This window comes from Streptomyces sp. UC4497 (assembly GCF_054871485.1).
The window spans coordinates 169,619-226,444 of sequence record NZ_JBTYHB010000004.1; the positions used below are offsets into that span (position 1 = coordinate 169,619).

The window sequence follows — 56,826 nt, forward strand, 5'->3', positions numbered from 1 at the left end:
CGGAGGTGACGAAGCTGGAGCCGCCCGGAGGCGACCTGTCGCGCCAGGTGTCGGACGCGTACTTCGCGAGCATCAACCGCGGAAAGCGCAGCATCCGAGTGGACCTCACGACCCACGAAGGGCAGGACCGTCTGCACCAACTCGTGGGCGACGCGCACGCGTTGCTCGTGAACCTCAAACCGTCCGCCATCCGCCGCTGTGGACTGACCTACGACGACCTGAAGCCGTACAACGACCGCCTCGTCTGCGTCGCCGTCACCGGCTACGGCATGGACGCGGGCGACGAGCCGGCCTTCGACTACGTCGTCCAGGCCGCGACCGGCATCGCCGCCCTGACCGGCGACCCGGACGGCCCGCCCCTGCTTCCCGGCTACTCGTCGGCCGACAACTCGGCCGGAATCATGGCGGCGTTGGGGCTTCTCGCGCAGATCATGTCGGGGCGTGGCGGTCAGGTCGATGTCAGCCTGCGAGATGTGATGCTGTCCCAGCTGAACTATCGCGCCGCCGCCTACCTCAACGAGGGCACCGTGCCCCGACGCACCGGCGGCGCTCACTCCTACTACGTACCGGCCCAGCTGTTCCCCACCGCCGAGGGCCACTTGGCGCTGTTCGTCACGCACGACGGCTTCTGGCGGGCCTTCGCCGCCGAGGCCGGCATCGACGAGGAGGCGTTCGCGACGATGGCACGCCGGGCGGCGCGCAGGGATGACGTGATCGCGGCCGTCACCAAGGCCCTCGCCGGTGACACGGCACAGGGGTGGGAGGCGCGGCTGCGACCGCTGAACGTTCCGGCCGCGGCCGTCCGCACCTTGCCGGAGGCGCTGGAGCGCACGCCGTCGGCCGTGATCGAGGCGGGCGACTACCGGCTGGTCGGCAGCCCCGTCAGGGTCGCCGGGTACGAGCCGCAGTACGGGCCGCCGCCGCGGCTGGGGCAGCACGACGGGTGACCTTCGGGGCGGCGGCCACGGCTCAACACGTCAGGACGCTGTCCACCAGTCCCCAGGCCAGCGCCTCGTGCGCCGTCAGGAAGGCGCCGGACAGGGCGAGATAGGCGGTCCTGTGCCGCCCGATGCGCGGCGGGATGCCCGCCGTTCCGCCTGCACCCGGGATCAGCCCCATCGCGACCTCCGGCAGCCGGATCCGCGTGTCGGGGGCGGCCACGACCCGCGCCGCGAACGACGACAGTTCGACCCCGGCGCCCACACACGCGCCGTGCAGATGCGCGGTGACCCGGTCCGCGCAGCGCAACAGCAGGGCCGCCGGGCTTCGCTCGACGCGCACAAGGTGGGCACGGGCGGGATCACGCGCGGTGCCGAACTCGGACAGGTCCCCTCCGCTGCAGAACGAGGGTCCGTTGCCGTGCAGTTCGACCCGTGCGATCGACGGGTCGGCGACGGCGACCGCCAGGGCCTCGCACAGGCCGTCCCTGGTCGCGGCGTCCATCGCGTTGCGCACCCACGGGCGGTCGAGCGTGATGGTCAGCCGCTCGCCGTCGCGGTCCATGCGTACAGGCCGTTCGGCGGGGCGTGCGGGGCCACGCGCGGTGGTGGCCAGCCACTGTCGGAAGGCGGCGCCGCCCTGCAGGGTCGAATAGGCGAGTGACTCGGCGACCAGCCGATCGTAGGGCGTCAACTGCTCACCCATGCGCAGCACTTGGATCAGCGCTGTCGCCGTCTCCTGGCGCGCCGTGACCGTTTCGGCGATCCGGTTCGCCGTGTCGTGGGGGACGGGTCGGCTCACCCAGGGGCGGGGCGCGTCCGGGGCGCCGGTGAGGAGGATGTCGTACGGGGCGGGATCGAGGTCCAACGGCTCGGCGGCGTAGCCGATCACCACGCGGGGTCGCATGTCCCGGACGTCGGCCCGGAGACCGCGGTCCAGGTCGACCAGCTCGAAGGGGGTCTCCATGACGGCGCCGCTCCGCTCTCCCGATCGGGTCGCAACGAGTGTAATTTGTCTGGCTGGAGTGGGAGAAGAGGGAGTGCGGAATTGGAGAGCCCGGTTTTCGAAGGCCGGTTGCGCGCCGTCGCCGACGACTTCACCGCCCTGACCGGCGTCCCCGTCGACGTGGACACCGAACTGACCCTGCGGGCACGGCTCGCAGGGTTCGCTGCTCCTGGGCGCACGTCCGCCGGAGGCTCCTGCCACCTGCTGCGCGCGGCCGACGGCTGGGCGGCCGTGAACCTGGCCCGTCCCGACGATCACACCTCCGTCCCCGCACTCGTCCACCTCCTCGGCGGGACCGGAGAGCTGCCGGACGCGATCGCCGGACGCCCCGCGGCAGAGACCGCCCGGCACGCCCAACTGCTCGGCGTGGCCGCGTCGGCGCTCGGCTCCGAGCGAGGGCGGCGCCCGCCCGTCGTGCGGACCCGCACCGGGCCGGAGGGCGGCGCCCGCACGCCCGAGGGCGCCCGCGTCGTGGACTTCTCCGCGCTGTGGGCAGGCCCGTTGTGTGCCCGCCTGCTCGGCCTCGCCGGCTCCCATGTGCTCAAGGTGGAGAGCACGGACCGACCCGACGGCGCCCGCCATGGCACCCCCGCCTTCTACCGACATCTGCACCATGGACACGCCAATGCCGTCGTGGACTTCCGCGACCCCGACGCCCTGCGCGCCTTGGTCGACGACGCCGACGTGGTGATCGAGGCCTCCCGCCCGCGCGCCCTGCGCAGGGCAGGCGTCGACGCCGAGCGCTTCCTGCGGGCTCGCCCCGGACGCGTATGGGTGAGTATCACCGGCTACGGGCGCGACGACGACCGGATCGCCTTCGGAGACGACGCGGCGGTGGCGGGCGGGCTCGTGGCGCGGACACCCGACGGCACGGCCCCCGCGTTCCTCGGTGACGCCGTCGCCGACCCCGTCACCGGCATCCACGCGGCCCGCGCCACGGCACGCTCGCTCCGGGACGGGGGCGGCCACCTCCTCTGTGTCGCGATGGCGTCATGCGCCGCGACTCTGGCGGGCTCGACGACGGGCCCGCAGTGCTGATCAGGGACGTGGACGTGGAGGGGCACGGACGGGTCGACGTGCGGGTGGCCGAGGGGCGCGTCGTCGAGCTGGGGCTCGGACTCGCCGGGCGCACGAGCGTCGACGGGCACGGCGGGGCTCTGGTCCCGGGGCTGCACGACCACCACATCCATCTCACCGCTCTCGCCGCCGAGGCCGCGTCCGTCCGGGTCGGGCCTGCCGAGGTGAGCGGAACCGACGGGCTCGCGAAGGCACTGACGGGCGGGGTTCCGGGGGAGTGGGTACGGGCCGTCGGCTACCACGAGAGCGTCGCCGGAGAGCTGGACCGCGCCACACTCGATCGCCTCGTGGCCGACCGGCCCGTCCGCGTGCAGCACCGCAGCGGAGAACTGTGGGTGTGGAACGGGACAGCCTTGCGTGCGGCAGGGATGGACGACACCGGAGACGGGAGGTTCTGGCGGTCGGACGAGCGCCTGCGCGTCAGCCTGCCGGCAACTTCCTTGGACCTGGACAGAGTCGGCCGTCGGGCGGCCGCTCGCGGCATCACCGGCTTCACCAACGCGGACCCTCACCCCGCCCCGGACCTGCGCACCCTCTTGAGTCCCCTGCCGCAGCGCCTCACCGTCATGAGCCTCGACCCGGCGGCCCCCGCGAAGTTCCGTCTCGACGACCTCACCCTCCCCACCCCCGACGAGCTCGCTGACCGCTTCGCGCGCGCGAGGCCCCGCTCGGTCGCCGTCCACTGCGTCACCCGCGTCCAGCTCCTCGTCACCCTGCTCGCCCTCGACGCGACGGGCGCCGTGCCCGGGGACCGCGTCGAGCACGGCGCGGTGATCCCCGCGGAAACGGTCGACTGGGTGCGGCGGCTCGGTGTCACCGTCGTCACCCAGCCGCACTTTCCGGTCGAGCGGGCGGCCGCGTACGCGAGAGATGTGCACGCCGACGACCGCGCGCACCTGTACCGGTGCGGAACGCTGCGCTCCGCGGGGGTCCAGGTCGCCGCCGGTACGGACGCCCCGTACGGGACGGCGGACCCCTGGGCGGTGATGCGGGCCGCGGTGGGGCGGGAGGGCCCTGAAGCGTTGCGGCCGCGCGCCGCGCTCGGACTGTTCCTGGGGGCACCTCTGACCCCCGGCGGCCCGCCGCGAGCCGTGGCGCCGGGCGCCCGCGCGGACCTGTGCCTGCTTCACGTTCCCCTCAAGGAAGCGCTCCGGGAGCTGTCGGCGGATCGCGTCCGGGCGGCGTTCGTGGACGGACGGTGCATTTCCACGTGAGCCGTGCCACCGGTGGCCCCCTCACCCCTCCAGTTCCAGCCCTTCCCGCCGGTCGGCCCCTGCCGCCGCCCGCGCGAACGCGCACACATGGCGTTCCATCCGGCGCTTCGCCCCCGCCTCGTCGCGGTCCCGGATCGACGCTGTGACCCGCGTGTGGGCTCGTGCGGTGAGGGTGCGGATGTCGTCGTCGAGGAAGTGCTCGATGTCGGTGGCCGCATAGATCGCGTCGGCGAGGGCGGTCATGAGGCCGATGAGGAGTTCGTTGCCGGACGCGCGCGCCACCGCGGTGTGCCAGCGCACGTTGCCGCGCAGAAACCGTGGCACGTCGCCCGCCGCGCCGGCTGCCGTCAACTCAGCGTGAGCCGCGTCCAGTTGTACGAGGTCGTGCTCCGATCGCCGGACGGCGGCGAGCGCGGCACAGGCGGGTTCCACGGCCTCGCGCGTCTCGTGCAGCGCGTCGAGGCGCAGGTGCTGTCCCCGGATGACCAACTCGACGGCACCGGCCAACGAGGCGTGGTCGGGGCAGTGCACGAAGGCGCCACCGCCCCGGCCCGGCCTGATCCGCAGCAGCCGCTCCACCTGAAGGATGCGCAACGCCTCGCGCACCGTGGCCCGGCTCAGCCCCGTCTGTTCCACCAACTCCCGTTCCGGTGGCAGCATCGCGCCCTCCGGGAGCTCGCCGGAGAGGATGCGCTCTCGTATGTCCGCGGCCAGAACGTCGGCCGCCTTGGGGACGGCGACGGCCGTGAACGCCGCTTTCGAGGACGAGACCATGGCTCAATAACTCCTGGGCAGCCCGAGCGTGTGCGAGCCGAGATAGTTGAGGATCATTTCCTGGCTGACCGGGGCGATCTTCATCAGACGCGCCTCGCGGAAGAACCGGGCGACCGCGTACTCCTCGGCGTACCCCATGCCGCCGTGCGTCTGCAGCGCCCGGTCCGCGGCGTCGAACCCGGCGTCCGCGCACAGGTACTTGGCGGTGTTCGCCTCGCGGCCGCACGCCTGGCCGTTGTCGTACAGCCAGGTCGCCTTGCGCAGCATCAGCTCGGCCGCGTCGAGGCGCGCGAGGGAGTCGGCGAGCGGGAACTGCAGGCCCTGGTTCATCCCGATCGGGCGCCCGAACACCTCCCGCTCATTGCCGTACTTCACCGCCCGCTCCAGCGCCACCCGCCCGATCCCCAGCGCTTCGGCGGCGATCAGCATCCGCTCCGGATTGAGCCCGTCGAGGATGTACTTGAAACCCTGGCCCTCCTCGCCGACCCGGTCGGCGACGGGTATCCGAAGGCCGTCGATGAACAGTTCGTTCGACGTCACGGCGTTGCGGCCCATCTTCGCGATGGGCCTGATGTCGACGTGCGCACGGTCCAGGTCGGTCAGGAACAGCGTCATGCCGTCCGTCTTCTTCGCCACGTCGTCCGCGCGTGTGGTGCGGGTCAGGAGCAGGATCTTCTCCGACTCCATGGCCTTGGAGATCCACACCTTGCGGCCGTCGACGACGTAGTGGTCGCCCTCACGGCGCGCGAACGTGGTGATCTGTGTGGTGTCGAGCCCCGCCTCCGGCTCGGTGACACCGAAGCAGACGTGAAGATCGCCGGTGGCGACGCGGGGGAGAGTGCGGCGTTTGAGATCCTCCGAACCGTGCACGACCACGGGGTGCATCCCGAAGATGTTCAGGTGGATCGCGCTCGCCGCGTTCATCCCACCGCCCGAACGTGCCACCTCCTCGAGCAGCAGCGTGGCCTCCGTGATCCCGAGCCCGTGGCCGCCGTACTCCTCCGGGATGGTCAGACCGAGCCAGCCGCCACCGGCCACGGCGGCATAGAACTCCTCTGGAAACTCGTGCTGTTGATCCTTGCGCATCCAGTACGCGTCGTCGAAGTCGCGGAGCAGTCCCGCGACGGCCTTGCGGATCGTCTCCTGGTCCTCGGTGAGCTGGAAGTCCACGTGCGCACACCTCCGTGACAGCGTCATACCTGACAAAGGTCAGACCGAAGGTGAACGTACTGGACCTCGCGCCGGTTCGTACAGGGTGAGCTCAAAAGAGGTAGAACCAACTTGCGCCCTCATGAAAGCGCGAGGCCGGCACTCGCAGCGCGTCGAACGCTGGGGGCATGGGGCGCAGGTTCAAATCCTGTCGTCCCGACAGTTCGATCGATCGAACGTCGCAGGTGGAGGGCCGTTTTCGAACGGCCCTTTTTTTGTTTCCGCTCCCGCTCGGGGCGTACTTCGGTGAGGCCATTGTGCACTAGGGCGGTGCCGTATAGGACGAGTCCGTCACGACTCAGCGTGAATGCTTCGCTCAACGCGTCGCCGTCCGGATGTCCGACGGGCTGGCGCTGCATCCGCTGGGGAAGGTCGTGAACGGGTTCGAAGCCGGGGTCGAGGAGTCTCTGTAGAAGCTATCGCCAGTGAAGGCTGACATGTGAAACTCGTTGCGTGAACCGGCCCACGGGGGAGGGACGTTGCCGAGTGCCTATCGCATGCCGGACCGCCAAGAGAGCGCCGCGGCCATCCGCGTGCTCAAGGCAGTTTCCGTGGCCCACCTGCGCAGCCAGCGGGCGCAGACACTGAGCATTGGCCTTTCGGTCGCCTTGGCCGTCGCCGGTCCGTTAGTCGGCCCGGCATCGCGGTACGGTGCCGCCATTACCCTCGCCGGCACGCTTTGGGCCGCACTTTATAAGGCTGTCATGGCCCCCTGGTCCGAGCGGCATCTGCGGACCGCCGCGACTCTCCAGGAGATGTTCGACACCGACGTGCTCGGCTTGCCGTGGAACAGCGTGGCGGCCGGGAGCCGGATCGGCGACGACGAGGTAAGCCGATTGAGCCGGCGATTTCGCGGTGACGAGGGCCGGTTACGGAGCTACTACCTGGTGGCGGACACCGCAGAGCCCTACGACTTGCTTTTCTGTCTGGAGCAGAACCTGGCATGGGGATCACGGGTCAGGCTTCGCTTCGCTCAGCTGATGCTCGGCGTGCTGGTGTTGTGGTCCACGGCAGGCGTTCTGTTCACCGTCGCTGTCGGGAATACGGTCGGCCAGCTGGTCACCGGTTGGTTTGTTCCTTCGCTAGGTCTTCTGCTCCTGTGCTTGGAGATGTATCGCACGCAGATGTCGAGCATCCAGGAGCGGCTGCGCGTCCTCGGGCTGGTGCGTGCGGTCATCGACGAGCCGACGTCATCGGTGCTTTCAACCCCGGGTCTCTTGATTGGTTTCGCCCGCCAGGTGCAGGACACGCTCTATCAACTGCGGAGACTGCAGCCGCGCCTGCCAGTCTGGTACTTCCGGCGGTACCACGATCAGGACAAGAGCGATTTCCGCATCAGGATGGAAGAGCTCCAAAAGAGGTATCCCGGGTCATGACTGCCTTGGAGGAGCTGGCGAACGAGTTCGGGGACGCTGTCGCGTCGGCGATCATCGAGTCACTACTCGACTCTGGTCTTGAGCTCCGTAGCGACAGCATCCGGTCACTCCGTCGCGGCTACACCGGAGCGCGGTTGGCGAAGGCTGTGCTCGCTGACGTCAACGGACCACCTAAGCCACGTTGGTGTGTCATCAAGCTGTGCCCGCCGGTGTCGGTGAACCGCCAACGGGAGATCCGACAGCACAAGGCGGCCCTGAAGGACGCGACTAAGAAGTTCCGCCGGCGCCACCTCACCGGGATTGCTTTCCCGCCCGTCGACTGTCCTCGGGGTTTCCTTGTCGTTGGTCAGTCCATAGCCGACGGCATTCCCCTTGGGGCCGTGAATCTCGACCAGCTCGCTGATGCCTGCGAGGTGATCTGGAGCGAGATGCTCTCCAAGTGGACCGGCGATCGATACGACAGTGTGCAGGCGACGGTGGCCGAGCTGCTGAGATACGAGCTGGGCTCCAGCTTCGAGAGCGATGGGTGGCTGCGCCGTTGGGCGCAACAGCGACGCCTGCTCACGCCAGTCGCACTGCAACTACCGGGAGAGGCACAGCCGCTGCCGAACCCATGGCGGATGTTCGACGAGGACACAGCCGCGACACGTACGAAAATTGACTATCTGGTAGGTCCTTCCCACGGCGATCTGCACGGAGACAATGTTCTCGTGCCCGAGCACGACGGGATCGTCGAGCCGACTGAGTTCCGACTGATCGATCTTGCTACCTACGACGCGAGGGCACCGCTGAGCAGGGATCTCGCCGCGCTCATGGTGTCCCTCTGCTGGCGCGAGATCGGGGCGTCCTCGCCGGACAGCCAATCGACGTATCTCAGCTACCTGGAGCGTGACAGGCGCGACAGGCGTCTCGAGGACGGTATGGCAGCCAAGGTACGCAGAGTCATTGATGCGTTCCGGGAGCCTGCGCTTCAGTTCGTCGGTAAGAAGAGTGGGAATCCGGAACAGTGGTACCAGCAACTGCGGGTATCTTTGCTCGCCCAGGCAATGTTGCACAGCGCATACGCGACCGGTACAGCGGATGCCCGCCGCTGGTGCGCCCGATTGGCGGGCCGGCTCACCCAGGGCCTACTGGGGCCGGTGAACACGCAGGAGGCTCTGCCCATGAGCTTCGATGCGGGAGAAGTGCTCGGGGCGACCCGCACGTTGGAGATCCGGACCACCGGTCGATCGGCGCCAAACACATCCGATTTTGTTGACCGCACGGGCCAGCGGAGCCGGCTGCGCGCGGCCTTGGGCGATCAGGTTACCTCCGTCATAGTGGTCAGCGGCTCGGCGGGGATAGGCAAGACTGCGCTGGTGCGCGAGGTGCTCGCCGACTTGGGGTGGGCCGATCTCGACGACGAGTCCTCGGCGGTACGGTGGCACGACGTCACTCCGTATGGCGAGCTTGGTGTGCCGACCCTGATCGAGGACATCGAGCCATCGGGGTCGGGCCAGGTGGCTGGGCGCTTCGCACGGGCGCGTCTGGAAATCGCTCTGGACAGTATCGAGCACGAGACCGAGGGTGACCTGCGGGTAATCGTGCTCGATTCGGCAGAGAACCTTCTCAAGGATGGACACATCCTGCGCGACTCGGAACTGGACTTGGCACTGGAGGCCGTGCAACGTCGGTCGCGCCCTCTCGTCAAGGTCATATTCGTGACACAGCACGTGCCCGCCGCGACGTCCGGAGTGGCGTGGACGGAGACAGCGTGCCGGATCAGCCTTGAGGGACTCGAACCACCGTCGCTTCGCGAGTACTTCGCAGTTCTCGATCCAAGCGCGGAGTACGGCTTGGTCGACTTACCGGAGGACGACCTGCGCCGCATTCACGCGCGTCTGGCCGGCAATCCGCGACTTGCCGAGCTGCTCCACGCCGTCCTCAGCAGCGATCCGCCGGGGCTGCAGGTACATGAGATCGTGGCGTGGCTTTCTATGTTGTCCGCGCGCGAAGTGCAACAGCGTCTGGTGCGCCAGTTCGTCGATAGCCTTCCCGCTGAGCAGCAGCGAGTAGCGGAGAGTTTGGCGGTGCTCGGCATTCCGGTCGGCTCTGAGGCTGTCATCAGCATCCTGGAGCCGTACGTGCCGGCGGCACGGATTGAACCGGCCCTGCGAGCTCTCGTGGCTGCCCGTCTCGTCATGGAGCGCAGGGACGGCTGCCGGTATTTGCGGAAGAGCGACATTGAGACAGTTCTCAGCCGCCTGAGCGATGATGACGGCCGGCCGATGAGGGAGAGCACGCCGCCCAGTCGCAGCGGCCTTGCCCTGCGGGCGGCCAGGGTACTGCGCGGTATGCAAAAAGACGATGAGGATATCCACGGCATAGCCGATCTGGACATGCACTTCGCACGCGTCGATGTCTGGCTACGAGCCGGAATGCACGACCAGGCACATAGCCTCATCGATTGGATGGACGATCCGGTGCGCGTTTGGGGGAGCGGGGCCGAACTGCGTACTCAGCGGGAAGCTGTGCGTGGTCGACTCGGTGAGGACAGGGAGAGCGAGATGATGAACCTCGCCGCACTCGGGGACATTTATTCCTACAGTGGCGACTTCTCCCACGCACGGACGACGTACGCGGCCGCGCTCACTATCGCGAAGGGGCTGCAGCACCGCGAAGCGATCCGCCGCATCCACATAAACATGGGTTACATGTTTTGGGAGCATGACCATGTCGCGGAGGCCGAGGAGCACTACGGGTGGGCATTGGGGCTGGCAGGTGAGGACAGCGACGACGGCGGCGACCGCGCCGCGGCACTCTTGGGACTGGCCGACTGCCGACAGCGGCACGGCGATTACCGGGCAGCAGTCACCAACGCCCTCTCGGCATTCGAATCTGCCCACGACACCGCTCCCAAAGTTGCCTGCGACGCCGCGCTGCGGATGACCCGGTGGTACGCCGAACTGAACTGTGTGCAAGACGCGCTGACGATGCTGGTCAGGAGCGAGGAGCTGATCGAGGTTCGCCCCGATCCTTCGGCTCGGGCGGAGGTGTTCAACTCGAAGGCCGACCTGTACTTGCATCAGGGCAGGTACGGTGAGGCGCTCACGGCGGTCGAGCGGGCCATCGGCATAGCGCGCGATCACCGGGATCCGGTCAACTTGCGCCGGTCGCTCACAACCCTGGCGCTCACGCACGTACACACGGGCGATCTTCAGGCGGCCCGCGAGGCGATCGAGGAGTCGGCCCGCTACCGGGTGGCCGGCGTGGAGATCGTAGAACTTGCTCTGCGGGGGATCATCGCGCACCGCTTCCAGCGCACAGGAACTGCCAGGGATCTCTTCCGGCAACTCCACCACGAAACTGGCAAGCGCATAGGTACGGATGAACACGACTTGGTTGCCTGGGACTTCACCGGGATCGCCTTGTGCCATTCGGTTCTTCTTGGCGAAGAGGAGGCAGCGGCGGCACTGATGGCATTCCGCAGGGCGAGGCCGAAGTCGGCCGAGCAGACCCCGGGTTTGGATAATCGAGTCAGGTTCATGGTGACAACTTTGGCCAATGGCGACCCGCTCCTCGGTCCGGTACTCACCGAGCTGGGACGTATCCGACCGGGGCACACCAGCTAATTTTCGAACCAACCTTCCTCTCGTGCCAGCATGATGGCCTCCAAACGAGTACTGACGCCGAGCTGTTGGTACAGCGCTCGGAGTAGCCGGTACATGGCCCGTTCTGAGTAGTCGGCGTCAGAGGCCAACCGCGTCACGGTCCAGCCGTCGGACAGGCGTCTCAGCCAAGTGATTTGCTCCGTGGAGGGGACTGATCGACGCGGCGCTCGCCCGCCCCGCCCAGTCACCAGGAGATCGGCCACGTCGGCTGGCATGACAGCCTCCCCGTCGAGGACCGCGGAAATCGCTCGTTGCAGCGCCGACACTGTTGCTTCGCGCGGCACCACCGAGCGTGCGCCAGCGCGTAAGGCCCGCACGCCCAGTGAGGCATCGTGAGCAGGCGGCAACGCGACGACAAGCGGACGGGGCCACATGCGGCAGAGCAGCGTCAACTGGTTCAGATCCTCCGCGGAATGGAGTGTCAGTAGCACCACTCCGCCCGGACGGTCACGTAACCAGGATTCGACATTGGCGGGCTCCTCCACGCAATGTCCGAGGCTGGACAACGACGCCGCGACACCATGCCGGAACATTGGCAAGGAGTCCAGGACCGCGACATGAACGGTTGCCGTGACCCGCCCCTCCCTGTGACTGCCGCTTCACCTGTCTAATCAGCAGCCGACAGCTTAAGGCTCGGCAGTAACCTGCCAGCGAGGGGTCATGGATGCGCACGATCAGTCATGGACCTGCAACGCTCAGCTCGCCTAGCGTCGGATCACCCAACGACGCCAGGGGGAGGCGCGCGTGGTCTACTTCGATAACTCCGGTCGCCGCATTTACCGGCGAGTCCGGCGCCGTACGCCTGCTGCAGGAATCGGGCCTGACGACGCCAAGACCCGTTACATCCGCCAGGTAGCAGCGGAAAACCCGGGGTTCACGCCTGATGAGGTGTACGCGGAGATCTATTACGGCCGTCGGCGTCACGACATACCCAGGAATATGGTGCGCAGGGTTCTCGGCGCACCACGTAGCAAACTTCCGGGTTGGCGGTTCCGCCGCTGAAGAGGACGAGCCCGGATCCGGAAACCTGTTGCACTTAGAAGTGATCGTCTTGGGTTTGCCACTGTGACTAGAGCAGCGGCCTCTCACATGCCGTGGTCTGGGCCGTACCGGAGAAGCATATGGCCGACGTCTCACTCTCCACCCCTGCCCGCCTGGGCTGGCAGTGCGGTCTCGGAATCCGGCATGCATGGAAGGCCGCGTACGTCCGCTCACGTTGGAACGTGTGGTGCGAGGGCGCGTTGCCGCATCGAAGCGCGGTCACGGTGCTCGCAGGGAGTCCAACGGCGTGCTGCGGCTGTGAAGGTCGCTGTTCCGCGTCCAAGAGCTCGTGACGTTCTTGTGCGCATTGCTGGGGGTCAAGGGGTCGCAGGTTCAAATCCTGTCGTCCCGACAGTTCGAACGATCGAACGTCGCAGGTGAAGGGCCGTTTTCGAACGGCCCTTTTTCTGTTTCCGCCTTCAGCCCGCCCCGCTCGTCGGCCACCACGACGGAGAAATCGACGCCCTGAAGGTGTCCATCGGTCGTCTCCCCGCTCCCCGTAAGCGCCAGGACAGGAACCCTCCCCGGCCGCGCGGCACACGTGGCTGAATCTCGTTGGTGTGTGGCTGGGACTGTTCGGGTGTCGGGCGGGCCAAGTGGAATCTTCCAACAGGGGTGCTGGGCAGGGAGGTTGAGTCGAAATGGTCCTGGTAGCATCCTCGCGGCGATCTTGATCAACTCATCCAGCGTGCCGACTTGACACGTGCCCGCGGGGTGAGAGCGGGGGTACGGGTCGCCAGTTCCTCCTGCCCGTGCCACGAGAGGCGTCCATGACCCACGCACTTGTGTGGACCCTGGGTGCGATTGCGCTGATATCAGTCGCCGCGAATGTCGCACTCACTACCCGCAACCGAGCGGTGACCGCGAAGAGACATCAGGCTGAGGCCGAGCAGAAACAGGAGTTGAGCCGCGCCTCGCAGCAACTCGCAGCTCAACAGCGCGAGTTGGCCACGGCCCGCTCCGAGCGCGAGAGTGTCATCGCCGAGGCGCGCGAGGCCGCGGAGGACAGCACGAAGACCGTCCTCAAGGGCGCGGCGAGCTTCCTGCAGAGCCTTGCGGCCGAACAGACCGCCCTGCTGGACACCGTGCAGCGCAAGCACGGTGGCCACGAGGTGCTCAGCGACCTCCTCGACGTGGCGCACGCGAACGCCCAGATGGCACGCAAGGCACAGGGAATCGCGGTGATGTGCGGTGCCCCGCTGGGCCGCCGCAACCGGCCGGCCAGCGTGTACGACGTCGTGCAGAACGCAAAGGGCCAGATCCGGAACTTCCAGCGTGTGTCGATCATGCAGCAGAGTGGTCTCGCCCTCAAGGCGTCCGCGGTCACACCGGTTGCCCTGGCGGTCGCCGAACTGCTGGACAACGCGGCGAGCTTCTCGCAGCACGACGCTCCGATCGAGGTCACGTTCCAACGTGTCCAGGGCAACCTCTGCATCATCATCGACGACGCCGGCGTCAGCATGAACGACGAGGACCGGCAGCGGGCGACCGCCCTGCTCTCCGGCGACGAGCCGCCGCGGCTGCAACAGCTGGGCACACAGCCGAAGTTCGGCTTCCCCGTGATCGGCCTGATTGCCCGTCAGTACGGCTTCCAGGTGGACGTCACCGGGGTCTCCCGCTACGGCGGAGTGCGGGCCGTCGTCCGACTGCCCGAGGAGTTGTGGACCATGGAAGAGGCGACCCCCAAGGCCGCGGCGCCGTCTCCCGCTCCCGCCCCGGCCGCGCACCCCGCACCCGCACGTCAGGGCCCGGGCCCGTCCGCGGTCGCCCCCCAGCGCACCGCGCACGGACTGCCCAAGCGCGCCGCCCGGCAGACGCCGACGGCCTCCCCGGCCGCAGGCCGCACGCCCCGTCCGGTGGACGAGGCCCCACAGACCGGCCCGCGGGCATCCAGCCGGGGCCTGGGTGCGTTCCAGCGCGGCACCCTCGAAGCCCGCGCCGATGAGTCCCCCCTGGGCGAAGGGTCTGATGACCGGTGAGCACCTCCGACCTCTCCTGGATGCTCGATGACATCGTTAACAACGTGCCCGGCGCGCGCCATGCCGTCCTGCTGTCCGCCGACGGCCTGCCCCGGGCATCCACCGAGGGCCTCGCCGAGCGGGACCTGGCAACCATCTCCACGGCCATGTCCGGCATCCAGGCCCTGAGCCGAGCCACGGCGCCCTTCGTCGGAACCGCACCGGCCGCGTCCTGGACGCAGACCATCATCGAGTTCCAGCACGGCTGGATCTTCCTGATCGGCGCCGGTCAGGGCGCCTATCTGGCGGCGGCCGCGGAACCCAATGTGGACATGCAGCAGATCAGCTACCGCATGCACCGTCTGGTGGCCCGACTGGGACACAACATGACGTCCGCACCTCGCGTGGACACCACGCAGGCAGGCCGACGCGGCAGCCCCGAGCCGGCGCCCGGTGAGGACACGGCCGATGTGCTCAAGGAGCTCGACACGGCGCTCGCCGACGTGCACGGCGCCCGCCACGCGGTGCTGCTGGGCGGCGACGGCCTGCCGCGCGGCGGCACCTCGGGCCTGCCGCGCGACCTCGCCGACAGGATCTCGGCGGCCATGACCGGCATCCACGCCAACAGCCGGGCAGCCGCGCAGTTCGCGGGGGCGACCGCGGACGTGACGTGGCAGCAGACGGCCATCGAGTTCCAGCACGGGTGGATCTTCCTCATCGCCGCCGGTGACGGGGCGCTCCTGGCGGCCTCCGCCGACCACGACTGCAACATCGAGCACTTGACGTCCCAGCTGCATGCGGCAGACCTCAGGATCGCGGCCTCTGCCGTGGGCGGCAGGGTGCCCGGCAATGTCTGAGCCCAGCGGTCCGGACCTCGAGCTGACGTCCGATCTCGTTCCGCTCTTCGTGATCACGAACGGGCGGTCCCTGCCTCCTGAGCACGAATTCGAGCACACCGCGATGGTGACCTCTGCCGTCGGGTCCGAGGCCGCCCTGCGTGCCCTGACGCCCGAGGCTCGCACGGTCATGGAAGTGGTCACCGGCGGGTTCCTGTCCGTCGCAGAGGTCGCAGGCCACACCCAGTTCCCGATCGGTGTCGTGCGCATCCTGCTGGCCCAACTCGCGGAGGCCGGCCTGCTCGAGGTCCGCCAGCCGGTCCCGGCCGCCGAGCTGGTGGACATCGACCTCGTCCGTGCTGTCCGCACCGGCCTGCAGAAGAAATTCGGAGTGTGACGTGTACCTGGATCCCTCTGTCAGCCAGGCCGTGAAGGTGCTCATCGTGGGCCATTTCGGCGTGGGGAAAACCACCTGCATCGGCAGTCTCTCGGAGATCAGTCCGCTGCGGACCGAAGAGCAGATCACGGTGGCCAGCGTGGGGCTCGACGACCTCACCAACACACCGAACAAGACGACCACCACCGTCGCCATGGACTTCGGCCGCCTCACTCTCTCCGACAGCCTGGTCCTCTACCTGTTCGGTACGCCCGGCCAGGAGCGGTTCACCGAAATGTGGGAGGACCTCTCGCGCGGCGCACTCGGCGCGCTCGTCCTCGTCGACCCCGCGCGCATCGACGAGTCCTTTGCCGTCCTCGACCTCGTCGAGTCGTTCGGGCTCACCTACACGGTCGGTGTGAACTCCTTCGCGGGCGGCACCGAGTACGCCCTCAACGAGGTGCACGAGGCGCTGAACCTCCACCCCGAGACCCCGATCGTGCGGTGCGACGTGCGCGACGAGCGTTCCTCCGCCGAGGCCCTGATCACCCTCGTCCAGCACCTCATGACCCAGCTCGCCGCCTAGGAGCCCCCTGAATGTCCCAGCCGACCGACCCCCGCTCGATACCGCCCGGCTGCCCGGCGCACGCCCCGGGCTTCAACCCCCAGCTGTACGGGCCCGATTTCGCGATGGACCCCGAGGCCTACTACGCGCACCTGCGCAAGCAGGGACCCAGCGCACCCGTCGACATCGCTCCCGGCGTCGAGGTCGAACTCGTCACCAGCTACGACGCCGCCCTGCACATCCTGCAGAACCCGGCCACCTTCCCGCGCGACGCGCGCCGCTGGAACGCGCTGAACGAGGGGCGGGTGCCGGCCGACAGCCCGGCCCTGCCGATGATGGCCTGGCGGCGCAACGCGCTCTTCGCCGACGGTGCCGACCACGCCAAGCTCCGCCAGGCCGTCACCGCCGCCCTGGCCACCGTGGACGAGCGTGCGCTGATCCGTCAGACCCAGGCTTCCGCCGACTACCTCATCAGCGGCTTCAGCTCGGACCGGGACGGACGCGCCGAGCTCATGGCCGAGTACGCCGGCCCCCTGCCGTTGCTCGTCTTCTCCCATCTGTTCGGCTGCCCGCCCGATATCGGTGACCGGGTCATCACCGGGATCTCCGGCATCTTCGAGGGCGTCGCCGGCGCGGACGAGGTCCTCGGCCAGGCGCTCGCCGAGCTGATCTCGCTCAAGCACCGCAGGCCGGGCGACGACCTCACCACCGAGCTGATCCGCCAGCACATGCTGCTCACCAGCGACCAGGACGAGGCCGACGAGGCCGTCCTCCAGCAGCTCGTCACGCTGCTCTCCGGCGGCACGGCGCCGCTCTCCGCGGCCATCGGCACCAGCGCCGCCCTCTACCTGGGGGAGGACTGGCCCACCGGCCTTCCGGTCGAGGACGCCGTCTCCCAGGCCCTGTGGTCCTACGCGCCGATCGCCAACTACGCCGGTCACTACCCGTCGACGGACATCGAGCTCGGCGGACGGACAGTGCGCGCCGGAGACCCGGTGCTGATTTCGTTCGCCGCGGCCAACACGGACCCCAGGCTGACCGAACACCGCGCGCAGCTCAACTCCAAGGCGCATCTCGCCTTCGGGGCCGGGCCCCACGCGTGCCCGGCGAAGGACCCCGCCCTGCTGATCGCGGTCACGGCGGTCGAGTGCCTGCTCAACCGGCTGCCCGACCTGGAGCTGGACGAGCCCTTCTCCGCGCTCTCCTGGGTGCCCTCGCCCTGGAGCCGCGCGCTGAGCGCCCTGCCCGTGGGCTTCGCCCCGCGGTCCATACCCACGGCTCCCGCCTCTTACGAGCCCGCCGCCCCGGTGGTCTCCCAGCCGACGCCCGGACTCACTCCGCCCGCGTACGAGCCGGCCGCTTCCGTTTCCACCGGAGCCGGGGCCGAGGGCGAGCTCGATCAGGGCAAAAAGCGCAAGGGAGGACTGTTCAGCCGCTTCGTGGCATGGACCAGGGGAGAGTGACGCAGGCAACTCCACTTTCCTGCGGTCCTATTGGATACTCAAATGATCTTGTGGGTATTTATGGCGGCTGATGCTCGGGAAGGAGCACAGTGGGAATCGCCTTACTGCAACAGGATCTTCGCCGCGCCACCGCCAAAGTCTTCTCGCGCCTGCGCACCACGCAGGGGCAGGCGGACCCTCTCCCGTTCTACGCCGAACTCGCCGCCCCAGGACCGGTCAGCCCCGCACCCTGGGGCGGCCACCTGATCACTGGGTTCGCCGAGTGCGACCAGGTCCTGCGCGACTCGGGATGGCACGAACCCGACCGGCGCTGGCGCGAGCGGCAGGGGCAGGGCACCCGCTGGATGGCGCCCTCCTCGCAGGAGATGAGCCACACCCTGCCCACTCTCAACGGGGCCGAGCACACCCGAATACGCCGGGCGGCCAGGGGTTTCGACCGCGGCTCCGTCGAAGGCCTCCGCCCGGCCGTCACCGCGGCCACCGAGCGCCTCCTCGACACCCTCCACGAACAACTCGGCGACGGTGAGGCCGACTTCGCCGCCCTCGTCGGGGAGGAACTGCCGATCGCCACCGTCGGACACTGGCTCGGACTGCCGAGCGCCGACTGGCCCCGGCTGCGCGAGCTCACCCACGAGCAGGTTTTCACCCAGGAACTCCTGCCGACCGCGAGCCAGCTCGCCCGCTCCGACGCGGCGACCGTGGAACTGCGCACGTACTTCGCCGACCTCGTCCGCGCTCGCCGGGCCCGCCCGGGAGACGACCCCGTCTCGCAGTGGATCCGCACCTGGGACACCCTCGAGGCCGACCGCGACCAGGCCGACCATCAGGTCTACCACCTGGCCCGCTTCGTCCTGCTGGCCGCGCTGGAGACCACCGCCACCCTGCTGTCCCAAGCGGTCCTCCGCCTCGTCGAACACCCCGTGCACTGGGACGCGGTCGCCGCCGACCCCGAACTCGTCCCGGGCGCAGTGGAGGAGAGCCTGCGGTACGACCCGCCCACCCACGTGATCAGTCGTGTCGCCTCCCACGACACGCGCCTGGCCGGCCGCCACATCCACGAGGGGGAGATGGTCCACCTCATGATCGGCGCCGCCCACCACGATCCGGACCGGCACACCGACCCCGCCACCTACGACCCCCGGAGGCCCCCCGGGGGCCACCTGGCCTTCAGCGGCGGCGTCCACTACTGCCTCGGCGCCCCACTGGCCCGCATGGAAGCACACACCCTCATCACCCAACTCACCCGCCGCATGCCCCGCCTCGCCCTCGTACGCCCGCCCACCTGGGCGCCCCGCGTCGCCTTCCGCCGCCTCCTGAACCTGGACCTCGCCCTCGCATGACCGACCACCTCCAGCCCTCCGACGGCTACAAGACCCTCCACGTCGATCAGGACGGGCCCGTCCTGCACGCCCGGCTCCACGCCGGCCGCCCGGACGCCGTCCTCGACGTGGCTGCCATCGACGACCTCCTGCGCCTGCTCGACGGCCTCACCGAGCGCACCGACGTGAAGGTCCTGGTCCTGTCCTCGCTCGCCGCGGACTTCTGTCTGGGGGCCGACCGCGGCGAGTTCGCCGCCGCACGCAAGGCCGACCCGACCGGCGCGGCCCTGCGCCGTATCGTCGACAAGGGTTTCCGGCTCTGTCAGGCCCTGGAGACCAGCGACGCCATCACCATCGCGCGTCTCCACGGTCGGGTCACCGGTGCCGGCCTCGCCCTCGTCTCCTACTGCGACCTCCGCGTCGGCGCCGACACCAGCCGCTACCGCATGCCCGAAGTCGGTCTCGGACTGCCGCCCGCATGGGGCGGCGCCACCGGCCGGCTCATCACCGAGGTCGGTGTCTCCCGCATCCGGGAACTCATGCTCACCAGCCGCGAGTTCGACGCCGCCACCGCGAACAGGATCGACCTGCTGCACGCGACCGCGCCGGAGGAGGACCTCGACAGCGCGGTCACCGCCTTCACGCGCCTCCTCGGTCGCCGCTCCCAGGAATCAATGATCGCCACCAAGCGGATGCTGACCGGCTACGCCCGCGCCGACCGCACCGCCGATCTCGGACTGCTCGACGCCAATCTGCTCATCCCGCACCTCATCTGAGCCTTGCCCGGTCGTGGCGGTACTCGTGCAGGGTGCCGCCGACACCCCTTTCAGGAAAGGGGTGTTGCCTCGCCCAGCCCGGTGAGCAGGGCGGTGAGGACGCGGCGCAGTCGGGGCTCGACCTCGACGACGGCGTGGCCGAGCCGCGGGTCGCTCGCGTAGAGCTCCTGCAGGTGCGGGCCGGGCGTCGCCATCTGCCACAGGGCTCCAGCCATGCTGGTCGCGGTGGCGATCGTGTCGACGGCCTGCTGCTCGGTCAGGCCGAGCAGTCGGTGCAACTCACCGCCGATCCGGGCGACTTCCTCGAGTGTGCCGAGTTTGAAGGTGCGTACGGCCTCGATGGATACGTTCCGCTCCAGGTTCAGCGGCGCCTGCGCCAGCAGGTCGCAGAACAGGGGGCGCGCGGAGAGCGTGCCGGCGAAGGACGCGGCGACCACGGCGGGCGTGGCCCGTGCGTGCCGCGCGAGGTCCACGCACAGCGCCTCGGACCACTCTCGCCAGCCCTCCGCGGTGAGGCGGAGGAAGATCTGCTCGCGCGTCTCGAAGTACCGCAGCAGCGCCGACTTGTGCATGCCGACCTCGGTGGCGATGTCGGTGAGTGTGACCTCCCGGATGCCGTGCCGGCCGCCGAGGGTACGGGCCGCGTCGAGGATGGCGGCCTCGCGCGCCTGCTTGGCCTGGGCGCTGCGAGCCCGCTGGAAGACGGCCTGATCAGTCATGCCTGCCATCATAGAAGCACTTATCAAAACGGTGTTGCGCTATTACCGCAACGGTGTTTCACTAAGTCTATGAGTGACAACGTGAGCACCGACATGAGCAACGGCACCGGGCAGGCCGCAGGCGGCGACAGTGGGCCGCAGGTCTGGTTCATCACCGGTTCGTCGCGCGGCCTCGGCCGCGCCCTGGCAACCGCGGCCCTGGAGGCGGGCGACCTCGTCGCGGCCACCGCGCGCCGCCCAGAAACCCTCACCGAGGCCTTCGCCGCGTACGGCGAGCGCATGCTTCCCCTGGCCCTGGACGTCACGGACCCGCAGGCGGCGCGCCGCGCGGTCGACGCGGCCGTGGCCCGCTTCGGGCGGATCGACGTGGTCGTCAACAACGCCGGATACGCGAACGTGGCACCGGTCGAGACAGCGGACGACGCCGACTTCCGCGCACAGTTCGAGACGAACTTCTGGGGCGTCTACAACGTCACGAAAGCGGCCCTGCCGATCCTGCGCCGTCAGGGCTTTGGCACGGTCGTTCAGTTCTCCTCGATCGGCGGCCGCGTCGGCGGTTCGCCCGGCATCGCCTCCTACCAGGCCGCCAAATTCGCCGTCGACGGCTTCAGCCGCGTAGTGGCCACGGAGACCGCGCCGTTCGGCGTGCGAGTCATGGTCGTCGAGCCGAGCGGCTTCGCCACCGACTGGGCGGGCACGTCGATGACGGTGCACGACATCCCGGAGGCCTACGACGCGACGGTCGGTGAGATGAACCGGCGGGTGCGCCAGAGCACGGCCGGCGCGGCCGGGGATCCGCGGCGCGCCGCCGAGATCATCGTCCGCACCGTCCACCGCGCCGAGGTCCCCGGCCACCTGCCCCTCGGAGTGAACGCGGCGTCGATGGCCCTGGACCACTCCCGTCGCCAGACGGCGGAAGCGACCACCTGGGAAAAGGTCAGCCGCTCGGCCGACTTCGGCGAACCGTATCCGGTGGAACTCCCCTGAAGGGCAGGGGCGGTCCGCCGCCCGCGGGAGCACTCTGCCGATTCCTCACCCGTTCCGCTTGCTTGGAGCGCACGCAAGGGCCATAGCGTCGATGGCGTGCCGGGCGACCGGTGCCCAAGGAGCATCTCCAACGAGAAAGACGGCAAGTGGTCGACAACCAATTCACGACGCATGCAGAACTTTTCGATCTGCGGGGAAAGCGCGCTCTCGTCACCGGTGGCACCAGAGGCATCGGGATGATGATCGCGCGTGGCCTTCTCCAGGCGGGCGCCCGCGTGGTCATCAGCTCACGCGACGCGGAAGCGTGCGCTCGGGCGCAGGAGCACCTGTCCGCGTTCGGTGAGGTGCGGGTCATTCCCGCCGACCTGTCCCGCCACGACGAGTGTCGGCGGCTGTCCGACCTCGTCACCGCCGACTCGGAGCGCCTCGACATCCTCGTCAACAACGCGGGCGCCATGTGGGACGAGCCGCTGGAGACGTTCCCGGACGCGGCGTGGGACACGGTCGTCGACATCAATCTGAAGTCGCCGTTCTGGCTGGTCCAGGAGCTGCTGCCGGCGCTTCGCAAGGCGGGCACCGCCGACGATCCCGCGCGGGTCATCAACATCGGCAGCATCGCCGCCATCCACATCCCCCAGCGTCCCAACTACTCGTACTCCAGCAGCAAGGCCGCGCTGCATCAACTCACCAGAGTGCTCGCCAAGGAACTGGGACCGCAGCACGTCACCGTGAACGCCGTGGCGCCGGGAGCGTTCCCGTCGCAGATGATGGCCGCAACCCTCGACGAGCTCGGCGAGGCGATCGCGGCGGCGGCCCCACTGCGCCGGATCGGCCGCGACGACGACATGGCGGGTGTCGCCGTGTTCCTCTCCAGTCGGGCAGGCGCATACCTGACGGGCGCCGTGATCCCCGTCGACGGCGGCATCGCCACAACCGCGTAGGCCGTCTAGGCGTTGCTCCACCCGGACGTCCTGGAATACGAGTCGAGCAGGTCCACCACGAAGACCAGGGTCGAGCCCGCCGGGATCAACGGCGAGGGCGACTGGTTGCCGTAGCCGAGACGCGGGGGAACGATGATCTCGCGCCGACCGCCGACCTTCATCCCCCTCACCCCGCGGTCCCAGCCCTTGATGGCCTTGCCGCCGCCCAGGGCGAACTTGAACGGCTCGCCCCGGTCCCAGGATGCGTCGAACTCCTTCCCGGACTCGAAGGTCACCCCGACGTAGTGGACCCTGACCACCATGCCGGATTTCACTTCGGCCCCGTCCCCGACGACCAGGTCCCGGATGGTCAGCTCGGTGGGAGCGGCACCCTCCGGGACGTCGACCTCGGGCTTCGTCAGTTCACTCATTGCCGCCTCATCACTCTCCGTCGGGGGGGGGGCTTGCACGGGTCAGCCGGACACATGGACACCTCGTGCAGCAGATGGCCACGCTACCGAGGATCAGGAGGGCGCCCTGTCATGCGGGGATGCGGAGACGCGGGACAGGGCCGCCTCCAGGCCGAAGGCGAAGCGCTCGTCGAAGTTCTGTCGGAGGTGGGGCAGGACTCGTTGCAGCGCCGGGTGTGCGGCGGGGTCGACGGCCTGGTCGAGCCGCTCGTCGCCTTCTTCGGGTGCGGCCTGTTCCTCCTGGGTCAGGCCGAGGGTGAAGTAGTTGACCGTCCAGGTCGTCCATGCCGCCTGCCGCTCGTCGGCACCGGCTTCCAGGAACGCGTCGACGAGGCGGTCGGCGAAGCGCAGCGTGTTCGGCTCCGCTGAATAGGTGCCGGTGACCAGGGCGGCGCCGTCGCGGTGGGCCAGCAGCGTGCGCCGGTAACGGCCGGTCAGTTCGCGTGCGCGTTCCAGCGGCGCGTCGGGCAGGTCGTCGTAGCGGATGTCGGCGAGGACGGCGTCGGCCATCAGCTCCAGCATTCGCGCCTTGGTCTTCACGTGCCACAGCACGGTGTTCATCCGCACCCCGAGGCGGTCGGCGACCGCCCGGGTGGAGAGGCCGTCCAGTCCGCGCTCGTCCAGTACCCCAAGGGCCGCTTCGATCACGGCGGTGCGCGTGAGCTGGCCTGCCGCGTCTTCCCTGACTTGCTTCTTGGTCACTGACCTAGTTTACTCCAGCTCGATCATTGGTCACCGACCAAGAGTGTGTTGAGGGAGAGAAGGATCATGAGCTACCAGGTTGTCGTCGCAGGCGCCGGGCCCGTGGGCCTGTGGCTCGCCGGCGAACTGCGTCGTACGGGAGTCACCGTCGCCGTGATCGAGCCCCGCCTCGAACGCGACTCCCGCTCCCGCGCCCTGACCGTGCACCCCCGCACCATCGAGACCTTCGCCTCCCGCGGCCTGCACCAGCCCTTCGTGAGGGAGGGCACACCGCTGCCCGGCGGCCACTTCGGCGCCCTCGACTCCCGTCTGGACTTCCGGCGCCTGCCGAGCCCCTTCCCGTACACGCTCGCCCTGCCTCAAGAGCGCACTGAGGCACTGCTGGAAGGCTAGGCCCTCGATCTGGGTGCGCGCATCCTGCGCGGGCACGAGGTCACCGGGTTCACCGAGCACCCCGACCACATCGCCGTGCACACCACCGGACCGCACGGGCCCTCAACTCTCCAAGCCGCCTACTTGGTTGGCTGCGACGGCGCCCGCAGCGCCGTGCGCACCGGGGCCGGTATCGACTTCCCCGGTACCCCCTCCACCGTGCTCGGCTGGCTCGGCGACGTGGTCCTGGACGACCCGCCCGCCCCCGGCTACAGCTACTTCGGCCCCGAGGGCGCGCTCATGGTCGTCCCCATGCCCGGCGGCCTCCACCGCCTCGTCGGCATCACCCCGCGCGACCTCACCACCACCTGGCCCGGCGACCTCACCCTGGACGAACTGCGCGAGAACGTCATCGCCATGGCCGGCACCGACTTCGGCCTGTGCGACCCGGTCTGGCTCTCCCGCTACGGCAATGCCACCCGCCTCGCCGACCAGTACCGCAAGGGCCGCGTCTTCCTCGCCGGTGACGCCGCCCACCAGCACTTTCCGGCCGGCGGCGTCGGTATGAACGTCGGTATCCAGGACGCCGCCAACCTCGCCTGGAAGCTCGCCGCCACCCTCAACGGCTGGGCTCCGAGCGGCCTGTTGGACGCCTACCACGCCGAACGCCACCCGGTCGGCGCCGACCTCACCAGCACCAGCCGCGCCCAGGTCGCCCTCATGACCGCCTTCAATCCCGAAGGGCTCGACCTGCGCGGCCTGCTCGCCCGGCTGATCGCCAAATTGCCCGACCTCAACGACCACTTGGCGACCCAGGTCAGTTCCCTGGCCGTCACCTACCCGCCCGCCGCCCCCGACGCGCACCCGCTGACCGGTACCCGCGCCCCGGACCTCCGGATCGGTGACACCAACCTGTTCGCGCTGCTGCGCGCCGACCGCTACCTCCTGCTGGACCTCACCGGCAGCGGACACCTCACCGGGTACGCGCGCCGCGGGCTGCACGTCCACACCGGCACCCCGGACCAGCCGCCGGCCGACTTCACCACCGTCCGGGCCGCCTTGGTCCGCCCCGACGGTCACATCGCCTGGGCGAGCACCACCCACGACGACGCGGCCCTGACCGGCAGCCTTACCGCGACCCTGGCTTCGACCCACCGGAAGACGGATGAGGAACACCACGGCGCACGCCAGTGATCCGTAGAGCTTGCTGCAGGTGCTCAACTCCGAGGTGCAGAAGGTGAATCCGGCGGAGGTGATCGTCAGTGCGTCTCCGTGAGGGCCTGTTCGTAGGCCGCCTGAAGGAGTTCGGAGGCCCGGGGGTGGTCGGGGTGCGGGCGGGGAATGCCCAGGTGCACCTCGCGGAGTTCGTCCATGAGGTCCTCCCAGAGTCGCGGGCCGCCGTCCTCCAACAGGCGGGCACGGACGGTGAGTTCGGGGGTGGTCGGGCGGTGCCGCATTCCCCAGGAGCCGAGCGCGGCCATGATGGGGACGGTCTGGATGCCCGCTTCCGTGAGGCTGTAGGTGGCTCGATGTCCTCGTCCGGCCTGTTCCTGCGTCAGGAGACCGCCGGCGACGAGGGACTTGAGGCGGCTGCTGAGGATGTTCGACGCGATGCCCTCCTCGGAGCCGCTGAGCAGCTCGCGGAAGTGTCGGCGCCCGCCGAACACCACGTCGCGCAGGACGATGAGGCTCCACTGGTCCCCGAGTGCCTCCACGGCCGCGTTGATCGCACATCCGGACCGCGGTCTGTCTCGCATTGCCCACCTCCAGTGATTGCATTCTGCCATCACCAACTCTAGGCTCACTGACAGCTAGTGATTGCAGTTCGCAATCACATCGCCTCGACGGCAGGAGTCGGTGCAATGTCCCGCGTGAGGGTTCACAACTTCTCCATCTCCATCGACGGATTCGCCACTGGCGAAGGGCAGAGCCTCGAGGCTCCGTTCGGCCACGCCGGCGAGCGGCTCCACGAGTGGTTCTTCCCGACCAGGACCTTCCAGCACATGCTGGGCAAGCCGGGCGGGAGCACCGGGGTCGACGACGCCTTCGCCGGCACCTGGGATGCCGGTATCGGCGCGGAGATCATGGGCCGCAACAAGTTCGGCGCCCAGCGTGGGCCGTGGGAGAACGAGGACTGGAAGGGCTGGTGGGGACCCAATCCGCCCTTCCACACCCCGGTGTTCGTCCTGACCCACCACCCCCGCCCCTCGGTGGAGATGGAGGGCGGCACCACGTTCCACTTCATCGACGCGACGCCGCAGGAGGCACTCCGTCAGGCGCGTGAGGCCGCGGGCGACTTGGACGTGCGGATCGGTGGCGGGCCGACCACGGTCCGCGAGTTCCTCGCCGAGGACCTCGTCGATCATCTGCACATCGCCGTCGTCCCGATCGTTCTGGGCCGTGGCGAGCGCCTGTGGGACGGACTCGAAGGACTCGAGAAGCGCTTCCGGACCGAGTCCGTGACAACGCCCGGGGGCGTCACGCACATGACCTTCACCCGGCCGTAGCGGCCGCCCGCGAATCAACGGCCGTACGGTCACTTCGTCGGGCCGCGGGGGGCCGTCAGGCTGCCGGTGCGAACGTGGTGATGGCGGCTACGAGGTCGGCCGGGGCCTCCAGCGGGATCAGGTGACCGGTGCGCGGGATCACCACGAAATCGGCCTGGGAGAGGTAGGGCACCAGGTTGTCGCGGAGTACGTCGACGGGCTCCACCTGGTCGTGTTCTCCGGCGACGACGAGAGCGGGCACGCAGACCATGCGCGTGTGCTCGGTGATGTCCTGCGCGATGCCGTGCAGCGGCCACTCGGTGCGGGCGGCGTCCGTGGTGGTCCGCGAATCGGTCACGATCCGCGCCTTGACCGGATCGGGCAACTCCGTCGCGGTGAGGACGTGATCGCGTGCCCCGGCCACGGACTCGGCGGAGTCGTAGGCGTGCGACAAGGCTTCCTGGTACTCGGGGGTGATGTGTGCGGCGGGCCTGGCCGGTCCTGAGCCGACGAGGACGATGCCGCGCAGGCCGGCGGGCCGGGTGGCCGCGACCAGCTGTGCGACCTTGCCGCCCATCGAATGCCCCACCAGGACGTAGTCGGTGATCCCCGCATCGTTGAGCACGGCGAGCGTGTCGTCGGCGAGCTGATCGAGGGTGTACGGGCCGGGCAGAGCGCTCGACCGGCTCCACCCGCGGAAGTCGAGTGTGAGCACGTCCCGGCCCGCCAGGCGGTCGACGACGAGGTCCCAGGTGCGGGCGGAACCACCCCAATAGTGCAGGAACACCAGGGTCGGGCCGGCGCCCGGCCGATGGTTGTAAGTGGGCAGATGCGTCTGCTGCGTCGTGGCCATGATGACTCTTCCGGTCGATGATCTGTGCGGGCGATTGCCCTGCGAAATCATTGAAACTTCCGCATGCGGACGGATCATCAGCGGAACTGGTCGCCCCATGGTGGAAAATGGACACGTGAGCGTGATCCGGCAGATGACCTACCAGCCCGTGAGGCACCGCGCCGCCGCGGTCGAGACGATGACGTTCGACCGCCTGCGCGAGCTGAACGACGGCGGCACGCAGCGCGCCGACTTCCATGTCCTCGCCGTCATCGACGCCGGACCCGGCTCGGTCACGGTCGACTTCCTCCACCACCCGCTGAAGAAGCGGTCCGCGGTGTGGATTCCTCCCGGCGCGGTCCACCGGTGGGACGACATCGCCGGTGTGGCAGGGCACCTCGTGCTGTTCGTGCCGACCGCGCCGGTCACCCACGCCACCCGGGAACTGGTCGCGTCCCCGGACCTGGCCGCGCACTGGAGCATCCCCGACACCGACTGGCCGTTCGTCGACACGGCGCGCAACCACCTGCTCCTCGAGGCCTCCGCCTCATACGGTGACTTCTCGACGGAGCTGCCTGCCATCCTGCTCTCCGCGCTCATCACCCGGCTGCGCCCACCACACGCCGAAGCACGCTCCACACACCAGGTGTTCCGACTGTTCCGCTCCAGCGTCGAAGCGAACTTCCGCGAACACCACGACGCCGGCTACTACGCCCGCGCCCTGGGATACGCGCCCCGCACCCTCTCACGAGCGGTGCAGGAGGCCACCGGCCGCACCGCGAAGGCGTACATCGTCGAACGGATCGTCCTGGAAGCCAAACGCCTCCTCGCGCACGACCGGCTCAGCGCCGCCCGCTGCGCCGACACACTCGGCTTCCCCGACGCATCCAACTTCTCGGTCTTCTTCCGCAAGGCCACAGGCCAACGGCCGGGGGCGTGGCAGGCGACGGCGGCCGACAACTCTGGTTAGGGGCTACGAAGACGCCAAGGGGGCTTCCCGTCGGTGGGTGGCTCAGCCGTCCGCAAGCCCCCGCGCCAGCCGCGTCAACAGCCCCGCCACCAGCGCCGTCTGCGCGGGCACCGTGTCCGGGTAGATGAACTCGCCCTGCGCGTGCGCCCCGTCGCCCACCGCGCCCATCCCGCACAGCACCGGCAGGCCAAGCGCCGCGACAAAGTTGGCGTCGCTGGCGCCGCCGACCGCCGTGTCGGGGAGCTCCCGGTCCTGTTCGGCGGCGACCTCGCGGGCGAGGGTGAGCAGCGGGGCGGAGGCGGGGCCCAAGGTCATCGGAGGGCGGTTCCAGTCGCGGGCGATGGTGATGTCCACGCGCGGGTCGCTCACGGTGATGGCGCTGAACTCGGCGTCCACTCGGGCCTGTTCGGCCTCGCTGGTGACCCGGATGTCGATGCCGGCGGTGGCCTTGCCCGCAACCACGTTGGTGCCCGAACCGCCGTGGAAGAGGCCGGGGTTGATGGTCGTACCGGCGTCGGGGCGGGCGATCCTCGTTGCCGCGAGGACGAACTCCGCCAGCGCGGTGACGGCGCTCGCCCCGTCCTGTGGCGCGAGACCGGCATGCGATTCGATGCCGGTGGCCGTCACCTTGAAGATGGCGGAGCCCTTGCGGGAGGTCTTGACCGCACCGTGTGCGGAGGGTTCGAGGACCAGCGTGGCGTCGACGTTCTGTGCGGTCTCCTCGATCACCGGGCGCGAGGAGAGGGAGCCGATCTCCTCGTCGCCGTTGAAGAGGAAGGTCACGGTGGGCACGGGGGCACCGCTCTCGCGGGCCAGCTTGAGGGCCCAAATACCCTGCGCCAGACCGGTCTTCATGTCGAAGATGCCGGGACCGCTGAGCCGCTCGCGGCCCTCGGGCCCCTTGTGCGGCTGCTCCCAGCCCTCCCAGGTCGCGAGCGTGCCCGTCGGCCAGACGGTGTCGTAGTGGCCGATGAGCGCGACGTGGCCGGGGGCGGTGCCCGTATAGGTCAGGGTGAGGATGTCGCCGCACGCGCCGCCGGGGTGACGCTGCTCGTGGTCGGGCTCTCCGAGGCGCTGTACGGCCAGGTCCCGCAGCAGGTCGAGGCCCTCGGAGAGGGCGGGCAGGTCGTAGCTGCTGGTCTCCTGGCCCACGAGCGCGAGGATGTCCTCGACGATGAGGGACGAGGCCTGTTCGGCGCGGCCGGTGAGGGCGTGAGCGGTGATGGTGCCGGAGGTGGTGGTGGCGGATGTGGTGGTGCCGGCGGGGGACGCTGTCATGGTGAACTCTCTTTTCCGTGCGGGGTGTTGTGCGGGTTCTTGTACGTACGGGCGGGTGCGGGTCAGCCGATGCCGAACGGGATGCCGAGCAGGTACCACGCCACGAAGAACGCGACCCAGACGATCCAGATGACGGCGGCGATCGGGATGGTGAAGGAGGCGAGTGTGCCGATGCCCGCGGACTTCTTGTGCTGCTGGATGAAGCCGAGCGCCATCGCGAAGTACGGGCTCATCGGGGTGACGCAGTTGGTGACCGAGTCGGCGACGCGGTAGATGGCCTGGGTGACCTCGGGGCTGATGCCGATGAGCATCAGCATCGGGATCAGGATGGGCGCGGCGAGTGCCCACAGCGCCGAGCCGCTGGTGATGACGAGGTTCATGAAGGTGATCAGGACGGCGATGCCGACCAGCACGCTCCAGCCGCTGAGCTGCAGGTCCTTGAGGGTTCGGGCGCCCTCGACGGCGATGACGTTGCCGATGTTCGTCCACTGGAAGTACGCGAGGAACTGGGATATCGCGAAGAACAGGACGAGGATCGGCGCGTACGTGCGCGTGCCCTCGACCAGCCCGTCGACGACATCGCGGGGGCGGGCGAAGGTCCCGGAGGCCTTCCCGTAGACCCAGCCGAGCAGGGCGAAGAAGACGAACAGGACGATCGACATTCCCGTGACCACCGGGGACTCCACGAGGGAGCCGCCCTTGCCGCGCAGAGGCGAGTTCTCGGGAATCATGCCTGCTGCCACGACCGCTATGAAGCCGAGTGCGGTCAAACCGGTTGCCCGAAGTGCGCGGCGCTGCTGGGGAGTTGTCCCGATCTCCTTCAGTTCCTTGGCGCTCAGTGCGGTGACCGGTTCGTCGGGCTCGAGGTCGGAGCGCTTGGCGATGACCTTGTCCACGACGAGCGCGATCACCAGGGCTACGAGGACGGACGAGCCGAGGGCGAAGAAGTAGTTGGCGATCGGGGTGACGTGGTAGTCCGCGTCGATGGTGTGGGCGGCCGCGGTGGAGATCGACGAGAGGAGTGTGTCGGTCGTCGTGATCACCGGCGAGGCGTCGTAACCGGCGGATACGGAGACGTACGCGACGATGCAGCCGAGGACCGGACTGCGGCCCGCGGCGCGGTAGATGAGCGCTCCGAGCGGGATCAGCGTGACGTACGCGGCGTCGCCCGCGACATGGCCGACCATCGCCGTCATCGACAGCGCGAAGGTGAGGTACCGGGCGGGCACCCGGGCGACCATGCGGCGCAGTGTCGCCGTGAACAGGCCGCTCGCCTGGGCGATCGAGATGCCGAAGCCGACGATGAGGATCGTGGAGAGCGGCGGGAACGACGCGAAGTTGTCGACGGCCCCCTCGATCATTTCCGTGACGCCCGCTTTGCTGAGCAGGCTGCGTACCGCGATGGTGTCGCCGGTGCCCGGGTGTGTGGTGCTGACGCCGACCGACGCGAGTACCGCGCTGAGGACGATGACGACACCGGCCAGGATCCAGAACAGCCAGAAGGGGTTGGGGAGTTTGTTGCCGACCTTCTCGATCGCCGCGAAGGAGCGGAACGCGACGCGCAGCATGCGCGAGGGCGGCTCGGTCGGCCGGGTCTCGGTGGTGAGGGAACTCATGGGGCCTCTTCACACGGTCAGGGGTGGGGACGGGGACACGAGGTGCCGGCAGTGGGGGAGCCGGTGGGAGGCGTTCCGTAAGGGGACGTTGTCGCACACCATGGCAGTGGAATAAGAGATTCTCTAGAGGTCGCGCGTAACATCGGGATTAATCTGCATCCATAGGGGGCCGCATGACCCACATGACGCACATGGCTTCGCCGTCGCTCGACGAGCTCGACCGACGCCTCATCGGGGCGCTCCACCTGGCGCCCCGGGCGACGTGGGACGACATCGGCGCGGTGCTGGCCGCCGACGCGGGCACTCTCAAGCGGCGCTTCGACCGGCTGCACGAGGCCGGGATGGCGCGTGTCATCGGGCAGGCCGCCTGGGGCATGCACTCCACGGCGATGCCGGTCCATGTGTTCCTGGACGTCACCGGCGCCACTCCGCTGGCCGTCCTGGAGCGGCTCCGTGGCCTGCCCCATCTCCAGCACCTGGCGCAGATCTCCGGCGACCATCCGCTCTACGCGGTGGTGCACGCCCCGTCCGAAGCGGCTACGGGCGAGGCGGTCGACCGGCTGTTCTCCGTCCCGGGTGTCCGCCGCGTCAATGCGCTGCCCGCACTGCGCACACTGCGCCGGGGCATCAACTGGGCCCCCGGCTTCCTCACCGACTCCGAGCGGGCCGGGCTGAGGGAGTTGACCGGCGTCCATCCCGAGGGCACCGCGACCGCAGCTCCGCCCGGCAAGCCGCTCAGTGAGACCGAACGCACCGTGGTCGCCCATCTGATGCGGGACGGACGGGCCTCCGCCGCCGCCATCGCCCGGGCCGCGGGCCTCGCCACGTCCACGGCGCACCGCGTCGTCCGCCGGGTCCTGGACGAACGCTGGGTCCAGCCGCGGCTCGAGACGGTGTCGCAATGGCTGGGGTTCGACACCCCGTTCCTGTTGCGTCTGCGCGTCGCCCCCGGTTCGACGTCCGACGTGATGGGCCGCATCGACCGGCTGCCCCAGACCCGACTCACCGCGCACGTCGCGGGCGACCTGTCCGTGCTGTGCACCGGGCTGGTCGCCGACCGGGCGGCTCTGGCGGCGTTCATCGACCACGAACTGGCGGAGGTGCCGGGCATCGTGAAGGCAGGCGTGGACGTCATGCTCACCGAGCCGCGACGCTACTGGCTGGACCGGGACCGCGAGTCGGGGCTGGGGGAGTTCCATCCGCCGGCGCTGCTGTGAGGGTGGGTGGGGCCGGTGCGGAGGGCGGTACGCACCGGGCCGAGAGGGGAGCGATTCTCATCGGGCCGTGACCGGCGCGGTGAGTGGCTGTCACCGAGAGGCGACCCCGGCCTCCGCCACCCGCACCGCGAGATCCAGCAGATGCCGGTCGCTGCCCCGCGGCCCCACGAGGCAGAGGCCCACCGGAGCGGTGCGGCTGCGGATGGGGATGCTGACGGCGCAGCGGCCCGTCAGGCCTGCCAGACAGGTGAGTTGGAAGGTCTGGGCCCTGGTCTCCTCGATGGCGGGGCCGCCGATGGAGGCCTCTTCCCGGGTGGGGGCCACGGAGGACGCGGACGGCAGGAGCAGGATCCGGTCGCCGAGCAGGTCGTCGACGCGGGTCCGGGCCTCGCGCAGCACGCGCTCGGCGGCGGCCAGGTCGGCGGAGGTATAGGCGGACGCGGATTCGAAGCGCGCCCGGACATCGGGGTTGAGCGAGTCCCAGTGGCGGGACACCCATGGGCCCCACTGGCGCCAGGCCTCCACGCCCTGCTTGGTCTGGAAGGCGCGCACCCACCCGGGCAGAACACCGGCGTCGAACCGTACGTTGCGTAGCCCCGGCAGATCCGCGTCGCCGCGCCAGTCGGCCACCGCCCGTCGCACGGAGGCGGCGACCTCCGCCGAGGCCACGTCGACGATGTCCTGGGCGAGCACCGCACCCGAGGGCACGGGCCCCTTGGCGCGGGGGAGCAGGACCCGGCCCGCGGTGCGCAGCGTGTCCGCGTCGCGGGCGATCCACCCGACCGTGTCGAAGGACGGCGCGAGCGGCAGCAACCCCGCGGTGGACACCGCGCCGTGGCTCGGGCGGATGCCGTACAGGCCCTGGTAGGAGGAGGGAATCCGGATCGAGCCGCCGGTGTCGGTGCCGAGGCCGATGTCGGCCTGTCCGAGGGCGACGGCGCTGGCGGGCCCGGAGGTCGAGCCGCCCGAAATGCGTTCGGGGGCCGCGGGGTTGGGCGGCGTACCGTAGTGGCCGTTGGTGCCGGCCAGGCTGTACGCGAACTCGTCGGTGCGGGCGATGCCTGCGATGTCGGCGCCCGCCGCGAGCAGGGCGGCGACGGCCGCGGCGGTCGTGGCCTGCGGGCGGCTCTCGGCGAGCCATGCGGGATTGCCCGCGCCCACCCGGTGCCCCTCGACGGCGAACAGATCCTTGACGGCGACACTGAGTCCGGCCAGCGGTCCGTGCCCGGTCGCGGCCACCAGCGGGGTGCCGAACTCCCGCCACACGGTGTGGTCAACGGCGCCGGGACGCGTTGCCGCGGAGGCGGGGCGTGCGCCGAGCGGCAGCACCGCACCGGCGCCCGCCGCGGCCGCGAGAGCGAGGAAGCCCCTTCGATTCACTGCCTGCATGCGTACAAAACTCCTCAACTGGTGTGTGGTCGTGCGGTGTTGGAAGGAGGTGGCGGAATGGGGGGGAGGGGGCCCACCGCCCGAAGTGAGGGGGCCTACCGCCCGAAGTCCTGCTTCCTGATGACCGCGTGCACCCCGGTGGTCCGGTCGACGACCTGGGACACCTCGAAGTCGGCCGCCGCTGACAGATACGCGTACGCCACCGGGCGGCTCATGCCGAGATCGGACTGCAGGAAGTCGAGGGCGTTGACGACCGCGCGGCGCATCGCGACGTCCAGGTCGGAGAGTTGGCCCTTGGCCCCGGCCGCGCCGTCCGGATCGGAAAGACCGATCGGCAGCCAGGCCTCGTCGGTCTCTCCGAACGGGTAGTGGTACGCGACCGAAGGGGCGTCACCGGAGCCGGGCTTGCAGACGGTGAGCCGGAACGTCGTGCGCAGCGACCCCTCGAGCGCGGTCAGCGCCACCTCGCCGTTGCCCATCGCGAAGTGCGGGTCGCCGGTGTGGAAGAGGGCGCCCTCGGCGTGCACGGGGAGGTAGAAGGCGGATCCGGATCCGAGGTGGCGGATGTCGATGTTGCCGCCACCGAGGGTGGGCGGGATGGAGTTCAGGAGCGGGTCGGTGAGGGAGTCGGCGTCGGCGTACGCGGTGCCCATCAGGCCCATGTGCGGGTTGAGCGGGAAGGTGACCTCGCCGGGCCCGTCGAGGGGCAGCACGCCGTGCCCGTCCCCGCCGCCGGTGCGGATCGGGGTGAACACCGAGACATTTCCGTACTGTTCGGGGTCCTTGGAGGATGCGCGGCCGTCCGCGGCGACGGGCGGCATGACCTCGTCGAGCGTGATGCCGTCGGGAGCGCCGCCGTCCCGGGTACGGGCCAGGGCGCCCTTGCCGTGCCGGCTCGACACGACGCCGTAGGGCACGCGCGGCAGCAGCGACAGTGTCTCGACCTTCAGTACGTCGCCGGGCTCGGCGCCCGCCACGTGCACCGGTCCCAGGACGACGTGCGGGCCGTCGGTGTCGAAGGAGCGGGGCGTACGTGTGTAGTCGCGGGCGAGATCGACCGCGTCCCGCAACACCTGGTCCTTTCCGACACCGTGCTCCCCGAACCAGGCGACCGGGTCGCGCCCCTGGTCCTCGAGCAGCCCTTCGTGCGAGAGGGCATCCACGGTCAGTGTCTCGCCGGACCGCATGCGCAGTACGGGTTCGGCGTCGCGGGCGGGCACGTAGCCCCAGCGGACGGTGTCGGGCGTGGCACGCAGATAGTGCTGACCGTGGATGGGTCCCTTGCCGGGTTGCAGGACGCGCCCGGGGCGGGAGACGGCGGCGGGACGGGAGGGCGCCGCCGCCGCGGAGGCATGCGAGCCCATGGCCACCATTCCACCGGCCGCGCCGAGCCCCGCCGCGACGCGCAACAGCCCGCGCCGCCCGAGCCGGGACGCCAACGCCTCGTACACGGCGGGGAGTTCGGTGGGCTCGGCGGTGGGCGCACTGGGAAGGTGGCTCGGTATACGCGGCTCGTGTGACATCAAGGCCCCTCGTCGTATCGCGGTATACACATGTCACGTGGTGGTGACACGTGGCGTGCGCGGGTGATGTGCCTTTCCTATGCAGTGCCTGTTACCGGGAGGGGCTGCCTCCGGTTTCCCGGGCGTAACGCACGGGAGGGTGTCGCGCCGACGTGGTGAGCCCCAAGGTCCTGATGGTCGGGGGTGGGTGCGGAGTTGCTCATGCGAGCCCGGGCGGCGCTTGGGCCTTCGCCTCACGGTGTGGCTGATTGGCGGCCTATCCGTGCCCTCGTGTGCTGAGGACACTGCGGGAAGGGAACCGTCGGAGGGGGCGGAGTCATGGTCCGACGCAGACCACGCCGCTCCGCGGCGCGAAACCGGCGGGCCGCCCGGCTGAGGGCCGCGGTGGCGACCGGCCTGGTCCTGGTCGTCCTCGTGCTCGTGTACTGGGAGCACATCTGGATCTACGTGACCGCCTTGGTGGTTGCCGGGGTGCTGGGTGCTACGGGGTGGTGGCTGTGGCGCACCGACCGGCTGCTGCGAAGCGGAGACAGGGCCTGGCGCCGGAACGAGGCGGTCAAGTCCGGCCATCGCACGCTCGTCGAGGTGGACGCGATGACCGGCACGCAGTTTGAGGACCTGGTCGCCGGTCTGTGTCGACGCGACGGCTGCACCGAGGTCCGTCGGGTCGGCGGCAGCGGGGACAACGGCGCGGACGTTGTGGGCCGCTTGCCGGACGGCCGCTCGATGGTGATCCAGTGCAAGCGCTACGCGCCGACCAGCAGCATCCCCAGCCGCGAGCTGCGCGACCTGCTCGGCGCCCGGACGCACTTCAAGGCGGATGTCGCCGTCTTCGTGACCACCACCCGGTTCACCGGACCGTCCGAGAGGTTCGCCGTCGACAACGACATCCTTGCGGTCCATCGCGACCATCTCGGCCTGTGGAACAGCGGGGCGGCTCTGACGTCCTTGATCGCTGTCAACGGCGGTGGCCAGGGCAACCGTCGGCACCGGGCGCGCTGGAAGAAGACCTACGGACGGTAGCGGGTGGGCGGGGGCGCCGCGTTCGGCACGGCCACGCTTCCGGCGATGTCGCGGAAGTCGTCCGGATGCCAGGCGTCCGTCCACTCGAGGTAGGGACGGTCGCCGTCGAAGCGGATCGGCAGCCACACGTAGTCGGCGGTCGCGGTGTTCTCCTCGTGTTGAGCGATCAGGGCCTCCAGTTCGGGGTCGGGCGCGCGGCGCGGTGGAGTGTCCCCGGACTGCATCGCGGCCAGCGTTTCGAAGGCGCTCGGCATGCCCGGCGGCAGCTGCGGGATCCACCGGTCGGCCATCGCGATGTAGAGGTCCTCCTTGCCGGGGTGCCGGAACACGCAGCTGATCTGTGAGCGGAAGGAGGTGTGGGAGCCCTCTCCGCGGTGGGTCTCGCCGAGGACCGTCCAGGGGCCGTGGAAATCGTCGGCGATCGCGGCCTCGGTGGGGTTGGGGAAGTAGCCGGTGGTTCCGGACGTCAACAGGTAGTGCTTTCCGTGTCGTTGGAAGTGGGCGGGTGCCTCGCGGGTGAACGGCGGGCCGGGGTGCGGGAAGTGGGAGGAGTGCTTGCCGGTGACATCCGTGTAGTCGTCGGTGAGTTCGGCGCAGATCAGCTCGGTGTGGACCTTCTCGAAGTAGTAGTAGGCCTGGTTGGTCACCGGGTCGACGGCCAGGTCGAAGTCGCCCGCGCTCATGCCCAGCGGTTCGAGGCCGCTGCGGACGATCTCGTATGGTCCGAAGAGGTCGTCGGCCACGAGCACCGTGGAACGTTGGGGGTCGTGCGGGCCGGACCCCATGACCTTGAGCCAGCACACGTACTTCCCGGTGGCCGGGTTGAAGAGGATGTGCGGGCGGTCCGTCTTCTGCGCGGGGTGCAGCGGCGAGTCCGGATCGTCGGTGTCCGGCGGGATGATGAGACCGCGGTCGGTCCAGTGCACCAGGTCGGGGGAGGAATACGCGCGCACGCCCCAGTGCCAGACGCCGCTGCCCGGCGTCGTGTGCTCCTTGTTCTCGCCGTACCAGACGAACGTGCCGTCGGGCGCGGTGATCATCGACCCGCCGTGCGCCTGGATGCGGTGGCCGGTCGTGTCGAGCCAGGGGCGGCCCGGACGGATGGGCGTGCGGCCGTGTTCGGATGGGGAGTTCATGTGCGGAATCCAGGTGAGGTCGTGGGGTACGGGTTGGGCGTGGGTTCGAGGAGCAGGGCCTCCTGCAAAGCGGCGCGCAGCGTGTCCTTCGGGCCCGGGTAGTGCTCCACCAGTGCCGTCAGGGGCGCGGCGTCGAGGTGGGTGCCGGCGGCGTCGATGGGCATGTCCGGGTAGGCCGCGGCGAGGACTTCGCGCACTCGCGCCCAGGTGTCCGTGTCCTCCATGACGGCCTTGACCGGGGAGTCCAGCGTGAGCCGGACGGCTTCGCCGTAGCCTTCGGGCGCCGGGTAGCGCCAGGTGTGTCGGCCGCCGCCGATCTCCTCGGTGCGTGCCTCTGGGTGCAGGGGCAGTTCGACGACGGCTGTCGCCTCGTCGGGCACGGCGACGTCGAGGTGCACCTCCCCGTCCAGGACCCGCCAGTCGACCGACACGCGCCCGAGCGGAGTGTCGTGCGCGGCGCTCGCGAACGTCAGGCGGCCGCCCGGCTTTGGTGCGACCCGTAGCGTGCGCCACCCCGGTGATGTGCGTTGCAGCCCGCCGACGACGCGATGCAGCCAGTCGGCCACGGCGCCCAGCGCGTAGTGGTTGAGCGAGGTCATGCCGGTCGCGTTGACGCGGCCGTCGGGCAGTATCGAGTCCCACCGCTCCCACACAGTGGTGGCGCCCTGAGTGACCGGGTACAGGAATGAGGGGCACCGCGTCTGCAACAGCAGCTTGTAGGCCACGTCGAGGTGTCCGGTGGTCGACAGGGCGTCGGTGACCAGAGGCGTGCCGGCGAACCCGGTCGCGATGGTGTGCCCGGCCTCCTCGACGAGGGCGGCGAGGCGGGCCCCGGCTTTCGCCCGCTGTTTCTCGTCGAGCAGCCCGAACGTGATCGCGAGGGCGTAGGCGGTCTGCGACTCGCATGCCAGGCGGCCCGCCGGTGTCACGTACTCCGTGCGGAAGGCCGCCAGTACCCGCTCGGCGAGCGAGGCCCAGCGGACGGCGTCGGCTTTCTCGCCCAAAACCTCTGCGGTGTCCGCCAGTTGACGGGTCGTACGGCATAGGTAGGCCTGCGCGACGAGGTACCTGTCGGTCCCGCCGCCGGCCGGGTTGTCGGCCGGGGCGTCCGGGGCGAGCCAGTCGCCGAACTGGAAACCCTCGCTCCACAGGCCGTGCTCGTCGAGCCGGCCGGCGATCTCGTCGACCAGCGCCACCATCGAGGGGTAGGCGCGCCGCAGGATCCCGGCGTCGCCGTACTCCTGGTACAGCGTCCAGGGCAGGTTCACCGCCACGTCGCTCCACAGGGCCGCCGCCGACGACGGGTGCGGCAGGGCGTCCGGCACCGTCCACGGCACGGTGCCGGTCTCGGCCTGCTCGGCCGCGAGGTCGTCGAGCCAGGACCGGAGCACTCCACGCACGTCGTACAGGAAGACGGCCGTGGGCGCGAAGGCGTTGAGGTCGCCGGTCCAGCCGAGCCGTTCGTCGCGCTGTGGGCAGTCCGTCGGAACCCCGACGAAGTTCCCGCGCATCGACCACACGGTGTTGGTGTGCAGTCGGGTGACCTGCTGGTTCGAGCACGAGAACCAACCGGTGCGTGCCATGTCGCTGTGCACGACGACCGCGGACAGGTCATTCGGCAACAAGTTGCCCGGCCAGTCGGTCACTTCGACGTACCGGAACCCGTGGAACGTGAACCGAGGCTCCCACGTCTCGGGTGCCTCGGCAGTCGACCCGCGCAGTGTGTAGCGGTCGGTCGCGGTCGCCTTGCGTAGCGTCTCCGTCTCCAACTCGCCATCCGGGGTGAGTAGTTCGGCGTGCCGCAGAGTGACGGTCCGGCCGGCCTCTCCGGACACCGTGATTCGCACCCACCCGGTCAGCACCTGGCCGAAGTCGACGACGAACCGGCCGTCGTCGCGGCGGTGGATCTCGACCGGCGTCAGCTCTTCGATGCGCCGGATCGGTGGGGCCGCATCGGGAACCAGTGTGCCCAGGTCCCAGTCGAAGGGCTGCGCGGGGGCCCATGCCGTGTCGTCGAAACCGGGCTCGCACCAGCCCGCCGGTTCGAGGCGGGCGTCATAACTCTCTCCGTGGTAAATGCCGTTGGCCCGCACCGCGCCCTCGCCGACGCGGAACTCTTCGTCCGTTCCGATGACTTCGGTGCGGTCGGCGTACTCCAGCTCAAGGCGTGCGTACAGTGCGGGCCGGTCGGCGTACCTGCCCCGCTTCAGCTCCCACGACAGTGGTCCGACGGCCCACCCCTCGCCGAGGATCGCGCCGAGGGTGTTGCGGCCTTCGGTGAGCAGGCCGGTGACATCGTGGCGGCGCAGGTCCACGCGGTGTTTGTACGAGGTCCAGCCAGGGCTCAGGACTTCGTCGCCGACCCGGGCGCCGTTGACGTACGCCTCGACGATGCCGAGGCCGGTGACGTGCAGCGTGGCGCGCCGCAGTCCGGGGGTGATGTCGAGATCGCGACGGAAGTAGGGGGCGGGGTCGCCTTCGGTCGCGGCGCGGGGGCCGCTGACGAAGGCGGGCGCGGTGGTCATGTCTCGCAACTCCAAGCTGTCATAGCTGTTGTAGCTGTCGTAAGGGTTCACCAGGGGGGTGTCTCAGCGGATCGACCGCACCCGTGTGATGACGACGGCGCCCGCGGCCAGTGTGAAGGCCGCGGCGACGAGGTAGAGCAGGGTGTAGTTCTCCCCGCCTCGTGCGACGCCGACGGTGAGGAGAGTGGGCGCGGCGATGGGGGCGACGGCCTGGGCGATCGAGGTGGCGAACTGGTTGATGGCGATGAACCGGCCGGCGTCGGTGCTGCGTTCGGGGACGATGTCGAGCAGGATCGCCTGGTCGACGGCCGAGAACAGGCCCATCCCGAGCGACGCGACGAAGGCCCCGGTCAGCAGCAGGGGCAGTGCGTCGACGAACGCCATGAGGCTCGCGCCGCCCGCGAAGATGACCCCGCCGAGCAGGACGAAGGGTTTGCGGCGCCCGACCTTGTCGGAGACGTAGCCACTGGAGATGGCGCCGATGCTGACCGCGACCAGGGTGAGGCCGCCGGTGACCGCGACGATCTGGCTGATCTCGGCGACCTTCTTCCCGAGCCGGTCGGCGAAGAACAGGGCGGTGAAGGTCGTGTTGAACGTGAGGCCCATGTAGAAGAGGAAGCGGGCGAGCCAGTTCCAGGCGAAGTCGGGGTAGCGGCGTGGATCGAAGACGAATGTCGAGGCCAGGCTCTTGAGATCGAGCTTGGGAGGCGGCTGGAGGTCGTTGGTGGAGTCCTCGTGGACCAGCAGGACGAACGCGAGCGCGAGCAGCAGGCCGATCGCGGCCGGAACGACGAAGAGCAGGAACGTATTCCCGGAGAGCGCGCCTCCGAGGATGGAGCCGCCGACCGGTGCGGCCATGGAGATGAAGCCGCTGATGCCGGATACCTTGCCCCGCTGGGATTCCGGCAGTCGGTCGGCCAGCACCGTCATGATCAGGTTCATGACCAGGGCCCACCCGAGTGCGGCGATCACCCATCCGACGCCGAGCAGGAACACGCTCTGCGCGCCGGACAGCACGAGCGACCCGAGCAGACCGACGACCGCTCCGATCGCGATCCACGGTCGGCGGCGCCCGAACCGGGAGCGGGTGCGGTCGCTCGCGGTGCCCAGCAACGGGCCGGCGATCACGGAGACGGCCGAGGCGGTGCCGACGACGTAACCGAGAACACCCGTGTTGTCCGGCGCGAGGTGCTCGACCCGGATCGCCAGGGAGATCGCCATCGGTGTGACAAGACCGAGGAACGCTCCGAAGTGCGCGAGCAACAGGAACCAGATGAAGCGCCGCCCTACGGGAGGGAGTTCTTCCTGAGGGGGCTCGTGCATCGCGTCGTGCGTCGCGTCGGGAGGTCCGGCCGGTGTGGCGGAGGCCATGGCTGCGGTGAGGGGCTCGTCGTTGGTCACGGTGACTCCGTTGTCGGCGTGCGGGGGCGGCGGGCTGATGCGGTGCGGTGTGTGCGGGCGTTGGCGGCACAGGCGTGTCAGCGGGCCTGCAGGCGGACGACGGCGGTCTCGCAGCCGTCCGCCCTCGCGGTCACCGTGATCTCGCCCGGTCCCGTGGGCCGGACGACGGCCAGTGCCCTGCCGTCGAAGGTCCGGTGCCGTGCGTCGGTGAAGCTCTCCTCGGTCACGGGTGCGGCGCTGCCGAGGGCCGCCAGGACGGCGGGCCCGGCGACATCGACGTGGACGGATCGGTCGAAGGTGGTCCGCAGGACACCGGCTTCGTCGGTGAGGTCGAGCGACACGTACGCCAAGTCGTGCGTGTCCGCCGTCAGTTCGGGGCGATCGGCCGTGGCCGTGAGTACGAGTTCGTCGGTGGCAGCGGAGGTGAGGGACGTCCGTCCGGTCTCGACCCCGCCGGAGTACGCGACGGCCGTCAACGTGCCTGGCGCGTAACGGAGTTCCAGATCGGCGCGGAACGCCTTGGTCTCACCGACCTTCGCGCGCGCGACCCGTTTGCCGTCGAGCAGCAGCTCGACCTCTTCGGCGTCGCTGTAGACGTCGACGTGTACGGGCCTGCCCTCGAACCCTGGCCAGCTCCAGCTCGACACGGTGTCGCTCCACGACCAGGGCGTCGCCACGGCGACCTCCGCGTCGTGGCGCTCGGGCCTCTGTACGCCGATGTACGGGGTCGTACGCAGGCCGAACACGGTCTCGCGGTAGTAGGAGACGGTGCGGCGGTGCCCGGTGATGTCCAGGTCGCCGCACCAGGCGGTCAGGCCCGGGTACGGCGTCGAGAACCCGCTCGCCCCTTCACCCGCCCCTCCCGCGTACTTGATGACACCGATCCCGGTCTCGCCGAGGTAGTCGATGCCGGTCCACGTGAAGTCACCGATGACGTGCGGGAGTTCGTCCACGAGTGCCCAGGTGCGGTCGATGTCGGCGGGCCAGGTCTCGGTCCCGACGATGACGCGGTGACGGAACTGCTCGCGGTCCGGAACGTACCGCGCGTCGCCGTAGTTCATCCCGGCGACGTCGAGCACCGCGAACGCCTCCTCCGTGCGTTCACCGACCATCGACGACGCCTGGATCCCGGCCATCATCTCGCCGAACCCGGTCATCATCTGATTGACCCCGCCGGACTCCTGTGCGGCCTCGCGCCGCCCCGCCATCCCGTCCAGCACGGCATCGAGGACGGAGACGAAGCCGTTGATCCCGTTGGTCACCAGGCGCGTCGGGTCGAGCGCGCGGACCTTCTCGGCCAGGCGGCGGCTCCAGACCGCGCCCGCGGGGGAACCGGTCTCGGGGATCTCGTTGCCGATGGAATACATGATGACGCTCGGGTGGAGACGGTCCTTGGCGACCATCGCCTCGACGTCGCGCTCCCACCACTGCGGGAAGTCGGCGGAGTAGTCGAAGTCCGACTTCCCTTGCGTCCACATGTCGAACGTCTCGTCGATGACGTACAGGCCGAGGCGGTCGCACGCGTAGAGGAGTGCGCTGGAGGCCGGGTGGTGCGAGCTGCGGACCGCGTTGAACCCGGCGGCCTTGAGGAGTTCGGCCTTGCGTTCCTCCGCGCGGCCGATCGCGGCGACACCGAGCGGGCCATTGTCCGCGTGGAGGCAGGCACCGCGCAGTTTCACCGTCTCGCCGTTGACCCGCAGACCATGGGCCGGGTCCACCTGGAGAGAGCGGATGCCGACGGGGATGTCGCGTACGTCGAGGAGGTGGTCGCCATCGCGCAGTTCGACGTGGGCCGTGTACAGGTGCGGTGTCTCGGCGCTCCACCGGCGCGGGTTCTCCACACGCAGTCGGAAGCGGGCCGTTCCGGACTCGCCGGGCAGCAGCGTGGCCGGCGCGTTGTCGGCGTCGACCTCGACACCCGCGGCGTCGCGCAGCACGACATGGGCGCGTGCCGTCGTGGTCGTCGGACCGTCGTTGTCGACCACGACGGCGACCTCGACCGACGCCTCGTCCGCCGTGACGACGGGCGTCGTGACATACACGCCGTCGAGCGCGATGTGCACGGGCTCGGTGATGACCAGGTGTACGTCGCGGTGGATGCCGGCGCCCGCGTACCAGCGCGAGTCCAGGTGCGTACGGCAGGCCACTCGGATCTCGTTGTCCGCGCCGAAGTGCAGGAACGGGTCGAGCCGGACGTGGAACCGCGAGTATCCGTAGGGGTGTTGGCCGGCCAGGGCGCCGTCGACGGTCACCACCGCGTCCCGGTGGACGCCGTCGAACTCGAGGTGGACGCGCCGTCCGCGCAGCTCCTCGGGCACGGTCAGCGTGCGCCGGTACTCGAACGCGCCGCCCGGGAAGTAGCCGTTCGTCTCGCCGCCGGGGGCGTCCGCCCGGCGCTCCGTACCGATGAGGGCGTCGTGCGGGAGCGTCACATCCGTCCAGGAGTCGCATGAGGTGCCGCCCAGTTCCTGGAAGGCCGTGACCTTGCGGCGGTAGCTCCAGCCGTCGTTGAGGACCGTGCGTGTGCTCACCATCGAAAACTCCGTGGGTCTCGTACTGAGAGGGAAGGGGAGGAGGTAACGCGCGTCACCGAGAAAAGCACGGGCTGGTAACGCGCGTCAACAGTTGGTTACGCGCGATACTGTGCGTGGGCGAAACAACGGTGGAAGCAAGGGAAGAGGGGCGAATGGCCGTAAGGAGCGAAGACGTCGCACGGCGCGCGGGGGTCTCACGCGCGACGGTGAGCCAGATCCTCAACGGCCGGGACGCGCGGTTCTCGGACCGGACGCGGGAGAAGGTGCGCGACGCGGCGCGCGAACTCGGCTACGAACCGTCCGTGGCGGGGCGGGCGTTGGCCCGCGGCTCCAGCGACGTCGTGATCGCGCTCATCCCGAACACGACCTTTGGCGGCAACCTTCAGGACGTCTTCGAGCGGCTCACCGACGTACTCGCCGCGCAAGGCCTCACCCTCGTACTGCGCCTGTCGGTCCCCTCGACGGAGTCCCTCGGCCGGCTCGTCGACGGCATGAAACCGGCGGCCGTGTTCTCGCTGACCCCGCTCGGCGAACCCGAGCGCACGCTCCTTGCCGAGCGGGACGTCCCCGTGATCGACCCCGTGACCGTGCCGGGCGCGGACCACGACCACGCCATCGGCGCCCTGCAGGCGCGCGCCCTGATCGAGCACGGACACACGCGCCTGGCCTTCGCCCACCTACGGGACGTGCGGCAGGACCCGTTCGGTGACGGGCGCGAGCGGGGTGTCAGGAATGTGTGCCGCGAGAAGGGCCTGGCCGAGCCCGTCGTCGTACGGCTTGGTATCGACCTGGACGACGCGGCTGCCGCTCTCGACGCCCTCGGCCCTTCCGGGGTCGCGGTCGCCTGCTACAACGACGACGTCGCGATGACGCTGCTGGCCGCCGCGCGCCGCCGCGGCCTTCGGGTGCCCGCGGACCTGGCGCTGATCGGCATGGACCACACCCCGCTGTCCGCGGTGTCGGACCCCCCGCTCACCACGATCACGATGGACCTGGCCGTTGCCGCCGACGCGGCGACCACCTCGCTGCTCACCCGGCTCGGCCGACCGGTCGATGGTGTGCCTGATGTGTCGCCGCCGCGGCCCACGGTGGTTGCTGGGGGCACCGTCTAGGGTTCGCCGACGTCCGTGTCACCGCGGCCCCTGACTGCCCGGTTCTGTAGAGGAGTTGACCAGTCCGCTCTGGTAGGCGATGACGACGAGTTGAGCACGGTCGCGGGCGTCGAGTTTGGTCATGGCGCGCTGAATGTGGCTGCGTACGGTCAGCGGGCTGAGGAACAGATGGTCGGCGATCTCGGTATTGGATTTGCCGTGTGCGGCCAGTGCGACGACCTCCCGTTCGCGTGGGGTGAGGGCGGTCAGGCGCTCGGGCGGTGCGAGTGGCCGGTGCTCCGGTGTTGCCAGGAACCGGTTGATGAGGGAGCGGGTGGCCGTCGGGGAGAGCAGGGCATCGCCGGCGGCCACGGTGCGAATGCCGGCGAGCAGGACGTCCGGGGTGACGTCCTTTCCGAGGAAGCCGCTGGCACCGGCGCGCAGGGCCTTGGCCACGTTCTCGTCGTTCTCGAAGGTGGTGAGGATCAGGACGCGGGTGGCGGACAACTCGGGGCGGGAGCAGATGTCCGTGGTGGCGGCCAGGCCGTCGATGCCCGGCATCCGGATGTCCATGAGGACGACGTCGGGCCGGTGTTCGAGGCTGAGGGCGATGGCCTCCTGGCCGTTGTCGGCCTCCGCGACAACCGTGAGGTCGGGCTCCGACTCGATGAGGATGCGGAAGGTGGCCAGGAGCAGGGCCTGGTCGTCGGTGAGCAGGACGCGAATGGTCATGTGGTGCTTTCGCTTTCGTTCTCGCGTGCGTCGAGGAAGTGCAGTGGGAGTGAGCAGGCGACTTCGAACCCGCCTTCAGACCTGGGAGCGGCATGGAAGGTCCCTCCGACGGCGAGGGCGCGCTCGCGCATGCCGAGCAGCCCGAATCCGCGCTGCGCGGCGGGACCGGCCGTCGGGCGGGCGGCGGAGGTGTCGTTGGTGACGGTGAGTGTCAGGTGGTGCGGTGTGTAGACCAGCCGGATGTGGGCGGTAGGGGTGGCCGCGTGCTTGGTGACGTTGGTGAGCGCCTCCTGGATGATCCGGTAGGCCGTGAGGTCGAGTCCGGAATGCAGCCGCTGTGGTTCCCCCTGAACGGTGACATCGACGTCGAGCCCTGCCGTCGAATAGCTCGCGAGGAGGTCGGGCAGCTGGTCGAGACCCGGTGCGGGGGCGACCTCGTCGGGGTCGGTGTCCTGGCGCAACAGCCCTACCGTGGCCTTGAGTTCACGCAGGGCCGCGGCGGTCGTCTCGGGCAGCCGCGCGATGATCTCGAGCGCCTGGCCGGGGTTGGCCGGGGCGATGTGGGCGGCGGTGCCCGCCTGGGCGTTGGCCAGGGCGAGGTGGTGGGCGACGACATCGTGGAGCTCGCGGGCGATGCGCATCCGTTCCTCGATGACGCGGCGGCGCGCTTCCTCCTCCCTTTCCTGGGCGGCGTGTTCGGCCCGGGCGACGGCGTACTCCCGCCGGACCCGTACGTAGCTGCCGAGGGCCGCGACCATCAGGACCCAGGCCGCCGGGTTGAGACTGGTCAGGATCAGCTGGTGGCTGAAGGTGGTGAAGAACAGCCCCGTGACGGCCATGGCCGCGGCCGCGGCCAGTGCGCTGTTCCACGCGGTCCGGCGCGAGACGCGCACGCTCGCGGAGTACTGCGCAACCAGGAGCGGGCCCATGAGCAGAGGAGTCAGCAGGTAGCCGAGGGCACCTTCGGCGATGGTGCACACCGTTGTCACGAAGAGGGTGGGCAACGGGTGGCCGCGCCGCCACAGCAGTGCCGCGCAGGCGAGGGCGGACAGGGCCACGCCGGGCCACAGGGCAGTCTGGCCGTCCGTGACCGAGCGGGTGACCAGGACCCCCGTGAGGGTGGCGAGGAGCAGCAGCACCAGCAGGCCGGACTCCACCGCTCGCGGGTGGCGCGCCGCGCGGCGCTGGAGGTTCGTGCTCATCGCGTACTCCGAGGTAGGGCAGACGTGGACAGCCTGACAGAGGTGTGCCGCGACGCTGCTGTACGCGGCGTCGCGGCACACGAGTCATGGGCCGGGTCAGGTGCGCACGACTTGCTGCGGGTGGTGCGCGCCGGCTTCCGGACCGGTGTCGGACGCGGACCGCGCGGTGAGCGTGGCGCCTTCGACGTCGACATGCGGAAGCAGCTTGTCGAGCCGGCGGGGCAGCCACCACGCCTTGTTGCCCAGCAGGGCGAGTACGGCCGGTACGAGTGCCATGCGAACCACGAAGGCGTCGAAGAGCACGGCGACCGCGAGGCCGAACCCGATCGTCTTGATCATGGATTCGCCCGATCCGACGAAGCCGGAGAAGACCGCGATCATGATCGCGGCGGCGGCCACCACCACCCGGGCACTGTGCCTGAATCCGGTCACCACTGCCTGGGCGGGGCGCTCTCCGTGGACGTACGCCTCGCGCATCCGGGCGACGAGGAAGACCTCGTAGTCCATGGCCAGGCCGAAGACGATTCCCACCAGGAAGATCGGCATCAGGCTCATGATCGGGCCGGTCTGCTCGACGCCCAGGAGCTGAGCACCCCATCCCCATTGGAAGACGGCCACCACGGCGCCGAGCGAGGCCAGCACCGACAGCAGGAATCCGAGGGCCGCCTTCAGTGGTACGAGCAGGGAGCGGAAAACCACCAGGAGCAGCACCAGGGACAGCAGGACGATGACGGCGAGGTAGGGCACCAGCGCGTCCTGGAGGGCCCGGGCGATGTCGATGTTCATGGCGGTGCTGCCGGTGACCTCGAAGGTCGCACCGGTCCGCGCCTCCAGATCCGGGCGCTCGGCGCGGATCGTCTGCACGATGTCCTTGGTGGCTTCGTCGTTCGGCCCCGTCGCCGGGGTGGCCGAGAAGAGTGCGGCGTCGCCTGTTTCGTTGAACTGCGCGGGTGAGACGGAGACGACGCCGTCCGTCCGCTCGATCACTCCGGTGATGGTCTTCGCGGCCTGCGCGGGGTCGTCGGCCCCCTTGGTGTCCACGACGACCGTGAGGGGGCCGTTGAACCCCGCGCCGAAGCCGTCCGCGAGCGCGTCGTAGGCACGCCGCTCCGTGGTGGAGGTGGGTTTGGCCTCGTCTCCCGGCATGCCCATCTCCAGCTGGGTGGCGGGCAGGGCCAGCGCCCCCAGACCCACGACTCCCACCAGCAGGACCGTCAGCGGGCGACGCAGCACGAAGCGGGCCCACCGGGTGCCGCCGTTGTCCCGGTTGCCGACTCCCTGGTGTGCGGCGGCGAGGCCTCCCTTGCGCATCTTCCGGGGGAGTACGGCGTTCGGCCACATGCCGAGCAGGGCGGGCACCAAGGTCAGCGCGATCAGGACGGCCGCGACGACCGCTCCTGCGGCGCACAGGCCCATCTTCGTCAGCATCGGCACGCCGATCACGGAGAGCCCCGCCAGGGCGATGACGACCGTGAGTCCGGCGAAGACCACGGCGGAACCGGCGGTCCCGACCGCGAGCCCCGTCGCCTCGCGCGGTTCGTGGCCGTTCGCCCGTTCCTCCCGGTAGCGGGAGACGACGAACAGGGCGTAGTCGATCCCGACCGCGAGTCCCAGCATGGAGGCGAGCGTGCCGGTGGTCATGTCGAGTCCGAAGGTGCTGCCGAGCGCGAGGATCGCGCACATGCTGATGCCGACGCCGATGACGGCGGTGAGCAGCGGCAGCCCCGCGGCCGCGAGCGACCCGAAGGTGATCAACAGAACGACGGCGGCCAGAACGATGCCGATGGCTTCGCCGGAGCCGCCCGCCGCCGGCTGCTTCGCCAGGGCGGTACCTCCCACCTCGACCGTGAGCCCGGTGCCGCGGGCCTCGTCGACGGCGCCTTCGAGGGCAGCCTTGTCGGCGTCGGTCAGATCGGCTGCCTTCACCTTGTAGGTGACCGTGGCGTACGCGGTGGAGGCGTCCTTGCTCACCGCGCCCGCCTTGAACGGGCTGACGGCGCTTGCCACTTGGGGATCGTCGGTGGCTTCGGACACCAGGGTGTCGATGGCGGCCCGGTTGTCGGCCGCGGTGACCTTCTCGCCCTGTGGGGCCTTGAAGACGATGCGGGCGTCGGCGCCGTTGGCATCCGAGCCCGGGAAACGTTCGCCGAGCAGGTCGAACGCCTTCTGTGCCTCGATTCCCGGCATGAACGACGTATTGCTGTCGTCGGCGGCCGGAGCCTTGGCGGCGCCGACGCCGACGGCGCCGAGGATCAGCGCCCATAGCAGGGCGACGAGCCAGCGCCGCTTGAAGGCGGTGCGGCCCAGTCGGTAAAGGAGGGTAGCCACAGGGATTGTCTCTCCAGGGTCACGGTCGCGGACAGTCACCAAGGCTGCCCGCGAAGGCCCTGTCGGCGCGTCGTGCGCGTGCGGTCTCTCCTGGTTGGTGCCCCTGCACGAGGAAGGGTGCTTGCGTACTACCTGAGGAGGAGGCCCCCTCCAGCGACCCGGGCAGGAGGCCCCCTCCAGGGGGCGGCCGAGTCCGCTCGACACTCACACACCGCTCAGCCCGACGCCCGCCCCTCCAACTCGCTGAGCTCCGCGGTGAACTGTGCGCCGGCGAGCAGCGCCAGGTTGGACAGCCACAGCCAGATGAGGAAGACGACGGCGCCCGCCAGCGATCCGTAGAGCCTGCTGTAGGTGCTCAACTCCGAGGTGTAGAAGGCGAATCCGGCGGAGGCGCACAGCCACAGGAAGGCTGCCAGGGCGCCGCCGGGGATGCTGTGGGTGCGGACGCGGGCCTGGGCGGGGCCGGTGCGGAAGACGATGACGACGAGGAGGGCGACCACGCACAGCAGCAGGGGCCAGCGCAGCAGGCTCCAGGCCCAGGCGGCGGCGGTGCCGAGACCGAGGTAGCGGCCTATTGTCCCGGCGACCGGTCCGGTCATCAGGAGCACCAGGGCGCTGAGGACGAGGATGCCGAGCAGGGCGAGGGCCGTGATCAGGATGCGGTGGGCCTTGTGCCAGGTCGAGCGGCGGTCCGCGACCCGGTGCATGCGGTGGACCGCGCGACGGAACACCGCGAGGTAGCTGGAGGCCGACCACAGTGCGCTGACCGTACCGGCGCCCAGCAGGGTCCAGGCGGCGGTGCCGTGGTGCAGTGCCCGGGACAGCACGTCGTGGAGCTGGGTGCCGGACTGGCCGGGAGCGTATTCGGTGACGTGGGCGATGAACTGCTCGGCCGTCTCCGGGCTGATGAGGCTGAAAGCCAGGGAGATGACCAGCAGGGAGGGCAGCACGGTCAGGATCGCGTAGTACGTGAGCGCGGCCGCGGAGTCCGACATGTCGTCGCGCCACATCGACGCCGGGGTGCGGCGCAGCGCGGCTCGCCAGGTCCGCACGGGACCGTCACCTCTCGACGGGGCGGGGCATTGGTCGCGTTCGTGCGGCGTTCCGTCGAAGGCGTGCGGGTCAGCGGACATGCGGCCTGCGGTGCGAGCGTGCGGAGAAACGGATGTGCATGCGGAAACGGTACGGGGCGAGCGCGTCCCCTGTATCGGAGGCGATCCTGGTGAGCGGGGGGAGGACGGTGGAGGGTGTGGTGTCTTGGTGGAGACGTACGTGGAGTACGGCGTCGAGTCGGCCTGTCCGTGACCCGCCGCGTACCCGGGGCCGGCAGTGGGCGACACCGTCGACGTCCTCCACGAGACCGGCCAGTGTGTCCTCCAGGGCACGGGTGCGCAGATGGCTCCGGGAAGTGGGCAGGGCCACCAGTCGGCGTCGTCCGGTGCGTAGTTGCCGCGCCGCCCACCAGGCGAGCAGCACGGCGGCGACGACCGAGGCGGCCATGACGGTGGGCGTCCACCACTCCTGGCCGCGCATCGAGGCCAGGCGCTCGGCGGGGACGAGCGGGGTGTCAGCGCCGAGGGCGGACCACCGTTCGGGGCCGGCGGACTGCCAGGACGTGTGCCCCAGTGAGAGCCAGGCACCTGCCGCCACGGCGACCAGGCCGCACAGGGCCAGCGCGATCCGGTTCAGGAGCGTACGACTACGGGGCATCAGTGGCACGGCCCTTCTGCTGGCGTGGTTCTTGTTCCGTTCGGGAGCCCTCGGGGGCCTGACCCGTTCGGGAGCCGGCGAGGGGTACCTGCCCGTGATGGCCGTCGTTCCGGCCGGACTCGGCGGTCCAGGCGCTGTCGGGGCGGACCTTGACGCGCAGTCTCGGCGGGCGGCGCAGGCAGCAACCGTCAAGGACTGCGTGTGCCGCGGCCTGGACGTCGCGTCGCGCGATCGCCCTGTCCCCGAAGGCCAGTTGGGCACGGACGACGACGCGGCGCCGCCGCACCCGGACCCGTACGGTACTGATCCCCGGGACGTCCCCCACGGCATCACGCACCACGAGTGCGATCGCCGTGCGGTCCATGGCCGCCCGCAGCCCGGCGCCGGGGGAGGTCACGGTGAGCAGGCCGCGGCGGCCGGGGCTGACCGCGAGGGCGATCATCAGGATTCCGAGGACGGCGAGCGCGCCGGCGGCGATGCCGACGAAGGGGGCGTCCGGGCCGTGCCGCTCCAGCCAGTGGACCGCCTGGGTGCGCCAGGAGGCAGCCGGGAGGTGTGCCGCATGCACTCTGATCAGGTCGACCGCCAGTGCGCCGCAGGCGATGGCGGCCGTCAGGGCGAGCAGCGCCGTCGGCAGCCTGCGCGGTGACCACCAGCGCAAGGGCGTGCGTGAGCCGGAGACCTGGTGTGTGGCGGCCGGGTCTGCGGCTGCCACTGCGGTCACCGCGGCCGTCAGGGGGTGGAGACCGGTGACATGGACTCGTGCCGTCCTGACATGAAGGCCCGTCAACTCGCTTGTGCGGTGGGCGACATGGTCCTGGACCTGGCGGGCCGCTTCGGGCAGTGGCGCCGGGAACGGCAACGCCACCTTCACCCCGACGTCCGCCCGGCGTCCACTGACGGTCGCGGAACCCGCCCCACTGCGGACGGGAGCCGCGGTGGCCTCACCGGCCGCACGCCCGGCGATCTTGCCGACGACCCTGTCCGCGACGACGGTCGTGCCCCGCTCGGCGGCTTCGGTCATCGCCGGCCCCGTTCCCAGCTGTCGCGCAGCTCCTGGACACGCCCGCCGGCGTCGAACCAGTGCCCCACCGCCCCGCCCAGAGCGCCGAAGACGGCCACGAGCAGGAACGCCCCGAAGCCCCCGAAGAACCCCGCATAGGCCAACGCCATCCCGGCGAGCACCCCGATCATCGCTCTGGTCACTGCCACCTCACCCCTTCTCGGCCGGTGCCACGGGGCTCCGGCCGCCATCCGTCGGCCCGTACGTACGACCAGCCGGTCACTCCACGCGGGTCTCCGCGGCGGGTGCCTCGTCGTCCTCGGGCAGGTGGACGTCGTTGATCGTGACGTTCACCTCCACCACCTCCAGGCCGGTGATGCGCTCCACCGCGGAGATCACGTTCTCGCGCACGTCGCGGGCCAGGTCCGCGATCGGGACCCCGTACTCGACGACCAGGTCGATGTCGATGGCCGTCTGCCGCTCGCCTACCTCGACCTTCACACCCCGTCCGACGTTCGGCCGTCCGCCCGGCACCCGGTCGCGCACGGCGCCGAAGGTGCGGGACAGGCCGCCACCCATGTCGTGGACCCCGGGGATCTCCCGTGCCGCGATACCGGCGATCTTCACCACGACGACATCGGCGATGGACGTCCTGCCGCGGTCGGCGGCGGGCTGGTCGGCTCCCGTCTTGCCGCCGAACACCGCCGTCGCCTGCTCCGGCCGGCCGCCCCGCTCCATCGGCACGTTCGTGGAGGCCGGTGCGGTCGGTGCACTCTGCGTGTTCGTGCTCATGGCGTGTCCTTCTTCCTGCGGTCGGTCACGTGCTCTTACGTGGATAGACCCGCCCCGGACGCATCTGTGACGCGCCAGTCGGAAGAACTTTTTCGGGACGTCCCGGCCGAGACGCCGTCGTCCGTCGGCCTCGTCGCGCCGGACCGTGAAATGGTGCGTCACAGATGCGGCGCAGGTGTGTCCAACAGTCAGGAAGAGACGAGAGGAGCCACTCAGTGGCGGGTGCCCGCAGACATACCGCACCGCCGGAGGGCGGAGGTGCGACCGATGACGCGCTGCTGGCGGTCCGGGCCGCGGAAGGGGACGAGGACGCCTTCGCCGTCCTCGTCCAGCGGCACGCCCCGGCGCTGTTGCGCCTGGCCACACGGCTGCTCGGCACCCGCACCGAGGCGGAGGACGCCGTGCAGGACGCCCTCATCAGCGCGTGGCGGCGGCTCCCGGAGTTCCACGGCACGGCGTCGTTCGGCACGTGGACGTACCGCATCGTCACCAACCGGTGCCTGAACATCCTGCGATCCCGCAAACCGGTCGCGCCGCTGGAGACGGCGGGCGAAGTACCCGCGCCCGAGCACACGGTGTCACCGGCCCGGATCGCTGAGGCCCGCGACGCCGTGCGCGAACTGGGCGCCGCCCTCGACCAACTGTCGGCCGAACAACGCGCGTGCTGGGTGCTGCGCGAACTGGACGGCCAGTCCTACGACTTCATCGCGGAGGCGGTCGGGATCAGCCAGGAGGCTGTCCGTGCCCGTGTCTTCCGTGCACGACGCTGCCTGACTCAAGCACTGGGGGCCTGGCGATGACCGCTCACACCGACCCGCCCAACACACACTCCGAGGGCGCCGACGACGAGCAACTGCCCTGCGGCCGCATGCTGTTCCAGGTGTGGGCCGCGTGGGAGGAGCAGTCGGACGACCCGCACCTGCACGCCTGCCCGCACTGCCGTAGCGCCGTCCACGATCTCGACGAGCTGGAATCCGCGGTGCGCGACCTGCGCGGGGAGTCACTGGACGATACCGACCATGACGCGGCGGCACTGACACGCCGTGTCATGGACGTCGTACGACTCGAACTGCGTCCCGGCCGCCCGCTGCCCCTGGGGGAGCCCGACGAGGACCTGTGGGTCATGGAGGCGGTCGCCGCGCGGACGCTGCGAGCGGCTGCGGAGACCGTGTCCGGTGTACGGGCCGGTTCCTGCCGCCTACGGCCCCTGCCCGAGCCGGGCGCACCGGACCGGGTCGAGGTCAGAGTCGAGATCCACGCCCCGTTCGACGCCTCCCTCCCCGACCTCGCGGAGGACGTCCGTACGCGGGTGTGGGACGCGGCGGACCGCGACCTCGGGATGCCCGTCGCGGCCGTGGACATCCGTGTCACGGACCTGACCGACCTCACCGACTCCACCGACCTCACTGACTTCGACGACTTCACCGGCAGCACCGGCCTCACGAACAGCACCGACAGCACCGACAGCGCGACCGATGGTCAGGAAGGCCGATCCCGATGACCCGGACCAGCACGCCCGACCACCTCACCGAGGCCATCGCCCGCGCCGTGGCCGATGTGCCCGGTGTGGCCTTCCTCAGGCCCGGTCTCGCCGGGCGCCTGCGCTCCGCGCTGGCCCAACCGGGGCCGCTCGGAGGCGGCGGGCCGTCCGGCGTGCGGCTCACGCCTCCGCAGGGCGCCGACGGCCCCTGGCGCATCGAGATCCAGCTCGTCGCGCTCGCCCACTCACGCACGGTGGACGTGGCCCGCGCCGCCCGGCGGACGGCCGAGGAACACCTGGCCAAGGCCGTACCGGACGAGGACACGCGGGCACACGTCACCGTCACCGTCACGGGACTGATCTGACCGGGGGCCGTGACTCACCCCGCCCGGCAGAACGGCTCCTTGCCCATGGCCCCTTCGATGCCGCCGAGGATCAGCTTCTGGAACTGTTCGGCTCCGGGGAAGGAGCCGTCCGTGGTGAAGTCCTTGGCGTCGTGGCCGAGCGTGGTGAGCCAGGCGCGGCCGCCGTCGTAGTACTGGCACCAGGCCACCGGGTGGGACTTTCCGTGTCCGGGGTGGCCCTGGCTGCCGGTCACGCCCTCGGCGAGGGTGGACTCGTCGACCTTGGCGAGGAGGCGTACGCGGGTGGGGGCCGGGACGAGGTTGTACCACTCGTCCGTGAAGTTCCAGCGCGCCGGGAGGTCCTTGGTGGAGGTGTCACGGTGGTTCTCCGTGACGACCGTGCCGGGCTGGTTCGGTCCGTGGTCGTAGAAGTTGGCGTTGCCCAACAGGCCTTCGTACCAGGGCCAGTTGTATTCCGTGCCGAAGGCGTTGTGGATGCCGACGAAGCCGCCGCCTCCGCGTACGTACTGGCGCAGCGAGGTCTGTGCCGCGTCGTCGAGGGTGTCGCGGCTGGTGGAGTAGAAGATGACCGCGTTGTAGTTGAACAGGCGGGAGGGCGTGGACAGTTGGGTGACGTCCTCCGTCCAGTCGACCGTGAAGTTGTTCTTCTGGCCCATGGCGACGAGTGCCTTCTGGACGACGTTCGTGTCGCTCAGTGTGGGGTTGAGGCCGCTGCCGAGGGCTGGGCCGAGGTTGGCGTGGCGGGGGCCCGCGGTGCGGGTGTAGAGGAGGACCTTGTAGCCGTCGGTGGCCGGGGTGAAGTTGCCCCAGTCGTGGTAGCACTTGGGGCTCGTGCCGCGGCAGACACCGTAGTCGGGGTCGCCGAGTTCCTGGGCTCCGGCGGCGCCCGGTTTGGTGTCGCGGGTCTGGCCGTGGGCGGCGCCGAGGAAGGCCGCGAGGGCTACGAGTGCGGTTGCGAGCGCCGCCGCGAGCAGGGTCATCGGGGTGCGGGGTCTTGCCGTCATGTCGGTCGGACCTCCCATGGAAACTCTCGGAACTCTCGGAACGCTCACTTGACGACGATCTTGCCCGTGGACTGCGGGAAGGCCGGGTCGTTGTAGAAGTACTCGCCCGCCTCGGTGAAGGTGTGCTTGGCCGACTGGCCCGGCATCAGCAGCGCTGTGTCGAACTCGGCGTCGAAGAACGCGGCGGCGCCGTGCGCCTGTTGGTTGTCGGCGGGGTTGGCGAAGGTGACTTCCGTGCCGACGGGGACGGTGAGGTGCTGGGGTGCAATGGCGTTCTGGGCGACGGTGTTCTCCGTCGGGCCCGGTGCGTTGGTCTTGGTGTCCCAGACGCGGCCGAGGGTGACCGTGTTCTTGGCCGTCTCGCCGGTGACCGCCGCGGTACGGATCTGGTTGCGGCGCGAGGGTGGCGTGGGCGCCGGCGCCTGCCCCACCTTGCCGCCGATCTTGAACGCCCACAGGTGGTCGCCGCGGGGGATGTCGGGGAACGGCAGCCCGTTGCCGCCTGCGAGGACCGCCACGTACTGCTCGCCGTCGATCTCGTACGAGACGGGGATGGTGTTGACCCCGGCGCCGCACTGCCACGTCCACAGCGTCGAGCCGTCGGTGTCGTCCATCGCTTCGAGTACGCCGTCGGGGCGGCCCTGGAAGAGGACGCGGCCCGCCGTGGTGAGGATGCCGTTGCCGTGCGCGAGGGACCAGTCGCCCTCCTTGCGCCAGGCGACCGTGTTCGTCCGCGGGTCCATGGCGACCAGGCCGCCGCCGAACAACTCACCTAGCGGACGAGCGGTGTTGACCCTCCCGCCGCGTGTGTTGGAGTACGAGGAGTTGACCAGGCCGTAGCCGATGTAGACGTAGCCGGTCTTCGGGCTGAAGGACGGGAATCCCCAGTCACCGCCGCCGCCCGCGCCGGGGAAGATGATCGTGGCCCGGTCCCAGAACACCGAGTACAGGCCGCCCGCCGGGTAGAACGGCACCGGTTTCGTCGGCTTGTCGAAGCGGGGGAACGGGTCGGTGAACGGCTCCCCGCCGGGGAACGGTTGCGTCGGTGATGTCTTCTGGAGGGTGTGCTGGGGGACCTTGCGTTCCTCCATGCCGTGCAGTGCCTCGCCGGTGCGCCGGTCGAGGATGTAGAACCAGCAGGTCTTGGAGCCGTAGACGACCACTTGCCGCTTCTTGCCGTCGACGAGGAGGTCGGCGAGGACCGGCGCCATGACGTTGTCGGCGTCCCAGATGTCGTGGTGCACCGACTGGAAGTGCCAGCGCCGCTTCCCGGTCTTCGCGTCGATCGCCACGATCGAGTTGGCGAAGAGGTTGTCGCCGCCGCGCGAGGAGCCGTCGGTGCGGGGGTAGGGGTTGCCGAACGTCCAGTAGACCAGGCCGAGTTCGGGGTCGACGGCCGGGTGGATCCAGGGCACGGCGCCGCCGGTCTTCCAGGAGTCGC

General features: G+C 69.9%; 48 protein-coding genes and 1 pseudogene (2 of these 49 only partly in view). 23 read left to right on the plus strand and 26 right to left on the minus strand.

Annotated features, from left to right (window positions below):
* On the plus strand, positions 1 to 947 hold the 3' portion of the coding sequence (locus ACYSUO_RS07995; protein WP_461775332.1) for a CaiB/BaiF CoA transferase family protein. 94 nt of this gene lie to the left of the window's left edge; 947 of the gene's 1,041 nt are visible here — the last part of the coding sequence; its start codon lies off the left edge, out of view; its stop codon occupies positions 945 to 947.
* 22 nt (positions 948 to 969) lie between these two features.
* On the opposite strand, the gene ACYSUO_RS08000 is transcribed toward ACYSUO_RS07995, so the two are convergent.
* Positions 970 to 1,905 carry an enoyl-CoA hydratase/isomerase family protein gene (locus tag ACYSUO_RS08000; protein WP_461775333.1) on the minus strand — a complete coding sequence of 312 codons (936 nt, stop codon included), beginning with the start codon at positions 1,903 to 1,905 and terminating at the stop codon, positions 970 to 972.
* Between the two features lie 81 nt (positions 1,906 to 1,986).
* Here ACYSUO_RS08000 and ACYSUO_RS08005 point away from each other — a divergent pair, with 81 nt between their 5' ends.
* Together ACYSUO_RS08005 and ACYSUO_RS08010 are read left to right on the plus strand one after the other, a co-directional pair.
* Entirely contained in the window at positions 1,987 to 2,982 is a 996-nt protein-coding gene (locus tag ACYSUO_RS08005) for a CoA transferase (RefSeq protein ID WP_461775334.1), read from the plus strand.
* Positions 2,937 to 4,235: an amidohydrolase family protein gene (locus ACYSUO_RS08010; protein ID WP_461775335.1), complete on the plus strand. Its 1,299-nt coding sequence runs from the start codon at positions 2,937 to 2,939 to the stop codon at positions 4,233 to 4,235. The genes ACYSUO_RS08005 and ACYSUO_RS08010 overlap by 46 nt, the downstream gene beginning before the upstream one ends.
* Positions 4,236 to 4,256: 21 nt before the next feature.
* Here ACYSUO_RS08010 and ACYSUO_RS08015 read toward each other — a convergent pair whose 3' ends face one another.
* Complete coding sequence (locus tag ACYSUO_RS08015) at positions 4,257 to 5,009, minus strand: FadR/GntR family transcriptional regulator (RefSeq protein WP_461775336.1); 753 nt, start codon at positions 5,007 to 5,009, stop codon at positions 4,257 to 4,259.
* Between the two features lie 3 nt (positions 5,010 to 5,012).
* Positions 5,013 to 6,179, minus strand: a complete 1,167-nt coding sequence (locus tag ACYSUO_RS08020; RefSeq protein WP_461775337.1) for an acyl-CoA dehydrogenase family protein — start codon at positions 6,177 to 6,179, stop codon at positions 5,013 to 5,015.
* A gap of 536 nt (positions 6,180 to 6,715) precedes the next feature.
* Here ACYSUO_RS08020 and ACYSUO_RS08025 point away from each other — a divergent pair.
* The 9 genes from ACYSUO_RS08025 to ACYSUO_RS08065 all read left to right on the plus strand — a co-directional run bounded on the left by ACYSUO_RS08025 (position 6,716) and on the right by ACYSUO_RS08065 (position 19,578).
* Positions 6,716 to 7,594, plus strand: a complete 879-nt coding sequence (locus ACYSUO_RS08025; protein ID WP_461775338.1) for an S-4TM family putative pore-forming effector — start codon at positions 6,716 to 6,718, stop codon at positions 7,592 to 7,594.
* A complete protein-coding gene (locus tag ACYSUO_RS08030; protein WP_461775339.1) occupies positions 7,591 to 11,205 on the plus strand; it encodes a tetratricopeptide repeat protein in 3,615 nt (1,204 codons plus the stop codon). Before ACYSUO_RS08025 ends, ACYSUO_RS08030 begins: the two co-directional genes overlap by 4 nt.
* 1,850 nt (positions 11,206 to 13,055) lie before the next feature.
* On the plus strand, positions 13,056 to 14,264 hold the full coding sequence (locus ACYSUO_RS08035) for an ATP-binding protein (RefSeq protein WP_461775340.1): 1,209 nt from the start codon (positions 13,056 to 13,058) through the stop codon (positions 14,262 to 14,264).
* A 20-nt stretch (positions 14,265 to 14,284) separates the two neighbouring features.
* Positions 14,285 to 15,100, plus strand: a complete 816-nt coding sequence (locus ACYSUO_RS08040; RefSeq protein ID WP_461775500.1) for a roadblock/LC7 domain-containing protein — start codon at positions 14,285 to 14,287, stop codon at positions 15,098 to 15,100.
* Entirely contained in the window at positions 15,093 to 15,476 is a 384-nt protein-coding gene (locus tag ACYSUO_RS08045; protein ID WP_461775341.1) for a DUF742 domain-containing protein, read from the plus strand. Before ACYSUO_RS08040 ends, ACYSUO_RS08045 begins: the two co-directional genes overlap by 8 nt.
* Before the next feature lies 1 nt (position 15,477).
* On the plus strand, positions 15,478 to 16,041 hold the full coding sequence (locus ACYSUO_RS08050) for a GTP-binding protein (protein ID WP_461775342.1): 564 nt from the start codon (positions 15,478 to 15,480) through the stop codon (positions 16,039 to 16,041).
* An 11-nt stretch (positions 16,042 to 16,052) separates the two neighbouring features.
* Positions 16,053 to 17,483, plus strand: a complete 1,431-nt coding sequence (locus tag ACYSUO_RS08055) for a cytochrome P450 family protein (protein ID WP_461775343.1) — start codon at positions 16,053 to 16,055, stop codon at positions 17,481 to 17,483.
* 89 nt (positions 17,484 to 17,572) lie between these two features.
* A complete protein-coding gene (locus ACYSUO_RS08060; RefSeq protein ID WP_461775344.1) occupies positions 17,573 to 18,823 on the plus strand; it encodes a cytochrome P450 in 1,251 nt (416 codons plus the stop codon).
* Positions 18,820 to 19,578, plus strand: coding sequence for an enoyl-CoA hydratase/isomerase family protein (locus tag ACYSUO_RS08065; RefSeq protein ID WP_461775345.1), 759 nt, complete (start codon positions 18,820 to 18,822; stop codon positions 19,576 to 19,578). Before ACYSUO_RS08060 ends, ACYSUO_RS08065 begins: the two co-directional genes overlap by 4 nt.
* A gap of 50 nt (positions 19,579 to 19,628) precedes the next feature.
* Here ACYSUO_RS08065 and ACYSUO_RS08070 read toward each other — a convergent pair whose 3' ends face one another.
* The gene (locus ACYSUO_RS08070) at positions 19,629 to 20,297 is read right to left on the minus strand and encodes a TetR family transcriptional regulator (RefSeq protein ID WP_461775346.1); all 669 of its coding nucleotides are present in this window, start codon (positions 20,295 to 20,297) and stop codon (positions 19,629 to 19,631) included.
* A gap of 93 nt (positions 20,298 to 20,390) precedes the next feature.
* Here ACYSUO_RS08070 and ACYSUO_RS08075 point away from each other — a divergent pair, with 93 nt between their 5' ends.
* Both ACYSUO_RS08075 and ACYSUO_RS08080 read left to right on the plus strand, forming a co-directional pair.
* Positions 20,391 to 21,284 carry an SDR family NAD(P)-dependent oxidoreductase gene (locus tag ACYSUO_RS08075; protein WP_461775501.1) on the plus strand — a complete coding sequence of 298 codons (894 nt, stop codon included), beginning with the start codon at positions 20,391 to 20,393 and terminating at the stop codon, positions 21,282 to 21,284.
* A 146-nt stretch (positions 21,285 to 21,430) separates the two neighbouring features.
* Positions 21,431 to 22,225 carry an SDR family oxidoreductase gene (locus ACYSUO_RS08080; RefSeq protein ID WP_461775347.1) on the plus strand — a complete coding sequence of 265 codons (795 nt, stop codon included), beginning with the start codon at positions 21,431 to 21,433 and terminating at the stop codon, positions 22,223 to 22,225.
* 5 nt (positions 22,226 to 22,230) lie between these two features.
* On the opposite strand, the gene ACYSUO_RS08085 is transcribed toward ACYSUO_RS08080, so the two are convergent.
* Both ACYSUO_RS08085 and ACYSUO_RS08090 read right to left on the minus strand, forming a co-directional pair.
* On the minus strand, positions 22,231 to 22,635 hold the full coding sequence (locus ACYSUO_RS08085; protein ID WP_461775348.1) for an FKBP-type peptidyl-prolyl cis-trans isomerase: 405 nt from the start codon (positions 22,633 to 22,635) through the stop codon (positions 22,231 to 22,233).
* Between the two features lie 93 nt (positions 22,636 to 22,728).
* Entirely contained in the window at positions 22,729 to 23,376 is a 648-nt protein-coding gene (locus ACYSUO_RS08090) for a TetR/AcrR family transcriptional regulator C-terminal domain-containing protein (RefSeq protein ID WP_461775349.1), read from the minus strand.
* Positions 23,377 to 23,442: 66 nt separating this feature from the next.
* On the opposite strand from ACYSUO_RS08090, the pseudogene ACYSUO_RS08095 reads away from it, so the two are divergent.
* Positions 23,443 to 24,942, plus strand: a pseudogene (locus tag ACYSUO_RS08095) (FAD-dependent monooxygenase).
* A 65-nt stretch (positions 24,943 to 25,007) separates the two neighbouring features.
* On the opposite strand, the gene ACYSUO_RS08100 reads toward ACYSUO_RS08095, so the two are convergent.
* Entirely contained in the window at positions 25,008 to 25,505 is a 498-nt protein-coding gene (locus ACYSUO_RS08100; RefSeq protein WP_461775350.1) for a winged helix-turn-helix transcriptional regulator, read from the minus strand.
* Positions 25,506 to 25,610: 105 nt separating this feature from the next.
* Here ACYSUO_RS08100 and ACYSUO_RS08105 point away from each other — a divergent pair, with 105 nt between their 5' ends.
* Entirely contained in the window at positions 25,611 to 26,255 is a 645-nt protein-coding gene (locus ACYSUO_RS08105; protein WP_461775351.1) for a dihydrofolate reductase family protein, read from the plus strand.
* A 55-nt stretch (positions 26,256 to 26,310) separates the two neighbouring features.
* Here the strand turns inward: ACYSUO_RS08105 and ACYSUO_RS08110 are convergent, their stop codons facing one another.
* Positions 26,311 to 27,087: an alpha/beta fold hydrolase gene (locus tag ACYSUO_RS08110; protein WP_461775352.1), complete on the minus strand. Its 777-nt coding sequence runs from the start codon at positions 27,085 to 27,087 to the stop codon at positions 26,311 to 26,313.
* 115 nt (positions 27,088 to 27,202) lie between these two features.
* On the opposite strand from ACYSUO_RS08110, the gene ACYSUO_RS08115 reads away from it, so the two are divergent.
* Entirely contained in the window at positions 27,203 to 28,036 is an 834-nt protein-coding gene (locus ACYSUO_RS08115) for a helix-turn-helix domain-containing protein (protein ID WP_461775353.1), read from the plus strand.
* A 42-nt stretch (positions 28,037 to 28,078) separates the two neighbouring features.
* On the opposite strand, the gene ACYSUO_RS08120 is transcribed toward ACYSUO_RS08115, so the two are convergent.
* Positions 28,079 to 29,314, minus strand: a complete 1,236-nt coding sequence (locus ACYSUO_RS08120; RefSeq protein WP_461775354.1) for a M20 family metallopeptidase — start codon at positions 29,312 to 29,314, stop codon at positions 28,079 to 28,081.
* A gap of 62 nt (positions 29,315 to 29,376) precedes the next feature.
* Positions 29,377 to 30,930: an AbgT family transporter gene (locus ACYSUO_RS08125; protein WP_461775355.1), complete on the minus strand. Its 1,554-nt coding sequence runs from the start codon at positions 30,928 to 30,930 to the stop codon at positions 29,377 to 29,379.
* 191 nt (positions 30,931 to 31,121) lie between these two features.
* Between ACYSUO_RS08125 and ACYSUO_RS08130 the strand changes: the two genes are divergently transcribed.
* A complete protein-coding gene (locus tag ACYSUO_RS08130) occupies positions 31,122 to 32,147 on the plus strand; it encodes an AsnC family transcriptional regulator (RefSeq protein WP_461775502.1) in 1,026 nt (341 codons plus the stop codon).
* A gap of 90 nt (positions 32,148 to 32,237) precedes the next feature.
* On the opposite strand, the gene ACYSUO_RS08135 is transcribed toward ACYSUO_RS08130, so the two are convergent.
* Both ACYSUO_RS08135 and ACYSUO_RS08140 read right to left on the minus strand, forming a co-directional pair.
* A complete protein-coding gene (locus ACYSUO_RS08135) occupies positions 32,238 to 33,536 on the minus strand; it encodes an amidase family protein (protein WP_461775356.1) in 1,299 nt (432 codons plus the stop codon).
* 95 nt (positions 33,537 to 33,631) lie between these two features.
* The gene (locus tag ACYSUO_RS08140; protein ID WP_461775357.1) at positions 33,632 to 35,059 is read right to left on the minus strand and encodes an acetamidase/formamidase family protein; all 1,428 of its coding nucleotides are present in this window, start codon (positions 35,057 to 35,059) and stop codon (positions 33,632 to 33,634) included.
* 318 nt (positions 35,060 to 35,377) lie between these two features.
* On the opposite strand from ACYSUO_RS08140, the gene ACYSUO_RS08145 reads away from it, so the two are divergent.
* Positions 35,378 to 36,082 (plus strand): restriction endonuclease, encoded by a 705-nt coding sequence (locus ACYSUO_RS08145; protein WP_461775358.1) that lies wholly within the window; start codon positions 35,378 to 35,380, stop codon positions 36,080 to 36,082.
* On the opposite strand, the gene ACYSUO_RS08150 is transcribed toward ACYSUO_RS08145, so the two are convergent.
* The 4 genes from ACYSUO_RS08150 to ACYSUO_RS08165 form a co-directional block, all read right to left on the minus strand.
* Positions 36,070 to 37,218: a family 43 glycosylhydrolase gene (locus ACYSUO_RS08150; RefSeq protein ID WP_461775359.1), complete on the minus strand. Its 1,149-nt coding sequence runs from the start codon at positions 37,216 to 37,218 to the stop codon at positions 36,070 to 36,072. The two genes, ACYSUO_RS08145 and ACYSUO_RS08150, sit on opposite strands and share 13 nt — an antisense overlap.
* Positions 37,215 to 39,743, minus strand: a complete 2,529-nt coding sequence (locus ACYSUO_RS08155; RefSeq protein ID WP_461775360.1) for an alpha-L-rhamnosidase — start codon at positions 39,741 to 39,743, stop codon at positions 37,215 to 37,217. Before ACYSUO_RS08155 ends, ACYSUO_RS08150 begins: the two co-directional genes overlap by 4 nt.
* 63 nt (positions 39,744 to 39,806) lie before the next feature.
* Complete coding sequence (locus tag ACYSUO_RS08160; RefSeq protein ID WP_461775361.1) at positions 39,807 to 41,144, minus strand: MFS transporter; 1,338 nt, start codon at positions 41,142 to 41,144, stop codon at positions 39,807 to 39,809.
* Positions 41,145 to 41,221: 77 nt separating this feature from the next.
* Positions 41,222 to 43,678 carry a glycoside hydrolase family 2 protein gene (locus tag ACYSUO_RS08165; RefSeq protein ID WP_461775362.1) on the minus strand — a complete coding sequence of 819 codons (2,457 nt, stop codon included), beginning with the start codon at positions 43,676 to 43,678 and terminating at the stop codon, positions 41,222 to 41,224.
* Positions 43,679 to 43,830: 152 nt separating this feature from the next.
* Between ACYSUO_RS08165 and ACYSUO_RS08170 the strand changes: the two genes are divergently transcribed.
* Positions 43,831 to 44,790, plus strand: coding sequence for a LacI family DNA-binding transcriptional regulator (locus ACYSUO_RS08170; protein WP_461775363.1), 960 nt, complete (start codon positions 43,831 to 43,833; stop codon positions 44,788 to 44,790).
* 18 nt (positions 44,791 to 44,808) lie between these two features.
* On the opposite strand, the gene ACYSUO_RS08175 is transcribed toward ACYSUO_RS08170, so the two are convergent.
* The 8 genes from ACYSUO_RS08175 to ACYSUO_RS08210 form a co-directional block, all read right to left on the minus strand.
* A complete protein-coding gene (locus ACYSUO_RS08175) occupies positions 44,809 to 45,501 on the minus strand; it encodes a response regulator (RefSeq protein WP_461775364.1) in 693 nt (230 codons plus the stop codon).
* Entirely contained in the window at positions 45,498 to 46,703 is a 1,206-nt protein-coding gene (locus tag ACYSUO_RS08180; protein ID WP_461775365.1) for a sensor histidine kinase, read from the minus strand. Before ACYSUO_RS08180 ends, ACYSUO_RS08175 begins: the two co-directional genes overlap by 4 nt.
* Positions 46,704 to 46,799: 96 nt before the next feature.
* The gene (locus ACYSUO_RS08185; protein ID WP_461775366.1) at positions 46,800 to 49,031 is read right to left on the minus strand and encodes an MMPL family transporter; all 2,232 of its coding nucleotides are present in this window, start codon (positions 49,029 to 49,031) and stop codon (positions 46,800 to 46,802) included.
* Between the two features lie 215 nt (positions 49,032 to 49,246).
* The gene (locus tag ACYSUO_RS08190; RefSeq protein WP_461775367.1) at positions 49,247 to 50,164 is read right to left on the minus strand and encodes a YihY/virulence factor BrkB family protein; all 918 of its coding nucleotides are present in this window, start codon (positions 50,162 to 50,164) and stop codon (positions 49,247 to 49,249) included.
* Positions 50,154 to 50,741, minus strand: a complete 588-nt coding sequence (locus tag ACYSUO_RS08195) for a hypothetical protein (RefSeq protein WP_461775368.1) — start codon at positions 50,739 to 50,741, stop codon at positions 50,154 to 50,156. Before ACYSUO_RS08195 ends, ACYSUO_RS08190 begins: the two co-directional genes overlap by 11 nt.
* The gene (locus tag ACYSUO_RS08200) at positions 50,731 to 51,765 is read right to left on the minus strand and encodes a DUF6286 domain-containing protein (protein WP_461775369.1); all 1,035 of its coding nucleotides are present in this window, start codon (positions 51,763 to 51,765) and stop codon (positions 50,731 to 50,733) included. The genes ACYSUO_RS08195 and ACYSUO_RS08200 overlap by 11 nt, the downstream gene beginning before the upstream one ends.
* The gene (locus ACYSUO_RS08205; RefSeq protein WP_461775506.1) at positions 51,762 to 51,953 is read right to left on the minus strand and encodes a hypothetical protein; all 192 of its coding nucleotides are present in this window, start codon (positions 51,951 to 51,953) and stop codon (positions 51,762 to 51,764) included. Before ACYSUO_RS08205 ends, ACYSUO_RS08200 begins: the two co-directional genes overlap by 4 nt.
* A gap of 70 nt (positions 51,954 to 52,023) precedes the next feature.
* Positions 52,024 to 52,536 (minus strand): Asp23/Gls24 family envelope stress response protein, encoded by a 513-nt coding sequence (locus tag ACYSUO_RS08210; RefSeq protein WP_461775370.1) that lies wholly within the window; start codon positions 52,534 to 52,536, stop codon positions 52,024 to 52,026.
* A 215-nt stretch (positions 52,537 to 52,751) separates the two neighbouring features.
* Between ACYSUO_RS08210 and ACYSUO_RS08215 the strand changes: the two genes are divergently transcribed.
* Genes ACYSUO_RS08215 through ACYSUO_RS08225 form a run of 3 tightly spaced genes read left to right on the plus strand, consistent with a single transcriptional unit; the run spans position 52,752 to position 54,381 of the window.
* Positions 52,752 to 53,336 carry an RNA polymerase sigma factor gene (locus tag ACYSUO_RS08215; RefSeq protein ID WP_461775371.1) on the plus strand — a complete coding sequence of 195 codons (585 nt, stop codon included), beginning with the start codon at positions 52,752 to 52,754 and terminating at the stop codon, positions 53,334 to 53,336.
* Entirely contained in the window at positions 53,333 to 54,037 is a 705-nt protein-coding gene (locus ACYSUO_RS08220; protein ID WP_461775372.1) for an Asp23/Gls24 family envelope stress response protein, read from the plus strand. The genes ACYSUO_RS08215 and ACYSUO_RS08220 overlap by 4 nt, the downstream gene beginning before the upstream one ends.
* On the plus strand, positions 54,034 to 54,381 hold the full coding sequence (locus ACYSUO_RS08225) for a hypothetical protein (RefSeq protein ID WP_461775373.1): 348 nt from the start codon (positions 54,034 to 54,036) through the stop codon (positions 54,379 to 54,381). Before ACYSUO_RS08220 ends, ACYSUO_RS08225 begins: the two co-directional genes overlap by 4 nt.
* 14 nt (positions 54,382 to 54,395) lie before the next feature.
* Here the strand turns inward: ACYSUO_RS08225 and ACYSUO_RS08230 are convergent, their stop codons facing one another.
* Positions 54,396 to 55,385, minus strand: a complete 990-nt coding sequence (locus ACYSUO_RS08230; RefSeq protein ID WP_461775374.1) for a ThuA domain-containing protein — start codon at positions 55,383 to 55,385, stop codon at positions 54,396 to 54,398.
* 44 nt (positions 55,386 to 55,429) lie between these two features.
* On the minus strand, positions 55,430 to 56,826 hold the 3' portion of the coding sequence (locus ACYSUO_RS08235; protein WP_461775375.1) for an outer membrane protein assembly factor BamB family protein. The gene runs 760 nt beyond the window's last position; the window shows 1,397 of its 2,157 coding nt (coding positions 761–2,157); the start codon falls outside the window, past its right edge; its stop codon occupies positions 55,430 to 55,432.

Bases quoted from the DNA above. Each gene is read 5' to 3' on its own strand.
- ACYSUO_RS08000 (WP_461775333.1), bottom strand. From the start codon at position 1,905: ATGGAGACCCCCTTCGAGCTGGTCGACCTGGACCGCGGTCTCCGGGCC.
- ACYSUO_RS08010 (WP_461775335.1), top strand. From the start codon at position 2,937: ATGCGCCGCGACTCTGGCGGGCTCGACGACGGGCCCGCAGTGCTGATC.
- ACYSUO_RS08015 (WP_461775336.1), bottom strand. From the start codon at position 5,009: ATGGTCTCGTCCTCGAAAGCGGCGTTCACGGCCGTCGCCGTCCCCAAG.
- ACYSUO_RS08025 (WP_461775338.1), top strand. From the start codon at position 6,716: ATGCCGGACCGCCAAGAGAGCGCCGCGGCCATCCGCGTGCTCAAGGCA.
- ACYSUO_RS08030 (WP_461775339.1), top strand. From the start codon at position 7,591: ATGACTGCCTTGGAGGAGCTGGCGAACGAGTTCGGGGACGCTGTCGCG.
- ACYSUO_RS08035 (WP_461775340.1), top strand. From the start codon at position 13,056: ATGACCCACGCACTTGTGTGGACCCTGGGTGCGATTGCGCTGATATCA.
- ACYSUO_RS08040 (WP_461775500.1), top strand. From the start codon at position 14,285: ATGCTCGATGACATCGTTAACAACGTGCCCGGCGCGCGCCATGCCGTC.
- ACYSUO_RS08045 (WP_461775341.1), top strand. From the start codon at position 15,093: ATGTCTGAGCCCAGCGGTCCGGACCTCGAGCTGACGTCCGATCTCGTT.
- ACYSUO_RS08055 (WP_461775343.1), top strand. From the start codon at position 16,053: ATGTCCCAGCCGACCGACCCCCGCTCGATACCGCCCGGCTGCCCGGCG.
- ACYSUO_RS08065 (WP_461775345.1), top strand. From the start codon at position 18,820: ATGACCGACCACCTCCAGCCCTCCGACGGCTACAAGACCCTCCACGTC.
- ACYSUO_RS08070 (WP_461775346.1), bottom strand. From the start codon at position 20,297: ATGACTGATCAGGCCGTCTTCCAGCGGGCTCGCAGCGCCCAGGCCAAG.
- ACYSUO_RS08075 (WP_461775501.1), top strand. From the start codon at position 20,391: ATGAGCAACGGCACCGGGCAGGCCGCAGGCGGCGACAGTGGGCCGCAG.
- ACYSUO_RS08085 (WP_461775348.1), bottom strand. From the start codon at position 22,635: ATGAGTGAACTGACGAAGCCCGAGGTCGACGTCCCGGAGGGTGCCGCT.
- ACYSUO_RS08100 (WP_461775350.1), bottom strand. From the start codon at position 25,505: ATGCGAGACAGACCGCGGTCCGGATGTGCGATCAACGCGGCCGTGGAG.
- ACYSUO_RS08105 (WP_461775351.1), top strand. From the start codon at position 25,611: ATGTCCCGCGTGAGGGTTCACAACTTCTCCATCTCCATCGACGGATTC.
- ACYSUO_RS08110 (WP_461775352.1), bottom strand. From the start codon at position 27,087: ATGGCCACGACGCAGCAGACGCATCTGCCCACTTACAACCATCGGCCG.
- ACYSUO_RS08120 (WP_461775354.1), bottom strand. From the start codon at position 29,314: ATGACAGCGTCCCCCGCCGGCACCACCACATCCGCCACCACCACCTCC.
- ACYSUO_RS08125 (WP_461775355.1), bottom strand. From the start codon at position 30,930: ATGAGTTCCCTCACCACCGAGACCCGGCCGACCGAGCCGCCCTCGCGC.
- ACYSUO_RS08130 (WP_461775502.1), top strand. From the start codon at position 31,122: ATGGCTTCGCCGTCGCTCGACGAGCTCGACCGACGCCTCATCGGGGCG.
- ACYSUO_RS08135 (WP_461775356.1), bottom strand. From the start codon at position 33,536: ATGCAGGCAGTGAATCGAAGGGGCTTCCTCGCTCTCGCGGCCGCGGCG.
- ACYSUO_RS08140 (WP_461775357.1), bottom strand. From the start codon at position 35,059: ATGTCACACGAGCCGCGTATACCGAGCCACCTTCCCAGTGCGCCCACC.
- ACYSUO_RS08145 (WP_461775358.1), top strand. From the start codon at position 35,378: ATGGTCCGACGCAGACCACGCCGCTCCGCGGCGCGAAACCGGCGGGCC.
- ACYSUO_RS08150 (WP_461775359.1), bottom strand. From the start codon at position 37,218: ATGAACTCCCCATCCGAACACGGCCGCACGCCCATCCGTCCGGGCCGC.
- ACYSUO_RS08155 (WP_461775360.1), bottom strand. From the start codon at position 39,743: ATGACCACCGCGCCCGCCTTCGTCAGCGGCCCCCGCGCCGCGACCGAA.
- ACYSUO_RS08165 (WP_461775362.1), bottom strand. From the start codon at position 43,678: ATGGTGAGCACACGCACGGTCCTCAACGACGGCTGGAGCTACCGCCGC.
- ACYSUO_RS08170 (WP_461775363.1), top strand. From the start codon at position 43,831: ATGGCCGTAAGGAGCGAAGACGTCGCACGGCGCGCGGGGGTCTCACGC.
- ACYSUO_RS08175 (WP_461775364.1), bottom strand. From the start codon at position 45,501: ATGACCATTCGCGTCCTGCTCACCGACGACCAGGCCCTGCTCCTGGCC.
- ACYSUO_RS08180 (WP_461775365.1), bottom strand. From the start codon at position 46,703: ATGAGCACGAACCTCCAGCGCCGCGCGGCGCGCCACCCGCGAGCGGTG.
- ACYSUO_RS08190 (WP_461775367.1), bottom strand. From the start codon at position 50,164: ATGTCCGCTGACCCGCACGCCTTCGACGGAACGCCGCACGAACGCGAC.
- ACYSUO_RS08195 (WP_461775368.1), bottom strand. From the start codon at position 50,741: ATGCCCCGTAGTCGTACGCTCCTGAACCGGATCGCGCTGGCCCTGTGC.
- ACYSUO_RS08200 (WP_461775369.1), bottom strand. From the start codon at position 51,765: ATGACCGAAGCCGCCGAGCGGGGCACGACCGTCGTCGCGGACAGGGTC.
- ACYSUO_RS08210 (WP_461775370.1), bottom strand. From the start codon at position 52,536: ATGAGCACGAACACGCAGAGTGCACCGACCGCACCGGCCTCCACGAAC.
- ACYSUO_RS08220 (WP_461775372.1), top strand. From the start codon at position 53,333: ATGACCGCTCACACCGACCCGCCCAACACACACTCCGAGGGCGCCGAC.
- ACYSUO_RS08225 (WP_461775373.1), top strand. From the start codon at position 54,034: ATGACCCGGACCAGCACGCCCGACCACCTCACCGAGGCCATCGCCCGC.
- ACYSUO_RS08230 (WP_461775374.1), bottom strand. From the start codon at position 55,385: ATGACGGCAAGACCCCGCACCCCGATGACCCTGCTCGCGGCGGCGCTC.